The sequence below is a fragment of the Mangrovimonas xylaniphaga genome, assembly GCF_001280435.1.
Taxonomy (GTDB): domain Bacteria; phylum Bacteroidota; class Bacteroidia; order Flavobacteriales; family Flavobacteriaceae; genus Mangrovimonas_A; species Mangrovimonas_A xylaniphaga.
Genome location: NZ_LBIP01000021.1, coordinates 115343 through 173013, shown reverse-complemented (window position 1 = coordinate 173013; position 57671 = coordinate 115343). Strand labels below are relative to the sequence as shown.

At 38.1% G+C, this 57671-nt stretch carries 47 protein-coding genes and 3 tRNA genes (2 of these 50 running past the window's edge); 22 read left to right on the top strand and 28 right to left on the bottom strand.

Annotated features, from left to right (window positions below; translation table 11 throughout):
- Together ZA06_RS15450 and ZA06_RS15445 are read left to right on the top strand one after the other, a co-directional pair.
- A protein-coding gene (locus ZA06_RS15450) for an HYR domain-containing protein (protein WP_205625719.1) crosses the window boundary here: on the top strand, positions 1 to 664 show its end. It extends 5057 nt beyond the left edge of the window; 664 of the gene's 5721 nt are visible here — the last part of the coding sequence; its start codon lies beyond the left edge, outside the window; it ends in the stop codon at positions 662 to 664.
- 272 nt (positions 665 to 936) lie between these two features.
- Entirely contained in the window at positions 937 to 8418 is a 7482-nt protein-coding gene (locus ZA06_RS15445) for a LamG-like jellyroll fold domain-containing protein (RefSeq protein WP_053978390.1), read from the top strand.
- A gap of 476 nt (positions 8419 to 8894) precedes the next feature.
- Here the strand turns inward: ZA06_RS15445 and ZA06_RS15440 are convergent, their stop codons facing one another.
- Positions 8895 to 9827, bottom strand: coding sequence for an FKBP-type peptidyl-prolyl cis-trans isomerase (locus ZA06_RS15440; protein WP_053978389.1), 933 nt, complete (start codon positions 9825 to 9827; stop codon positions 8895 to 8897).
- A 198-nt stretch (positions 9828 to 10025) separates the two neighbouring features.
- Here ZA06_RS15440 and ZA06_RS15435 point away from each other — a divergent pair, with 198 nt between their 5' ends.
- Positions 10026 to 10400 (top strand): RNA-binding S4 domain-containing protein, encoded by a 375-nt coding sequence (locus tag ZA06_RS15435; RefSeq protein WP_053978388.1) that lies wholly within the window; start codon positions 10026 to 10028, stop codon positions 10398 to 10400.
- 51 nt (positions 10401 to 10451) lie between these two features.
- On the top strand, positions 10452 to 10955 hold the full coding sequence (locus tag ZA06_RS15430; protein ID WP_053978387.1) for a phosphoribosyltransferase domain-containing protein: 504 nt from the start codon (positions 10452 to 10454) through the stop codon (positions 10953 to 10955).
- 10 nt (positions 10956 to 10965) lie between these two features.
- On the opposite strand, the gene ZA06_RS15425 is transcribed toward ZA06_RS15430, so the two are convergent.
- On the bottom strand, positions 10966 to 11493 hold the full coding sequence (locus tag ZA06_RS15425; RefSeq protein WP_053978386.1) for a shikimate kinase: 528 nt from the start codon (positions 11491 to 11493) through the stop codon (positions 10966 to 10968).
- 117 nt (positions 11494 to 11610) lie between these two features.
- Between ZA06_RS15425 and ZA06_RS15420 the strand changes: the two genes are divergently transcribed.
- From ZA06_RS15420 to ZA06_RS15410, 3 genes are all read left to right on the top strand, one after another.
- Positions 11611 to 11683 (top strand) — tRNA-Lys (locus ZA06_RS15420).
- A 53-nt stretch (positions 11684 to 11736) separates the two neighbouring features.
- Positions 11737 to 11820, top strand: a tRNA-Leu gene (locus tag ZA06_RS15415).
- A 50-nt stretch (positions 11821 to 11870) separates the two neighbouring features.
- Positions 11871 to 11943, top strand: a tRNA-Lys gene (locus tag ZA06_RS15410).
- 65 nt (positions 11944 to 12008) lie between these two features.
- Here ZA06_RS15410 and ZA06_RS15405 read toward each other — a convergent pair.
- The 7 genes from ZA06_RS15405 to ZA06_RS15375 all read right to left on the bottom strand — a co-directional run bounded on the left by ZA06_RS15405 (position 12009) and on the right by ZA06_RS15375 (position 23363).
- A complete protein-coding gene (locus ZA06_RS15405; protein WP_053978385.1) occupies positions 12009 to 12575 on the bottom strand; it encodes a TlpA family protein disulfide reductase in 567 nt (188 codons plus the stop codon).
- A gap of 91 nt (positions 12576 to 12666) precedes the next feature.
- Positions 12667 to 14937: an aconitate hydratase gene (locus tag ZA06_RS15400; RefSeq protein WP_053978384.1), complete on the bottom strand. Its 2271-nt coding sequence runs from the start codon at positions 14935 to 14937 to the stop codon at positions 12667 to 12669.
- Between the two features lie 173 nt (positions 14938 to 15110).
- Complete coding sequence (locus ZA06_RS15395) at positions 15111 to 17888, bottom strand: bifunctional aconitate hydratase 2/2-methylisocitrate dehydratase (protein ID WP_053978383.1); 2778 nt, start codon at positions 17886 to 17888, stop codon at positions 15111 to 15113.
- 268 nt (positions 17889 to 18156) lie between these two features.
- Positions 18157 to 19110 (bottom strand): AAA family ATPase, encoded by a 954-nt coding sequence (locus ZA06_RS15390; RefSeq protein WP_053978382.1) that lies wholly within the window; start codon positions 19108 to 19110, stop codon positions 18157 to 18159.
- Between the two features lies 1 nt (position 19111).
- Positions 19112 to 20521 carry a peptidylprolyl isomerase gene (locus ZA06_RS15385; protein ID WP_240472315.1) on the bottom strand — a complete coding sequence of 470 codons (1410 nt, stop codon included), beginning with the start codon at positions 20519 to 20521 and terminating at the stop codon, positions 19112 to 19114.
- Position 20522: 1 nt separating this feature from the next.
- The gene (locus ZA06_RS15380; RefSeq protein ID WP_240472313.1) at positions 20523 to 21377 is read right to left on the bottom strand and encodes a peptidyl-prolyl cis-trans isomerase; all 855 of its coding nucleotides are present in this window, start codon (positions 21375 to 21377) and stop codon (positions 20523 to 20525) included.
- On the bottom strand, positions 21378 to 23363 hold the full coding sequence (locus ZA06_RS15375) for a peptidylprolyl isomerase (protein ID WP_053978379.1): 1986 nt from the start codon (positions 23361 to 23363) through the stop codon (positions 21378 to 21380).
- Positions 23364 to 23571: 208 nt separating this feature from the next.
- Between ZA06_RS15375 and ZA06_RS15370 the strand changes: the two genes are divergently transcribed.
- The 7 genes from ZA06_RS15370 (at position 23572) to ZA06_RS15340 (ending at position 29723) form a co-directional block, all read left to right on the top strand.
- Positions 23572 to 24027: an SRPBCC family protein gene (locus ZA06_RS15370; protein WP_053978378.1), complete on the top strand. Its 456-nt coding sequence runs from the start codon at positions 23572 to 23574 to the stop codon at positions 24025 to 24027.
- Positions 24020 to 24259 (top strand): hypothetical protein, encoded by a 240-nt coding sequence (locus ZA06_RS15365; RefSeq protein WP_053978377.1) that lies wholly within the window; start codon positions 24020 to 24022, stop codon positions 24257 to 24259. The genes ZA06_RS15370 and ZA06_RS15365 overlap by 8 nt, the downstream gene beginning before the upstream one ends.
- Before the next feature lie 10 nt (positions 24260 to 24269).
- Positions 24270 to 26147, top strand: coding sequence for a M1 family metallopeptidase (locus tag ZA06_RS15360; protein ID WP_053978403.1), 1878 nt, complete (start codon positions 24270 to 24272; stop codon positions 26145 to 26147).
- Between the two features lie 103 nt (positions 26148 to 26250).
- Positions 26251 to 26676 carry a hypothetical protein gene (locus tag ZA06_RS15355; protein WP_053978376.1) on the top strand — a complete coding sequence of 142 codons (426 nt, stop codon included), beginning with the start codon at positions 26251 to 26253 and terminating at the stop codon, positions 26674 to 26676.
- Between the two features lie 207 nt (positions 26677 to 26883).
- The gene (locus ZA06_RS15350) at positions 26884 to 27819 is read left to right on the top strand and encodes a hypothetical protein (protein ID WP_053978375.1); all 936 of its coding nucleotides are present in this window, start codon (positions 26884 to 26886) and stop codon (positions 27817 to 27819) included.
- Between the two features lie 141 nt (positions 27820 to 27960).
- On the top strand, positions 27961 to 28302 hold the full coding sequence (locus tag ZA06_RS15345) for a hypothetical protein (RefSeq protein WP_053978374.1): 342 nt from the start codon (positions 27961 to 27963) through the stop codon (positions 28300 to 28302).
- Positions 28303 to 28466: 164 nt separating this feature from the next.
- Positions 28467 to 29723, top strand: coding sequence for an NAD(P)/FAD-dependent oxidoreductase (locus ZA06_RS15340; RefSeq protein WP_053978373.1), 1257 nt, complete (start codon positions 28467 to 28469; stop codon positions 29721 to 29723).
- Between the two features lie 75 nt (positions 29724 to 29798).
- On the opposite strand, the gene guaB is transcribed toward ZA06_RS15340, so the two are convergent.
- From guaB to ZA06_RS15295, 9 genes are all read right to left on the bottom strand, one after another.
- Complete coding sequence (guaB, locus tag ZA06_RS15335) at positions 29799 to 31271, bottom strand: IMP dehydrogenase (RefSeq protein ID WP_053978372.1); 1473 nt, start codon at positions 31269 to 31271, stop codon at positions 29799 to 29801.
- A gap of 72 nt (positions 31272 to 31343) precedes the next feature.
- Positions 31344 to 32066, bottom strand: a complete 723-nt coding sequence (locus ZA06_RS15330; protein ID WP_240472311.1) for an Insecticidal toxin complex protein — start codon at positions 32064 to 32066, stop codon at positions 31344 to 31346.
- Between the two features lie 34 nt (positions 32067 to 32100).
- Positions 32101 to 33405: a DUF3570 domain-containing protein gene (locus ZA06_RS15325; RefSeq protein ID WP_053978371.1), complete on the bottom strand. Its 1305-nt coding sequence runs from the start codon at positions 33403 to 33405 to the stop codon at positions 32101 to 32103.
- A 2-nt stretch (positions 33406 to 33407) separates the two neighbouring features.
- On the bottom strand, positions 33408 to 33620 hold the full coding sequence (locus tag ZA06_RS15320) for a DUF4266 domain-containing protein (RefSeq protein ID WP_205625718.1): 213 nt from the start codon (positions 33618 to 33620) through the stop codon (positions 33408 to 33410).
- Positions 33617 to 34594 (bottom strand): FAD:protein FMN transferase, encoded by a 978-nt coding sequence (locus tag ZA06_RS15315; protein ID WP_053978370.1) that lies wholly within the window; start codon positions 34592 to 34594, stop codon positions 33617 to 33619. Before ZA06_RS15315 ends, ZA06_RS15320 begins: the two co-directional genes overlap by 4 nt.
- An 8-nt stretch (positions 34595 to 34602) precedes the next feature.
- On the bottom strand, positions 34603 to 35040 hold the full coding sequence (locus ZA06_RS15310; protein WP_053978369.1) for a thioredoxin family protein: 438 nt from the start codon (positions 35038 to 35040) through the stop codon (positions 34603 to 34605).
- A 162-nt stretch (positions 35041 to 35202) separates the two neighbouring features.
- Positions 35203 to 36066 (bottom strand): hydroxymethylglutaryl-CoA lyase, encoded by an 864-nt coding sequence (locus ZA06_RS15305; RefSeq protein WP_053978368.1) that lies wholly within the window; start codon positions 36064 to 36066, stop codon positions 35203 to 35205.
- 51 nt (positions 36067 to 36117) lie between these two features.
- The gene (locus tag ZA06_RS15300) at positions 36118 to 36735 is read right to left on the bottom strand and encodes a LysE family translocator (RefSeq protein WP_053978367.1); all 618 of its coding nucleotides are present in this window, start codon (positions 36733 to 36735) and stop codon (positions 36118 to 36120) included.
- Positions 36735 to 37754 (bottom strand): quinone-dependent dihydroorotate dehydrogenase, encoded by a 1020-nt coding sequence (locus ZA06_RS15295; RefSeq protein ID WP_053978366.1) that lies wholly within the window; start codon positions 37752 to 37754, stop codon positions 36735 to 36737. Before ZA06_RS15295 ends, ZA06_RS15300 begins: the two co-directional genes overlap by 1 nt.
- A gap of 121 nt (positions 37755 to 37875) precedes the next feature.
- Here ZA06_RS15295 and pepT point away from each other — a divergent pair, with 121 nt between their 5' ends.
- A complete protein-coding gene (gene pepT / locus ZA06_RS15290; RefSeq protein WP_053978365.1) occupies positions 37876 to 39114 on the top strand; it encodes a peptidase T in 1239 nt (412 codons plus the stop codon).
- Between the two features lie 77 nt (positions 39115 to 39191).
- Positions 39192 to 39785: a YdeI/OmpD-associated family protein gene (locus ZA06_RS15285; RefSeq protein ID WP_053978364.1), complete on the top strand. Its 594-nt coding sequence runs from the start codon at positions 39192 to 39194 to the stop codon at positions 39783 to 39785.
- Between the two features lie 75 nt (positions 39786 to 39860).
- Here ZA06_RS15285 and yajC read toward each other — a convergent pair whose 3' ends face one another.
- The 4 genes from yajC to ZA06_RS15265 form a co-directional block, all read right to left on the bottom strand.
- Complete coding sequence (gene yajC / locus ZA06_RS15280; RefSeq protein WP_053978363.1) at positions 39861 to 40142, bottom strand: preprotein translocase subunit YajC; 282 nt, start codon at positions 40140 to 40142, stop codon at positions 39861 to 39863.
- A 3-nt stretch (positions 40143 to 40145) separates the two neighbouring features.
- On the bottom strand, positions 40146 to 40628 hold the full coding sequence (locus ZA06_RS15275) for a DUF1573 domain-containing protein (RefSeq protein WP_053978362.1): 483 nt from the start codon (positions 40626 to 40628) through the stop codon (positions 40146 to 40148).
- A gap of 68 nt (positions 40629 to 40696) precedes the next feature.
- Positions 40697 to 41641 (bottom strand): transcription antitermination factor NusB, encoded by a 945-nt coding sequence (gene nusB, locus ZA06_RS15270; protein WP_240472309.1) that lies wholly within the window; start codon positions 41639 to 41641, stop codon positions 40697 to 40699.
- Positions 41642 to 41753: 112 nt separating this feature from the next.
- Positions 41754 to 42857, bottom strand: coding sequence for a Glu/Leu/Phe/Val family dehydrogenase (locus ZA06_RS15265; protein ID WP_053978361.1), 1104 nt, complete (start codon positions 42855 to 42857; stop codon positions 41754 to 41756).
- Positions 42858 to 42993: 136 nt separating this feature from the next.
- Here ZA06_RS15265 and ZA06_RS15260 point away from each other — a divergent pair, with 136 nt between their 5' ends.
- Together ZA06_RS15260 and ZA06_RS15255 are read left to right on the top strand one after the other, a co-directional pair.
- A complete protein-coding gene (locus ZA06_RS15260) occupies positions 42994 to 44751 on the top strand; it encodes an ABC transporter ATP-binding protein (RefSeq protein WP_053978360.1) in 1758 nt (585 codons plus the stop codon).
- A 76-nt stretch (positions 44752 to 44827) separates the two neighbouring features.
- Positions 44828 to 45229: a PUR family DNA/RNA-binding protein gene (locus ZA06_RS15255; protein ID WP_053978359.1), complete on the top strand. Its 402-nt coding sequence runs from the start codon at positions 44828 to 44830 to the stop codon at positions 45227 to 45229.
- Positions 45230 to 45326: 97 nt separating this feature from the next.
- Here the strand turns inward: ZA06_RS15255 and ZA06_RS15250 are convergent, their stop codons facing one another.
- Genes ZA06_RS15250 through ZA06_RS15240 form a run of 3 tightly spaced genes read right to left on the bottom strand, consistent with a single transcriptional unit; the run spans position 45327 to position 47606 of the window.
- On the bottom strand, positions 45327 to 46358 hold the full coding sequence (locus ZA06_RS15250) for a 1-acyl-sn-glycerol-3-phosphate acyltransferase (protein WP_240472307.1): 1032 nt from the start codon (positions 46356 to 46358) through the stop codon (positions 45327 to 45329).
- A complete protein-coding gene (locus ZA06_RS15245; protein ID WP_053978358.1) occupies positions 46355 to 47266 on the bottom strand; it encodes a bile acid:sodium symporter family protein in 912 nt (303 codons plus the stop codon). The genes ZA06_RS15250 and ZA06_RS15245 overlap by 4 nt, the downstream gene beginning before the upstream one ends.
- A 4-nt stretch (positions 47267 to 47270) precedes the next feature.
- Positions 47271 to 47606: a tRNA-binding protein gene (locus tag ZA06_RS15240; RefSeq protein ID WP_053978357.1), complete on the bottom strand. Its 336-nt coding sequence runs from the start codon at positions 47604 to 47606 to the stop codon at positions 47271 to 47273.
- Between the two features lie 127 nt (positions 47607 to 47733).
- On the opposite strand from ZA06_RS15240, the gene ZA06_RS15235 reads away from it, so the two are divergent.
- The 4 genes from ZA06_RS15235 (at position 47734) to ZA06_RS15220 (ending at position 52572) form a co-directional block, all read left to right on the top strand.
- Complete coding sequence (locus tag ZA06_RS15235) at positions 47734 to 48294, top strand: thioredoxin family protein (protein ID WP_053978356.1); 561 nt, start codon at positions 47734 to 47736, stop codon at positions 48292 to 48294.
- A gap of 62 nt (positions 48295 to 48356) precedes the next feature.
- Positions 48357 to 51146 (top strand): sugar-binding domain-containing protein, encoded by a 2790-nt coding sequence (locus tag ZA06_RS15230; protein ID WP_053978355.1) that lies wholly within the window; start codon positions 48357 to 48359, stop codon positions 51144 to 51146.
- A gap of 92 nt (positions 51147 to 51238) precedes the next feature.
- Positions 51239 to 51712: a hypothetical protein gene (locus ZA06_RS15225; RefSeq protein ID WP_053978398.1), complete on the top strand. Its 474-nt coding sequence runs from the start codon at positions 51239 to 51241 to the stop codon at positions 51710 to 51712.
- 101 nt (positions 51713 to 51813) lie between these two features.
- Positions 51814 to 52572: a hypothetical protein gene (locus ZA06_RS15220; RefSeq protein WP_053978354.1), complete on the top strand. Its 759-nt coding sequence runs from the start codon at positions 51814 to 51816 to the stop codon at positions 52570 to 52572.
- Positions 52573 to 52574: 2 nt separating this feature from the next.
- On the opposite strand, the gene ZA06_RS15215 is transcribed toward ZA06_RS15220, so the two are convergent.
- From ZA06_RS15215 to ZA06_RS15205, 3 genes are all read right to left on the bottom strand, one after another.
- Entirely contained in the window at positions 52575 to 55844 is a 3270-nt protein-coding gene (locus tag ZA06_RS15215; RefSeq protein ID WP_053978353.1) for an Ig-like domain-containing protein, read from the bottom strand.
- 122 nt (positions 55845 to 55966) lie between these two features.
- Positions 55967 to 57196: a glycosyltransferase gene (locus tag ZA06_RS15210; RefSeq protein WP_053978352.1), complete on the bottom strand. Its 1230-nt coding sequence runs from the start codon at positions 57194 to 57196 to the stop codon at positions 55967 to 55969.
- Positions 57196 to 57671 carry the 3' portion of a heme-binding domain-containing protein gene (locus ZA06_RS15205; protein ID WP_053978351.1) on the bottom strand. Its footprint extends 1 nt past the window's final position, so the window shows 476 of its 477 coding nt (coding positions 2–477); the start codon is cut by the window's right edge — 2 of its three bases fall inside, at positions 57670 to 57671; its stop codon occupies positions 57196 to 57198. Before ZA06_RS15205 ends, ZA06_RS15210 begins: the two co-directional genes overlap by 1 nt.

Below are 57671 nucleotides of genomic sequence, written 5' to 3'. Positions count from 1 at the left end.
AACACCTGAAGGAACTATTAGAACATTGTTACTAGGGTTTGTTTCCAATGCTATTGTTACTGACGGCTTCGATTATGGATACGATGCTAGAAATCTAGACTCATACCCATCTGACATTTCATGGTCAATCAATGAGCAACCTTTTATTATTCAAGGTGTTGGTGAATTTAATTTCACCAAACAATATCCATTAATTGTTGACATTGCTACTTCAGGGACTATCGAAATTTCACTTTTGGAATTGAAAAACTTCAATGAAGATATTAATGTATATATATATGACTCCCTTATGGGTACATTTTCACCAATCAATGATATTAGTTTTCAAACTGTCTTAAATAAAGGGGAATACACTAATAGATTTTTTATTGCTTTCCAAGACGAGAACGCTTTAGCCATTGAAGATTATAAACATCAAAGTGTTACAATGAACTATTTATATAATAGTAAAGAAATACACATTAAGACACCAGAAAACCTAAATGTCAAACAAGTTTACCTTACTAATATTATTGGACAAACAGTAAAATCATGGAACCCCACAAACATCTCCATTTCGAACGATTTTAAAATTCCCATCAAAAATATCTCGGATGGCAACTATATCATAAAAATAGTCACAGATCGAGGAGTCTTTAATAAGAAGGCCATCATTAAGCAATAACCAATATTTCACTATATACATTTATTTCACTATATACATTGAAAGCAACCATTTTATTTTGATTGCTTTTTTAATGTTACTTTTATTTCAAAAATTACTTACATATAAAGAAAAAAAATAGCAATTCATCGAATATTTTATATATTTGGTCTATATAAATGTATTTTTGAGCATACTCACACAATGAAAGATAATATAGGAATCCGCTCTAATTATCTACTCTCTTTTAAGAGAATACTTTGCTATCCCCTAATTTCAAACAAATTATTTATATGATAAAAAACTACCTCTGCCTTGTCCAGTTGGTCCTTTTTACATTAACAACCAACCTTTTAGAAGCCAAAACCAATCAACTTTTCAATTACATCAGCTTAGACAATGTTTCTATAGTTTTTGAAGAAACAGGTACCAATATAACTGTACCCACTAGTGGCAGTTCATTATTTTACGCACCCCTGGATACAATTTCCTGTATTACCGGATTTGTGCTTGAATTGGATGAAAATGGAGAAGCTACAATTAACCCAGAAGACATAGAGACTTCCGGTGTATACGACAATGATCCTGACAAAGAATTAATTATATCCCCAGCTCAAATAACTTGTGATCATATTGGTATTATAGACGTCACTTTATCACTTGTTTTAAGTACTGACACTTCAGTTATTTTAGAAGAATGTACTAGCTCCATAACTGTAGTTGACAATATCCCCCCGGTATTGGATTGTTCTTCTTTAGGAGGAAATTTTGATACAGATCCTGGGCTTTGTACTGCTTCCCTAAGCTTTGTGGCTTATGCAGAAGACAATTGTTCTCAAAACATTACCTATACCATATCTGACTCGGGAGAAATAATTACTGCGTTTCCTTATAATTTCCCTATAGGAACTACTACAGTAATAGTTGAAGCAGATAGTAATGGTCTTATAGATCTTTGTGAATTTGACGTTGTTGTTACGGATATTGAGTCCCCAACAATCTCAGGGATGGAAGATATAACTTGGGGATGTGATTACTCGGTTACAGCTCCTGTAGCAACAGATAACTGTGGAGGCGCGATTACGGGAACAACCTCATCACCTACAACCTATGATTCCAATGGCACCTATTCCATAGATTGGAATTTTGATTATGGAAGCGGAATTGTATATATAGCCAAACAAAAAATTACCATTCAAGAAATAAGCTGTAATGTAACGGTCACTCAACACGTAAGTTGCTCTGGAGATAATGATGGAATTGCTAATTTGAATATCTCTGGAGGAGTTGCTCCTATTACTGTAGATTGGAACGGAAAAAATCCTAATGCCCTTGCCGCAGGCACTTATACCGTTAATGTTACCGACGCTAATGGCTGTTCAACTTCTTGTTCTGTAACTATCGAAGAACCTGAAGAACTTTCAGCCACAGCAACTCAAACATCTCAAGTAAGTTGCAATGGTCAATCAGACGGTGTAGCTTCAGTATACGTATCTGGAGGTAATCCCCCTTATTCCTATACTTGGGACAATGGAGAAAACGGGGCAACTGCCAATAATTTGGAGGCAGGTATACATTCGGTGACTATTACTGACTCTAATGAATGTAGCATTTCTACAAACGTAGAAATTACCCAACCCCAATTACTTTCTGTTCGTATCGATGAACAAACTAATGTATCCTGTAAATTTGGATCAGATGGTAGTATAAGTGTCACGCCCATTGGAGGGACTCCTCCCTACACTTATCAGTGGTCACATCCTTCCGGATTTTCTAGCTCGGCTCAAGATATTGAGAATTTAGCCTATGGAAACTATTCTATTACAATAACCGATAGTAAAGGATGTCAAACGATTGAAAACATCCGTCTTACTCAACCAGCTCAAATAAACACACCTATTACTAAAACAGATGTATCTTGTTATGGTTTAAATGATGGAGCTATTACGGTTAATCCCTCAGGAGGCGTTCCCCCATATACTTGCACATGGAATACAACACCTACTCAAACTGGCCCCACAGCCTTTAACCTATCTGCGGGAACTTATGAAGTATTAGTTACCGACTCTAGCGGTTGTAGCAAAACAAGAACTGTTTTTATTTCTGAGTCGTCCCCTTTAGTTGGTTCAGGTTCCTACACCTCTCCTACCTGTAATGGGGAGTCGGATGGGGCTGCTAGTGTATCTGTATCCGGAGGAATGCCCCCATACTCCTATCAATGGAGTATTTCTGCAGGATCAGCAACAACAGATTCAGTATCTAATTTATCTGCGGGATATCATACAGTAACAATAACCGACAGCAATGGCTGTCAGGAATTAATAGAATTTAATGTAACTGACCCAGCACTCGTTAGAGTAAATGTAACAGGAACCGAAGGCTGCCTAATAAATGATTCAGGTACAGGAGGAAGTGCTACTGCAACACCCTCAGGAGGAACAGCTCCTTATTCCTATTTGTGGAATACAGGGGCAACTACACAGACCATTTCGGGTTTGCCTGCAGGGACCTATACAGTAACGGTTACAGATAGTAGCGGATGTACTTCTTCTCCAACTAGTATCACAAATGCAGCTCCAACAGAACTTACGGTATCAGCTTCTTGGACAAATACAACAGGCACAGGAAATTCAAACGGTACTGCTTCTGCAAAACCTTTTGGCGGGGATGCTCCTTACACCTATCTTTGGAGTAATGGCGAAACTACCTCATCTATTTCTGGCTTGTCCTCAGGAACTTATACAGTAACCATTACTGATGAAAGCGGATGTAATTCTTCCGCAACTGTATATATTGGTGATCCTTTAAGCGCATCTATGACAACCTCCTCTGAATGTGTGGATATCGATGATTTAGAAACCTTAACAATTGTTCCAAATATTTCAGGAGGTATTGCTCCTTTTATCCTTACATGGAATTTTGGAACGGATTCTCAAACATCTCCAGGAGTTTATAGTGGTGCACAAACTGTGAAATATGCTACTGCAGGTGACAAAGTAATAACCCTATCCGTAACAGATGCTTCTGGCCAACGCACAACCATAAAACAATCTCATAATTTGGGAATTTGTTATACCTACAATGTGGACTGTTCACAATGTAATTCAAATGATTTTGTTATTGGTGATTTTTATATTGGTGATGAAGATGGTAATCCAATTGAAGAATGTACTGGTGGAACAGCCATATCTGTCTACGTATGGTTTACTACGCCAAGTTCCGCCAAACCGAAATATAACTTATATGTAATTGTTGGATATGAGGTAAAAGATGCCCTAACAGGTCTAACTACTTCTCAGTATATTGAAGACTGCTTGTATCAAGGGCAACCTGTCCCCACAAGTAGCCAAGGACAACTTCTCTTGGATGATGACTATATCTGTGGAAATCAAATCACTTTAACAGGATTACTTTATTCTTGGAAACAGCACGAAGATTCAGACTGTTTGCCGTCAAAACCAAAATGTAATTGTGCAAGTGATGCAATCACTGTAATTGCTCCATTGGCTGCCGTAGCCCAAACTACTCCTGTAGATTGTAACGGCAATTCAACAGGTGCAGCTACCGTGAACGCCACTGGAGGTGAAGCTCCTTATACCTATTTATGGTCCAACGGTGTTACAAGTGATACTATTTCCAATGTTCCAGCTGGAACCTATTCCGTAACGGTAACTGATGCTGCAGCTACTATTACAACTGCCAATGCTGTTATTACAGAACCCACCCTATTAACCGCAACAGCCAATGTTTCCAGTAATTACAACGGAGAGGACATATCTTGTTTAAATGGCAATAATGGAACGGCCACAGCGACTCCATCCGGCGGAACAGCACCTTACTTCTATGTATGGTCCAATGGTCAAACAACCGCCACTGCAACCAGCTTACCTGAAGGAACTTACACGGTAAACATCACAGATAGTAATGGATGTACATTTGAAACAGATGTTACCTTAGAAGCCCCAGAAGAAATCCTAACGAATATTACCTCTACAAATCCAACTTGTTTTGGGTCCACAAATGGTTCTGCAACCGTTTCAATTACTAGTGGAGGTATAAGTCCTTTCACCTATCAATGGTCTAACGGACAAACATCACAAACTGCTAATGGACTAGCTGCAAACACAAATTATTCGGTCATTGTTACAGATGCTAATGGCTGTTCTGTTTCAAATTCAGTGACTCTCTCGCAACCAAACGCATTGCAAGTTAGTATGACCAAAACTCCTGCTCTTTGCTTTGGAAGTAACGGAGGTACTGCAACAGCAACTCCTTCAGGAGGAACTGCTCCTTATTCCTATGCATGGTCCAATGGTCAAACAACCCAAACTGCATCAAACTTAAGTGCAGGATCTTATACTCTAACGGTTACAGATAATAACGGTTGTCAAGAAATTAAATCGGTTACCATTACACAACCATCCCAATTAATGGCTACAGCAGAAGCTTTTGATGCATCCTGTTACAATGCCTCCAATGGTTATGTTACGGTAACGGTGGAAAATGGAACCCCAGGATACACCTATTCTTGGAATACTTCTCCTGTTCAAACAACAGCTACAGCATCTGGACTTTCAGCCGGAACCTATTCTGTAACGATTACTGATGCCAATGGTTGTACAACCACTGCTTCAGCTACCGTAAATGAACCAACTGAATTAACCTCCACCATTAGTGGGAATAATGTTTCTTGTTATGGATTTAATGATGGAACAGCATCTGTATCTGTATCGGGAGGTACTGCTCCTTATGAATATACATGGAACACTTCCCCAGTACAAAATTCTTCTGTGGCCAACAACTTAACAGCCGGAAACTATGAGGTAATTATTGAAGATGTTGAAGGATGTCAAATTACCGAAACAATTACTATCACACAACCTCAAAACTTGACCAATGCCAATGCTGGAGCTGATCAAACTTTGAATTGTGGTCTGGATACAACCATATTAAATGCTAATACTCCAACCGTAGGTAGTGGTTCTTGGTCATTGATTTCATCACCTATTGGAGCATCAACAACATTTACAGATGTCAATCAGCCAAACACATCCTTTTCTGGTGATATGATTGGTACTTATGTTTTAAGATGGACCATTAGCAGCGGAAGTTGCCCTGCTAAAATGGATGATGTTCAAATTACCCTATCCGAATGTAGCACCTTGGATTTTGATGGAGTAAATGATAACATCACTTTTAATAATCATTATGACCTAACTGGCCCATTCAGTTTAAGTGTTTGGGTGAAACCTGGTAGTGTTTCCAGTAACACTCAAACAATTCTCTCAAAAAGGGATGCAGGCAACCTTTCTACGGGTTACGACCTTAGATTGGTTAACAACACTATATCATTTAGATGGAATGGCAACAGCTTGATTTCTCCTTACCAAATAAGTACACAACGCTGGTACCACATTGCGGTAACCTATAGTGGCTCAACCTACAAACTATACATAGATGGTATTGAAGTAAACAGCTCCAATGGTACTGCTCCTATATCCAACTCAAGAGAGTTCATCGTGGGCGCCATGGATCAAACTACTACTCCTCCATTTAAACCTGTCAACTATTTTAAAGGATGGATGGATGAGCTACGTATTTGGGATGTAGCCCTTACTCAAGACCAACTTAAATTAATGATGAATCAGGAAATCGAGAATAATGCAGGAGCTGTAAGAGGCTTAATTGTACCTCAAGAAATTCCTGGCCTAGCTTGGAGTGACTTAACAGCTTACTACCATATGGACCAAGCTACAGATGTCACCAATGGATTCTTAACCGGAAATACATCAACATCTTTCAATGGAAAACTTAGAAATATTACCACATGGCAAGAAGAATCTGCTCCTATTCCTTATAAATCAAAGTCAGATGGAATGTGGACAGATACATCCAGTACCACCCCATGGTTATATGGAGACAGTGTTTGGGATTATCCTAATGGGAACGGTGTAAATGGTTCTTCCATTGATTGGAACATTGTAGTAACCGACCACAATATTTCTTCAGGCAATAAAGACATTACCCTATTAGGTTTATTGAACAACTCAGGAGAACTCACTATAGCCGATCCTAGTACTCCCCAAGACGAGACTAATGATGGACAAGGTTTGAGAATTACCCATTATTTAAAATTAAACGGGAGCATAGACCTTGTAGGTGAATCTCAATTAGTACAAGATGAAGGCAGTGTTCTGGAGGTAGCCAGTTTTGGATTTATTGAAAGAGACCAGCAGGGAACTACAAATCTATACAATTACAACTATTGGGGATCACCAGTAAGCCCTATAAACACAGTTTCTAATTCAGTTTATTCAGTAGGCTCAGTACTCATGGACGGAACCGATTCGGCAAATCCTAAAGCTATTGTTTGGACGACTGGGAAAAATGCTTCCCCAACATCTCCAATAACGATGAGTAGTTACTGGATCAATAAATTCAATGGAACAGCCAATACATATTCTGTTTGGTCTCGGGTAGGGAATACTGGCAATATCGAAACAGGAATAGGCTACACTATGAAGGGAAGCGGAGCAAATGGAGGCTACCAAAACTATGTTTTTAAGGGAATTCCACATAACGGCCTTATTGAAAATGCTTTGACTGCCGGCGATGAAATATTCTTAAGCAACCCGTACCCTTCTGCAATAGATGCTTTGGAATTTATAAAAGACAATATCCCTGGCCCAAATGCCAATCCTAATAGTTCAAATGCTATAGATGGTACGTTACAATTCTGGATTCACTATAACTCAAACTCTTCTCATAAACTCAAGCAATATGAAGGAGGATTCGCCTTGTATAATTTATTGGATGAAGGAGTACCTCCTGTTTCATCTAAATCATTCACTACAGATGGCTTTTGGATTAGTGGTTTGGGTAGCTCCGACCTAAAACCAGGACAATTCATTCCCGTTGCGCAAGGGTTTGTAACAACTTCAGTTGAAAACGGTACGGGTGGTTATGTTAAATTTGAAAATGATCAAAGATCTTTCAAAAGAGAATCAAACCCTAACCAATCAATTTTCTTAAGAAATTCGAATGTGCAGGAGAAAAAAAGTCTTAATTCATCTTCACCTATCAAAAAGATATTTATCAGTGCAAAAACCCCTGAAAACACTTTCAGAACTTTATTGCTTGGATTTGTTTCAGATACTGAAGTTACTGACAGTTTTGATTATGGATACGATGCTAGAAATTTAGACTCCTATCCCTCGGATATTTCATGGTCAATTAATGAGCAGCCTTTTGTCATTCAAGGTGTAGGAGAGTTTGAGTCATCTAAACAATACCCTTTAATTATTGAAACCGTTACTGAAGGAAATATCGAGATCTCACTTATAAAATTAAAAAACTTTAAAGAAGACATAGGCGTATATATTTATGACTCAGAATTGGATTCTTATACTCAAATAAATGAAGTCAACTATTCTATTAAATTAAATGCAGGAACCTATAAAAATAGATTCTACCTTACATTTGAAGAAGATAATTCTCTATCTATAATTGACAAGAATCTACAAAATATCATTGTAAACTATCTTAACAACAGTGAAGAGATTTATATCCACACTCCAAATCATATTAAGGTAAAACAAGTTTATCTTACAAACATTATTGGACAAACTGTTAAATCTTGGAATGCTACTAATACTACTAATATGGCAAGTGATTTTAAACTTCCAATCAAAAAGTTATCAGATGGCAACTACATCGTTAAAGTAGTAACTGACAAAGGTACTTTCAATAAAAAAGTAGTTATAAAATTAGATTAAAAACACCATAACTTAAAAAAAGCAGCCCAACAAAAGGCTGCTTTTTCTTTATAATTAAATGATGCGCATTAAAAGATTTGAAAATCAAATTAAACTTTTACACTAGGAATTATCCACCAATTAGCCCTAAATATCGAAAACAATCAAATAGATCTAGCTAAAATTACTTACTCTAAGTTCTCTAAAGAATTAAAAGTAAAAGCATCCCAAGGAACCAACTTAAAGAATGTTTCTGTTTACAATGTATTGGGACAAAGAATTCTTAATAAAACAAGATTAAACAGCAACGAAACCAGCCTTATTTTTTCTGGAGTAGAAAATCAATCTTATGTTGTAATGATTGAAAGCTCCGAAGGGGTATTCAGTAAAATAATTGCTCTAAATAATCTTTAATTAACAAAAAGCAAAACAGTATAGAAAATAAAAAGAGCCGCTAACTAGCGGCTCTTTTTTATAATCGTTGTATCCAATCAAACTTAATCTTGATTAGATTCTGTGGAGTTCTCATCCAAATACAATGGCACGCCATCTGCGTTTAAGTCGTTAGTTGGATCTCCATCGTTATCCAAATCTTCATGCTTTGTCAAGACATCGTCGCCATCATCATCTACATCTAAAAAGTTAGGTACCTCATCTTCATCGGTGTCATCATTGTATAGATCCTTATCTCCATCCAAATCTTCCAAATAAGAAGGTACGCCATCGCTATCGTGATCATTTACTTCGGTTTGATACAATTCAAACTTAAAAATCAAATTGGAATAAGAAGGAATGTCTGTTTGTGCCGAAGAAAAATACCCCAATCCAGAAGGTAAAAACATTGCCCCAAAACCGTAGTTTTCGTAAGTAACCGTTCCATCTCCATTTTCAACAAATGACGTAGAGGCATTGAATTGTGGCAACACTTCTCTCCATCCCGGAATTACACCAAGCAAGTCAAAATCAGTATCGGCATTTATGGTACTATCAAACACTTCCTCATCCATTGTATTTCCAGAATAGTTTACCAAAACACTGTCCGAAAAATGAGGCATATCCCCTCCTCCTTGGTTCAACCTCAAAATGTAGTATTCATATTCCGTTTCCTGATAGGTAGTTGTATGAGTTTCCACAGCGTCAATCAACAAGGTATTGTTTTCAGGGTCTGGCAATTCCAAATAGTTCCCATCATCATCTGTTGGCAATTCAGAAATCACCAAATCAGACAACGTATAATTTCCAGGAGAGGTAAATGTAGAAGCATTGTAATAGTGCGTTTCAAAATACCCCATTAGAGAATCTCGATCTGTCACCTGCTGCTCTACTCTGTCTCTTTCAGCAACGGTAGTACTTCCGTCATCATCCTTATTACAGGACACAAAGCCCAAAATCAATCCAAGTAACAATACGTGGTAATTCTTTAATTTCATATGCCTTATTTTTTAACCTTAAGCCGTCGCCACCTTATAAGTTGGTTTTGAAGACCTATCGCGTAGTTAAGTTATTTTCTTTTTCTATGTGCATTCTGTAAGCCAGAACACAACAATATTGCGTAATTTTAAGTGCGCAAGATACAATATTATAATACTTTTGTACAAAAAGATTAACGTAGTTTTTATTATTTTAATATGCGGATTGACAAATATCTTTGGTGTGTGAGATACTATAAAACAAGAAGTATTGCAACGGAAGCCTGCAAAAAGGGACACATAAAAATCAATGAGCAAGTAGCCAAACCGAGCAGGGAAGTTTTTATATCGGATACTATAGATTTACGAAAGGACCAGATCAACTATAAATTAAGAGTGAACGATATACCTCCCAACCGTGTTGGAGCAAAACTGGTAGACATTTATAGAACCGATTTAACTCCTAAGGAAGAATTTGAAGCCAAGGAACTTTTGAAGTACTCTCAGGATTACTATAGAAAAAAAGGCACTGGACGTCCAACCAAAAAAGACCGTCGGGATTTGGAAGACTACCACGATGAAAATGATGATTGATTTTCCCTTTTTTGAATTTTCTCCTTTATCTTTGACAAAACAACAGAAACCATGACTGCCACGAAAAACACCATATTAACCCATCAAGAAATCCAACATAAAATCCGTCGTATTGCCTATCAAATTTATGAAAGCAATGTTTCGGAAAAAGAGGTCATTTTAGCAGGAATTGATAGCAATGGTTACCTCTTAGCTCAAAAACTTAAGGCCACCTTGGATGAAATTTCAGATATTACAACGGTATTGTGCAAAGTGATTATTGACAAAAAACATCCTTTGGAAGCGGTTAAAACTTCTTTAAAAGAAGAAGAATACACCAACAAATCCATTGTATTGGTGGATGACGTCTTGAATTCAGGTAGCACTCTTATCTATGGTGTAAAACACTTTTTGAATGTTCCGTTAAAGCAGTTCAAAACTGTGGTGTTAGTAAACAGAAACCATAAAAAATATCCTGTAAAAGCCGATTTCAAAGGCATTTCCCTATCCACTTCTATTAAAGAGCATGTAGAAGTGATTTTGGAGGGAAATACTTATGAAGCATTCTTGCAATAAGCAAGATGCTTCAATCTTCTGCCTTCAAAACTTCTTCAACAATTTCATCTATCGACTTTCCATCGGTAAGTATCGTTACCTCACTTTGACTATAAAATGGGGAACGCTCAAAAAGATGTTTCCCTATAAACTCAATAAGAAGTTCCTTAGAATTCAAATGAGCAATCAATGGGCGCTGTTCCTTTTCTGTAAACAATCGTTCTGCTAAAGTAGGAATGGTTGCCTTTAAATACACGCTCTTTATATCAGTAGCCGATAATACCCTTTCCATATTATTGCCGTAACAAGGCGTTCCCCCTCCCAAGGAAACTATGATCGGTTCATTTTGATCGATAATTTCTTGAAGATACTTGGTTTCGGCCTTTCTAAAATATATTTCCCCTTTCAATTTGAACAACATTTTTACAGACATTTCCTCCCTTTCTTCAATAAATGCATCCAAATCCAAGAATTTGCAGTTTAAAATTTCGGCCAATTTAGCACCAATCGAGGTTTTACCTGAGCCCATGTATCCTATTAAGAATATTTTTTTTATCATGTTATATATTGATTTCTAAAACCATATGTCTATACAGGGCAAAAAAACGAAAAATTATTTTGAAAACGGTTTGGAAAACCAATAAATCATCATATATTTGCACCCGCATTACAAAACGACTAGGTAGCTCAGCTGGTAGAGCATAACACTTTTAATGTTAGGGTCCTGGGTTCGAACCCCAGCCTGGTCACAAAGTAAAAGTTAAGTCAAAACGCTTAACTTTTTTTATTAAGTTGACCGTATGCGCACGTGGCGGAACCGGTAGACGCGCTAGCTTGAGGGGCTAGTATCCATTAGGATGTGGAAGTTCGAATCTTCTCGTGCGCACAGAATGTAACGGCTCACGAAAGAGACGTTAAAAACCTCAAAAATATTAAGACTAGGTAGCTCAGCTGGTAGAGCATAACACTTTTAATGTTAGGGTCCTGGGTTCGAACCCCAGCCTGGTCACAACAAAAAAGTTAAGCAGAAATGCTTAACTTTTTTGTTTCTATTGGTCAGAAAGACAAAACTACCTATTCATTTCCTAACAAACTTTCTATCTGCTCTTTAACGGTATCGCTATTCCAATTGGCAGCACCTGTTTTATCAATCACGATAGCGCCATTCTTATCAATTAAAAATGTTCTTGGTATAGTAGATACTTCAAAATTATTTGGAGGCGCCTGAAGCGGTTTATACGCTTTAAAACTATAGTCTTTCTTCTTTAAAAACTCAGTAACCACAGCATCGTCCTCGGTACTTACAAATATAAATACAACTTCATCTTTGTAGGTTTCATAAAGCGCTTCCAAACTATCCATTTCTGCAATACAGGGAGGACACCAAGTGGCCCAAAAATTTACCAAAACAACTTTGCCTTTACAGGTTTCAAAATTTAATATTTCACCGGTATTATCCTCTAACTTCCAATTATAAGTGCTCAACACCTCCCTATCTTCAACGTCCTGTACCGAAGGTCCAAACAAGGCCAAACCTTTGTTCAACAGCAATTGAATGGGAAATCTAGTTTGTGGCACAAGCAACAATACCAACAGTATTAAAAAAACAATATTTTGCTTTTGAGATTTGTTTAATTTCATAATGTAAATATGAGATATTTTGTATTACACAACAATCAAAAAAGCTCCCAAATGAATTAGGAGCTTTTTGATATTTATACATCAATACTAATTAAGCCGCATTTTGTTTTTTAATGAGATTAAGTGCCGAACCTTCCTTGTACCAAGTAATTTGCGCTTCATTATAACTATGGTTGGCAATAATGACATCCTTTGAGCCATCGGCATGTACCAATTCTATGCTCAACGGCTTATTTGGAGCAAATTCATTTAAATCCAAAAAGTTGAACGTATCATCTTCCTGCACCAAATCATAATCGTTTTCATTTGCAAATGTTAGGGCCAACATCCCCTGTTTTTTAAGGTTTGTTTCATGGATACGGGCGAAAGACTTCACTAATACAGCTGCCACTCCTAAATGCCTAGGCTCCATAGCGGCATGCTCACGAGAAGAGCCTTCTCCATAGTTATGGTCGCCGACAACTATTGTTTTGATTCCGGCAGCTTTGTATTGGCGCTGTACATCTGGTACGCCTCCATATTCTCCTGTCAATTGATTTTTCACAAAGTTGGTTTGTTGATTATAGGCGTTTACCGCACCTATTAAACAGTTATTGGAAATATTATCTAGGTGCCCTCTAAAACGCAACCAAGGACCAGCCATAGAAATATGATCTGTAGTACATTTACCAAAGGCCTTGATCAACAATTTAGCACCTGTGATTGTGTCTCCTATAGGTGTGAACGGCTCCAATAATTGTAAACGCTCCGAAGTTGGACTTACTGTAACCTCTACGCCGCTACCATCTGCAACCGGCTCTACATAACCATTCTCTTTTACCTCAAAACCTTTTGGAGGCAATTCCCATCCTGCTGGCTCATCAAACATCACCTCTTCTCCATTTTCGTTAATCAACTTATCCGTCATGGGATTGAAGTCCAAACGGCCCGCAATGGCAATCGCAGCCACCATTTCTGGAGATGCTACAAATGCATGTGTATTTGGATTCCCATCCGCACGCTTTGCAAAGTTTCTGTTGAACGAGTGAATGATACTATTTTTCGGGGCATTTTTAGGATCGCTATATCTCGCCCATTGCCCAATACATGGTCCACAAGCATTTGTAAATATTTTAGCGTCCAATTTTTCAAAAATGGAAAGGATGCCATCCCTTTCGGCTGTATAACGCACCTGCTCAGACCCAGGGTTGATTCCAAATTCTGCTTTTGTTACCAGACCTTTATCCAAAGCTTGTTGAGCAATAGAAGATGCTCTAGACAAATCCTCATAGGAAGAATTGGTACAAGACCCTATCAATCCCCATTCTACAGCCAATGGCCACTCGTTAGCTTTTGCCTTTTCGGTCATTTCCTTACCCGCAGTAGTAGACAAGTCCGGCGTAAACGGTCCATTTAAAAGTGGTGATAATTCTGAAAGATTGATTTCAATTACTTGATCAAAGTACTGTTCTGGGTTTGCATAAACTTCAGCATCAGCCGTCAAGTATCCTTTGATTTCATTGGCGGCATCAGCAACATCAGCTCTTTCTGTAGCACGCAAATATCGTTCCATAGATTCATCATACCCAAATGTAGAAGTGGTTGCTCCAATTTCGGCACCCATATTACAAATGGTCCCCTTTCCTGTACATGACATAGCGGTTGCTCCAGGACCAAAATATTCCACAATGGCTCCGGTACCACCTTTTACCGTTAAGATTTCAGCAACTTTAAGAATCACATCCTTTGGCGCCGTCCAGCCCGATAATTTCCCTGTTAACTTAACTCCGATCAATTTTGGAAATTTAAGCTCCCAAGCCATCCCTGCCATCACGTCTACTGCATCGGCTCCTCCTACTCCAATGGCGACCATTCCCAAGCCTCCTGCGTTAACGGTATGTGAATCGGTACCAATCATCATTCCTCCGGGAAAGGCGTAATTTTCCAATACCACCTGATGAATAATCCCAGCTCCCGGTTCCCAAAACCCGATACCATATTTATTGGATACAGAAGCCAAAAAGTCAAATACTTCCTTGCTGGTTTCATTGGCTTGCTTTAAATCTTGCTTGGCTCCCTGCTTTGCTTGAATCAAGTGGTCGCAGTGTACGGTTGTAGGCACGGCAACTTTTGGTTTTCCTGCTTGCATAAACTGCAATAAGGCCATTTGAGCGGTTGCATCCTGACAGGCGATTCTATCTGGTGCAAAATCCACATAATCCTTTCCTCTAACAAAAGCTTTTTCTGGAGTTCCATCCCATAAATGGGAGTATAAAATCTTTTCGGAAAGCGTCAATGGTTTACCCACAACTTTGCGTGCCTTATCAACGCGCTCAGCCATTTTCGAGTAAACATCCTTTATCATTTCTATATCAAATGCCATAAAATTTCTTGTTGTTTATTGAATACATTTTTAGTGTCTACAATATACAAAATAAGTCTCCGAATGAAAAACCTAAACTTCAGTGGTTTGCGAAACAAAATGCTAAAAATGAAGGCATAAAAAAAGTCCGAGTTTTAAGCTCGGACTTTTCATATATCTAAAATCTGCGGTGATTATAATACCAATTGCTTTTGAGATGGTGCAAATCTAGTCAACACAATTCCTTCAACAGCCGCTTCGTACTCTTCCATAGTAGGAGTTCTACCTAAAATAGTCGACAAAACAACCACTGGAGTAGAAGACAATAAAGATTCTCCCTTTTTCTCTCCAGAATCCTTTACAACTCTTCCTTGGAATAGACGTGTAGAAGTTGCCATTACCGTATCACCTGGCTCTGCCTTTTCTTGGTTCCCCATACATAGGTTACAACCTGGGCGCTCTAAGTACAGCATGTTTTCATACTTGGTACGTGCCAATCCTTTAGGCGCATTGTCATCAAACTCAAAGCCAGAATACTTTTGTAATACTTCCCAATCTCCTTCAGCTTTCAACTCATCAACAATATTGTAAGTTGGAGGCGCCACTACTAACGGAGCTTTAAACTCTACTTTACCTTGTTGTGCTTCAATGTTCTTCAACATTTGAGCTAAAATCTTCATATCTCCTTTGTGAACCATACAAGATCCAACAAATCCTAAATCAACTTTCTTAGTTCCTCCATAGAAAGATAACGGTCTGATGGTATCGTGTGTATAACGCTTAGAAACATCTTCATTGTTTACATCTGGATCGGCAATCATTGGCTCTGCAATTTCATCTAAGTCAATCTCTACCTCTGCATAGTACTTCGCGTTGGCATCTGGTCTAAGAGCTGGCTTAATTCCAGTTTTAACTTCTACAATTCTTGCATTTGCTTTGTCAACCAAACCTTGAAGTACCTGCGGCTCGTTATCCATACCTTTATCGATCATGATTTGGATACGGTCTCTAGCAATTTCTAAAGATTCGATCAAGGTTTCATCTTCTGAAATACAGATTGACGCCTTAGCTTTCATCTCTGCAGTCCAATCGGTAAATGTAAAGGCCTGATCAGAAGTCAATGTTCCAATGTGAACTTCAATTACACGTCCTTGGAATACGTTTTCACCACCAAACTGCTTCAACATTTGTTGTTGTGTAGCGTGTACCACATCACGGAAATCCATGAAACTTCTCATGTTTCCTTTGAAGGTTACTTTTACAGATTGTGGAATTGGCATAGTCGCCTCACCTGTTGCCAAAGCCAATGCTACAGTACCAGAATCAGCACCAAAAGCAACTCCTTTAGACATACGTGTGTGTGAATCTCCTCCAATAATAATGTCCCAATCACTTACTGTAATATCGTTTAATACCTTGTGAATTACATCGGTCATTGCATGGTATTCACCTTTAGGATCACGCCCTGTAATTAATCCGAAGTCATTCATAAACTTCATCAACTTAGGAATATTCGCTTTAGACTTATCATCCCATACAGAAGCTGTGTGACATCCAGATTGGTAAGCTCCATCAACAATTGGAGAAATGGTCGTTGCCGCCATAGCTTCCAATTCCTGAGACGTCATTAATCCAGTAGTATCCTGAGACCCTACAATGTTTACTTCAACACGAACATCAGAACCAGCGTGTAATGTTTTGCCTGGTGTAGTTCCAACGGCATTTTTATTGAAAATTTTCTCAACTGCCGTTAATCCTTGTCCTTCAACAGAAATTTCTTTGGAAGTGGCATATACTTGAGGAATCTCAATTCCTAAAACTTTAGCAGCAAATGTTTGTAATTTTTTACCAAAAACCACAGCATAGGATCCACCAGCTTTGATAAACTCCACTTTTTGTGGCGTTAGAGACGCAGAAATATCAATTAATTCCTGATCTCCATTGTATAATTTTTTCTCTTTAGTGTTGATGGTAAGCACTGTTCCTGTTTCAACAGAATAGGCTTGCTCTAAAACCGGATCTCCGTTTGCGTCTACAACCGTATTTCCTTCAGCATCCTTTTGCTTTACCCAGTTTTTAAGGTCGATTCCAATCCCTCCTGTTACTCCAACAGTAGTTAAGAAAATAGGAGAAATTCCGTTGGTTCCTGCAATTACCGGTGCAATATTGATAAATGGTACATATGGGCTAGATTCGATACCGGTCCATAAGGCCACGTTATTAACACCTGACATTCTTGACGATCCAACTCCCATTGTTCCTTTTTCAGCAATCAACATGACGCGCTTATCTGGGTGCTGTGCTTTTAATTCAGTCAATGACTTTTGCATGTCTTTGTTGTGCTCAAAGATAGACTGTCCATGCAACTCACGGTCTGAACGTGAATGTGCATCGGCACCTGGAGACAATAAATCTGTAGAAATATCTCCAACACCTGCAATAAAGGTTACCACTTTAATCTCTTCATCCACCTCAGGAAGTTGTGTAAAAAATTCAGCTTTAGCATAGCTTTCAATCAATTCTTTAGCTATGACGTTTCCAGCTTTAAAAGCCGCTTCCAAACGAGCTGTATCAGCATCGTATAAAAACACCTGAGTTTTTAGCACTTTGGCAGCTTCTGCAGCAATAGCGGCATCCTCTCCTAAAGCCAAATCCAAAAGCACTTCAATGGAAGGGCCTCCTTTCATGTGAGACAATTGCTCAAACGCAAACGCTGGTGAAATTTCTTCAACAACAGACTCACCAAGAATAATTTCTTTTAAAAACTTAGCTTTTACCCCTGCAGCACTTGTAGTTCCAGGAAGCGTATTGTAAATAAAGAAATTCAGAGAATCTTCGCGATTTTCGTTATTCAAATCCTTAATTTGTTCAATAATCTCGCTTAACAAATCAGCTCCATCAATAGGCTTTGGATGAAGCCCCTGAGCTTTTCGTTGTTCGATCTCCTTGATGTAATCGTTGTATATATTCATATTATTAGTATTATGATTTAATTGGCCTTTTTTGCGATTTAAATTTCATCTGCCGAAAGTAGATTTTCTTGTTAAATCAAAGCCGTTTATAACATATTTTTTTCTTTAGCCTCGCAAAAGTAAAGAATTAATACAAAGTTTTAAAAATAAAATATTGAATACAATATCCAACCATACGAAATCGATATAATACGATAATTAATTCGTATGATTTTTGATTTTTAAACTTGTAAAAAAGACATAATAGATTAAACCATCAGGTTCATTTCTAAAACAAACTCTCAATAATTCGTTCGTCTGTGATCCCTTCGGCTTCCGCTTTGTAGTTTTTGATGATACGGTGTCTTAGTATCCCATTTGCAACGGCTTGTACATTTTCAATATCTGGAGAGAATTTTCCTTGGATGGCAGCATGTGTCTTGGCCGCCAAAATAAGATTTTGGGACGCTCTTGGACCTGCTCCCCAATCTACAAACTCTTTTACCAATTCTGAAGCAGTTGATTCGTTTGGTCTAGTTTTTGCCACCATTCCCACGGCATATTCAATCACATTGTCCGCTACAGGAATTCGACGAATAACACTTTGGAATTTGATGATTTCCTCGGCCGTAAACAAGGCATTTACTTGAGGTTTATTGTCTGAGGTGGTTGCTTTTACAACCTCCACTTCTTCATTAAAAGAAGGATACTTTAAGTTAATGGCAAACATAAAACGGTCCAATTGGGCTTCTGGCAAAGGATAAGTTCCTTCCTGTTCAATTGGGTTTTGTGTTGCCAATACAAAATAAGGCAGGCTCAATTTGTAGTGGTGTCCAGCAACCGTCACCGCACGCTCTTGCATCGCCTCTAAAAGGGCTGCTTGGGTTTTAGGTGGTGTTCTGTTGATTTCGTCTGCCAAGATAATATTGGCAAAAATTGGCCCCTTGATAAATTTGAAATGGCGATTTTCATCCAAAATCTCACTTCCTAAAATATCACTAGGCATTAAATCTGGTGTAAACTGTATACGTTTGAAATCTAAACCTAAGGCTTGAGCAATAGTATTTACCATCAAGGTTTTTGCCAATCCAGGCACTCCCACCAACAGGGAATGACCTCCAGAGAAAATGGAAATTAAAATTTGATTTACCACTTCATCTTGACCAACAATTACTTTTGCAACTTCACTCTTTAAGGCTTTGTATTTTTTTACAAACTGTTCTACAGCTGCTACGTCAGACATATTATTTTTCTTTTTTTAACCAATTACTGTTAAACTCACAATCTCTATATTCACCATTAATTTTGATATAAGTTTCCTGAATTTTCTCTTCAGTCCATTTATCTATGGCTTCATATTGCTTTTGTTGTTCTGCTAGGTTTTTAATTTTCAAATAATCTCTGGCAAAATCTGCTTCATGTTCATCTATTCTATCTGTTACCGTCAAGATTTTAAATTTAATACGGTTTACGCGATCTTCATCCTGAAGAACCAAACTGACTTCTCCATCTTTCAAATTTTGAATTTGAGAATATAGTTCTGGGTCCATTTTTGTCAACTCAAAATTATGATCCTGTGTTCTTGGGTTGATCAATTGTCCTCCGTCTTGTTTGGTTTCCTTCTCATCACTGAATTCTCTTGCGGCATCTGCAAAGGACACTTCACCATCTACAATGCGTTTTCTTACAAGCTCTATTTCATCCTTAGCTTTCTTAATCGATTCTTCAGTTATCTCTGGACGCAGTAAAATATGTCTTACCTCATAAATCTGTCCTCTAATTTTTTCAAGATAGATGATATGATAACCAAATTCAGTTTCGAAAGGTTCTGAAATTTCACCTTCTTGTAATGAAAAGGCAACTTCTCTAAACTCCTTTACCATTTGCGGGTGCTTTTTATTCAATTCGTATTTCCCTCCATTTTTTCTAGAGGCAACATCGTCTGAATAAAACACAGCTTTGGTTGTAAAACTCGCACCGTTTTCAATAACGTCGGCTTTAAATTCCTTAAGCCTGTTAATTACCTTTTGCTTTTCTTCTTCAGAAACTTCTGGAATCACTACAATCTGAGCTACCTTTAGCTCCGTACCAAATATTGGTCGTTCATCTTTAGGAATACCGTTAAAGTACTCTCGAACTTCTTCTGGAGTTACCTCAATATCAGCAACAATCTTGTTTTGCATCTCAAATGCCAACTTTCCATTTTTGTTGATGATGAACATTTCTTCCCTTAAACTCTGCTCGCTGTCCTTATTGTAGAATTTTAACAGTTCATCCATTGACCCGTTGGTCTGCTCCAAAAACGCACTAATCTGTTGCTCGATGTTGGAACGAATTTCCAATTCATTCACGGTGATACTATCCTGAATAGCGTGATGTGTGTACAGCTTATCCTCCAACAATTTCCCAAACAACTGGCATCTGGTAATGTCTGCCGTGGATACTCCTCTAGCCTGCAACTGAACAAACTCCTTATCGATATCTGAATCTAAAACTACGAAATCTCCAACTACAGCAACCACACCATCCACTTTTTTCCGTGCGCTAGGGTCTATGGTTTGCTCCTTTTTTTCTACTTCAGGTTCTTCTATGATTTCCTGTGCATTGCCCGCCCCGTATGACATAAGCACCAAAGTGGCAAGCATAAATTTCATATTAATTGAAGATTTCAAATTGTTTGTTTTTAATAGCATCTTTGGTAATATCTTTTTCCAGCTGTTTAATGAGTTCCAATTTCCTTTTGTTCATTACAATTTGATTAATGGTTGGCTTGACGTATTCCAAGGGTGCATAATCATTTTGCAAAAGGACATCATTTATTTGCATCAAATATAGGTCTAATGAATCTTTGAGCTGTAAAAAATTAGATTTTTTTAACAGTTCTTTTTTATTCTCAGCGGATAACACCGGAACCTTGTTGATGACTTGGGAAACTTTCACCCAAACTGAATCGTTTAGCGTGTAGGACTTAAATTGAATAGAAATAGAGTCCAAATAACGCTTATCTTCATCGGTGTAACGTTTAAAGCGTTTCTCAATATCGTCCTTATTGATAGCGTTTTGCGCAATTTTAATGTAACGCAACTTCAACAACTCTTCATTAAGCTTAAAGGTTTCCTTGTTGAGATCGTAAACGTTTTGTGCCTCTTCTGCAGTTACTGTAGTGTCAATATTTCTTTTCACCAAGGCATCCAAATAGGCTTTGGTAAAAAGATCTTTTTTGTACTGAGATACCAACTTGTTAAAATCCTGTTGCATTTTCTCAGGAAGGTTGGTTTGTGCCCCATCTACCAACAGCAACTGCGTTGCCCATCGGTTGATAAACCCATTTACCAAAAGCGTACTGTCCTCGGGAGGTGTGCCTTCTGCCACCAAGCCTTCTAAATCCTCTTTGTAAAGGTAAGATTCATTGACCCGGGCAATAGGAATCCTGTCGTCTGCCTTTTTAAACATATCGCAAGAGAAGACTGCAAGCAGCAACAGCAGTATGATGATACTGTATTTATTCAATTAATTCAGAATTTGAGATTTCACTTTAGCCAATACTTCTTGATCTATTTCAACATTGTAACGCTCATGCAAAGTGTTCAACCAGTTTTCTTCAATGTAATTCTGATAATCACTCACCACACTTCCTCTTGCCTCTTCAAAAGTTTTAGGACCTTTGGGATACACTTCCTCTACAAGAGCGACATGATAGGAATCGTTGAATTTATAAATCGAAGACACGCCTTTTTTGAATTCAAAATCCTCCGGAAGTGCTTGATGGGTAGTATCCATGATTCCTTTTGTAAAAATAACCTTTTGCTCGCTCTCAGTATTCAATTTAGCACTGATTTCTTCAACCGACTTATGCTCTTCCAATAAATCCTCTACTTTGGAAATGTCTCTTTTCTTAGCCGCCGAAGCAACCACCGCATCTGCCCTAACCGCCCAAACGTAATCTGCTTTATGCGATTCGTAATAGTTTTTCAACCCAACGGTATCTTTAGAAGCTGTATTCCAAACTTCCTTTTCCATAAGGTCAAACAACAGCAAACCATCTCTATATTCTCCTAAAATAAAGGCAAACTCTTCATCCTCAAACTCCAAGTTACGCTCACGGAAGTCAATAAGTTTGGCTTCCAAAAAGGCCGCGTACTCAGCTGCAACAACTTCGCCATGGGTCAATTGCTTTCCAAAGTATTTTCTTTGAGAAGATACTAAATAATCCCCAAACTCTCCAAAAGTGTAGTCTTGTTTCCCAATGGTGATAAAGGTTTTATCCTTAGTGAAATCTGCCGGCAAAGCCCAATTGTTTTGGAAATAATCAGGGTTGATCAATCCTTCAAAATATGCCAAAGCCTCTTGGTTGTCCTTAACATTATAGCGTTGCTTTAAATTATTGGTGAGCGCCGTATTGATTATAGCCGAACGTGAATCACGCTTCACGCGCTGCTCCAATTCCAACTTAATGGTATCAAATTCTGGATTTCCTTTTTTGTCGATCAGTTTCACAATATGCCATCCAAACTCGGTTTTGAAAGGCTCTGAAATCTGTCCGTTTTCAGTCAATCCAAATGCCACTTCTTCAAATTCTGAAGAGCTTAATTGTCCTCCTTTAAACGACGGCAGCAACCCTCCTTTAGCGGCTGAACTTTTATCGTCGGAAAACTGTTTTGCCACAGCCTCAAAAGACTCACCTTGCATGATTTTTTTGTAAAGCTCATTGATACGTACTTCCGGATCTAATGAATCATCCTTTTGAACTTTAGACACCATAATGTGCTCTACAGTTACCTCTCCACGTGAAGGACGCTTGTCCTCAACCATCACAATGTGGTAACCAAAACGCGTTCTGAACGGCATAGAAATATCGCCAACTTTGGTATTGTAAACAACCGTTTCAAAATTATAAACCATTTTGAAAGCCGAAAAATACCCCAACTCTTCAGCGTAGGTTTCATGTCCCTTATAATTGATTTCCCTTGAACCAGGCGCCTTATATTTTGTGTTCAATTCGTTAAAAACAGTTCCAAAACCTTCTTTCAAGGCTCTTTCACGCAATGCCAACAAATCGTTGTAAACCTTCAAAGTATCACGCTCGGCTTCCTCTACACGAAATAAAATATGCGAAGCCTTAATGTCGTAAGACATACGCTCATATGCCTCCTTTACCAAAGCATCGGTTACCTTATTATCCGTAAGGAAATTTTTGGTCAACTGTTTTTTGTAATTACCAAATTCCCTTTTATACTGAGCATTGTCATCAAGCCCCAAACGCTTGGCTTCCTTGATTTTCAATTGATAGTTTACAAAAAGTTTTAAATATTCATCTACGTCCTTTTGCGATTCGTCCTTTACCAAATCAAGATTTTTGTTGTACACCCTAATGAATTCCGAAGCCTTTACAGGATCTCCATCAACAGTAAACAATACATCATCACTTGTGGTTTGTGCACTCACAAACCCCGATACAAATAAAGAAAGGACTAAAAACTTTAGTTTTAATTTCATAGTTAAAATCAATTGGTCAATTGCAGCAAAAATAACATATTTAGCATATTTAGCAAGCTGCTTTTATGAAACGACCATATTCTGCTATTCGTATAAAAATGCATTCCCTACCCTTGTTAAAATTTCTCCATTTTCAAGTGAAAACCAGAAAAACAAATCGATTTTCAAAATATCATAGTATATTTAATTCTTAAATAAATTGCTAACAATGAAGTACTCCACAAAAATTACCGTGGCCTTACCGTTGAATGAATTTCTGCATAAATTCAACAACACCGAGAATATGAAGCATTGGCAAAAAGGCCTTATTGCTGCCGAACATATTTCGGGCACCCCAGGAGAACTTGGTTCCAAAATGAAGTTGATTTACAAATTGGGCAATCGGGTGATGGAACTTATTGAAACCATTACGCATGCCAATTTACCTTACGAATTGCATGCTACCTACACCACCCACGGCTTGCACAACATACAGGAAAACTATTTTAATCAAACCGAAGAAGGCCATACCATTTGGACCTCAGATAACGAATTTGTGCCCTTAAGTTTTACCATGAAATTAATGACCAAATTTATGCCCAGTGCTTTTAAGAAACAATCGTTGCAATACATGGTAGATTTTAAGAACTTTGCAGAAAAAGGAACTTCTGTTGCCAATGCGTAAATTAAAATTAATCTGGGACTTCCGTGGGCCAGCCGCCCTAAAGACTGCCCAACACCATGAAATCCATTTAAAAGAGTATATTCGCATGCAAAATCTGAATATCGAGATTACGGGTGTTGAAACCTTATCTGATATGCATTCCATCGCTTTTTTGGTGGTAGACGAGTCCCAGATGAAACCTATACGAGATGCACTTAAACCCCACCGAGGCCAAGTGTACCAAAATCAATAATTACCAAAACATGAAATATCCCCTTATTCTTCTATTTGCCATAGCTTTGTCATGCTTTAACTGTGCTAGCGAAAAAGAACCTGTCGAAATTAAAACTTTTGTAGAAGAGCCACATTCCTTTGCCATCCCCAACAAGGCTTACATCAACCATTTAGATTTAGACATTGAAGTTGATTTTGATTCTCAAACTATAAAAGGATCAGCTACATATGACATTACCAATAACAATGCGTCTGAAATTGTTTTGGACAGTAAGTTTTTGGATATTAAAAGTGTGAAAGCTGATGGTAAAGAAACTTCATTCCGTTTGGGCGATTTTGATGAATTTCTGGGGCAAGCTCTTTATATCGATATTAAGAACGATACGAAAACTATCAAAGTGTTCTATGAAACCACAGAACAGACCGAAGCACTGCAATGGTTGGATCCACAACAGACAGCCGACAAAACCCACCCGTTCCTGTTCACACAAGGTCAGGCTATTTTAACCCGTACTTGGATTCCAATTCAAGATAGTCCGCAAATACGCATCACTTACAACGCTACGGTAAAAGTTCCTACTGAGCTCATGGCGGTGATGAGTGCCGAAAATCCTAAAGAAAAAAATCCAGTGGGATTCTATCATTTTCAAATGAAACAACCAATCTCTCCTTACTTGATAGCACTTTCCGTTGGAAATTTAGAATACAGAGCCATTAGCAACCGTACAGGTGTATATGCCGAAACCTCCATGATTGACAAGGTTCAAAATGAATTTTCCGAAATGGACAACATGCTCAAAGCTGCCGAAGCTCTTTATGGTACTTATGCCTGGGAACAATTCGACGTCATTGTATTACCGCCTAGTTTCCCTTTTGGAGGTATGGAAAACCCACGCCTTACCTTTGCTACGCCTACCCTAATTGCAGGTGACAAAAGTTTAACTTCTGTAATCGCCCATGAATTGGCGCATTCTTGGTCTGGGAATTTGGTAACCAACTCCACTTGGAATGACTTCTGGCTGAATGAAGGCTTTACAGTATATTTTGAAATCAGGATTATGGAAGCCCTTTATGGAAAGGAACGAGCTGATATGTTAGCTTTGATTGGACGTCAGGATTTAGAGGATGAAATTGAAGATTTAAAAGACACTCCAGAAAGCACACAATTAAAATTGAACTTAAAAAACGAGAATCCAGACGATGGCATGAACAGTATTGCCTACGATAAAGGCTACCTATTTTTAAGAACTTTGGAAGAAACTGCTGGGCGCGATAAGTTTGATGTGTTTTTAAAGAGTTATTTTACAACCAATGCCTTTACAACCCTTACAACAGAAGATTTTGTAAACTACCTTAACACACAGCTCCTAGAACCAAACAACATCAAGTTTAATACCGAAGAATGGATTTATAAGCCTGGAATTCCTTCAAATGCCGTTGTAATTACTTCAGATAAATTTGATATTGCAGAACGCTTCTTGGAACAATTTCTAAAATTGAATGAAGTAGATACTGCCTTGACCAACCATTGGACCACGCAGGAATGGGTACATTTTATTCGCAATTTCCCAGAAACCATCACGCCAGAACAAATGGCACTTTTAGACAACGCCTTTGACTTTACCAATTCTGGCAACTCCCATATTGCCATGGTTTGGTTTGAACAGTCCATCATTCACGATTACATAGGTAATGATGTCGATAAAAATATTGCCTCCTTTTTAACCCAGGTAGGTCGTAGATGGTATGTAGAAACCTTGTTTAAAGCCTATAAAAAAGCTGACAAAGTTGAGGAAGCTTTATCCATCTACAAGGAGACACGTGGCAATTACCACTCAGTTACGGCTGGTACTATAGACTTGTTGTTGAATTATACATCAGAAGACTCAACATCAAAGGTTGAATAGGTATGAGGAATTTCATTTTAAAGCAAAACTTTACATTCTCTTAACATTGAATTTGAAAGCTTCCTAGCTTTTAGTAGTAAATTTACAGTTCAAGTTAACCAACATGAGGCTGTTAGCCATTCTAGCAGCCAAATACCGATTAACGACAAACTATATGAAACTGCAACATACCGAGGATTTCTTAAGGAAATTCGACTACGATTACCTCCGTCAGGATAATCAATTGATTGTAAAAATGGAACCTTCCCAACAAGTCTCCATAGATTTTTCCAATCCACAACAACCGGTTATTACCAATGAACTTACAAGATGGAATTTTTTGACCGGTATTTTCAACATGCGTATTAAAAATGCGGTGCTCCTCAATTTTGGTCTGGGATTAATTTTAAGTTTACTATTAGCCACCCAAAATTTAGAGACTGGAATTTCCGTGTTTTTGATTTATACCATTTGGATTTCATTTTGGGCAGCTCATTACCTTTCCAAATCAAACACCTTAAAAGAAAACCTAAATCATTGGAATAACTAACTGGTTTATTCCATAAACCAGTATTTTACTTTTTTCCTACTATTGTAAGAAATGCATTTCGTCGATGATTTTTGAGTCAACTTGTTATTCCTCTACTTTTTCAGTATTTCACCAAATTTAAATCTTCAGAATTTCAAAATTCAATTCATTTGTCTGTAAAATCCTAGCAAACAATAGTGTTTACTAGTAACCTTAACTAAATAAATCATGAAAAACATGCCCAAAATCAACCAGTTCTTAGGGTACTGTATGTTGGTTTCTATCCTAATGTTTTCCTGCCAATCTGAAGAATTACAGGACAACCAAATCCCTGAAAACACACAATCCTTAAGCCTAGAAAAGCTAAGTCCTGTTAAGAACACCACCATGAGCACTTCTGCCATGCGTGAAGCCTACGTAGACTGCGAAACTACTTGTATTGTTGCCGGTAGCGGCAATTACTTTGTAATGGCAGATTCTGATTCCGATGCCTCCGGAAATAGTCAAAATTCACAAATAATTAGCTATGAAGCCTATAATACAGAAACACAGTTTATAGTAAATGTATTATATGAGACCACTGGTAATAATAATTCCAAAGCAAAAATAGCTATTACAGATAGTGAAGATTTGGTTTTAGTTGAAGACAATAATGTATCTAGTGGTGAAATGGTTACTTGGATCTACGATTTGCCTTTGGAATGGGAAGCTTGTGATGTAATATCATTTAAAATCCACCAGAATGTTTTAGAAAATGATACAGCACTTAATAACCCAATAACTTATTCTTTAATAGGCATCTGTCCTTGCGAGGAAAGTTTTAGCTATGAAGCTACAAACGAGAACAGTTACATATTTACCTATTCCAACGTTGAGGCTATGGAAAATGCAGTTGTTCAATTTACTTGTCCTCACATTACAAGTTTTGAACCAATGGATGGCAAAGAATATTCGGTTAATCCTGGAAATGGCCAAGGATCCCCAACGGTTCTAACGTGGGTGGGCGATTTAGAGGCCTGTTCAGAAACTACATTCGCCATTAAATTCTATGCCGATTGCGAGCAGAACAATGCTAATTTTGCCAATATTTTCACCGACTTTAAAGTGAATGGAGATTCCAAAAAAGGTGATGTTTCCAACATAAAATTTGATTGTGCCGAATAAACATTAGCACAAACTAAACCTTTAAAAGCCCTATGCATTAAGTATGGGGCTTTTTTAATTCCCAAAATTCATTTATACAATTTAATTCCGTAATTTTAAAAGACATACGTATTCACTCCCGAACCACAAAATTGAAACTTCATGAATGATTTTGTTACCAATTGGACCAAAGACGAATTAAAGGCATACATCATGATTTTTTGTTCCCATGCCGATTTCAACGAATCCAAAGCTGAAAAAGCATACATAAAATCAAAAATAAAGGATTTAGACCTTCAGCAGATCCATCGTGAATTTGACAAGGACAACGACTATCAAAGTATTCAGAAAATTAGATCCTCACTTTCTTCCCTTAATTACAATCCAGAAGAGCTGGAAACCTTAATAACAGAAATCAAAGAACTTTTCATGGTCGATGGCCATATTGACACCTTGGAACACAATTTGCTATTAGGATTGAAACACATTCTAAAGGATCCATAAATCGCAACTTTTTCAGCAAAACAGCTTACTATACGCACCTTAAACCATAAAATATTTGCATTTTGAAAAAAGAGCTTTTCAATGTTATTTTTATGTTATCAAATCTTCTGTAGTTTGGCCGTAGCCAATATCTTTGTAGGTACATTCAGATCATCCATTACATCATGTCCAATAAAAAAACCGTCATCATTGTTGGAGGTGGCTTTGCTGGTTTAGAACTTATCAACCAACTTGGCAACTCCAACTATAATGTAATTTTGGTAGACACCAACAATTACAATTTCTTTCCACCGTTACTCTATCAAGTTGCTGCTGGGTTTATGGAACCTTCAGCTATTAGTTATCCTTTCAGGAAAATATTGCGCTCAAAACCAAACGTTAAGTTTAGATTGGGTTCCTTGGAAAAAGTTGTCCCGCAGGAAAACAAAATAATTGTTAGCAACGGTGAGCTTTACTACGATATTTTAGTGATGGCCACTGGAGCCGAAACCAATTTCTTTGGCAATAAAAACATTGAAGAATACAGTTTGCCAATGAAAACCATTAGCGACGCCTTAGCCTTGCGAAATGTGATCTTCACCCGATTGGAACGCGCCACACGTCTTGAAAAAAGAGAAGACCGAAAAAAATTGCTATCCTTTGTCATCGCAGGTGCAGGCCCTACTGGAGTGGAACTTTCCGGAATTTTTGCTGAAATGCGCGCACACATCCTTACAAAGGATTATCCAGAATTGAGTATGGACGATTTAGGTGAAATTTATCTAATTGACGGACAAGATGCCGTATTGGCCGTGATGTCTGAAAAGACCCAAAAATACACCTATAAAAAGCTAGAAGAACTTGGCGTAACTATCAAACTGAATACTTTAGTAAAGGACTTTAAGGATGACATCGTTTCCTTATCGGACGGCACTGAAATACATAGTCGAAACCTAATATGGGCCGCAGGGATTTCAGCTAAAACCTTTGAAGGATTTACCTCAGAAAATTATGGTTCTGGAAGACGTTTAAAAACCAATGCTTTTAATTTGGTGGATGGTTATGACAATATCTATGCGATCGGCGATTCTGCTTTGGTTTTAGGAGATCCCAACTATCCAAAAGGACATCCGCAATTGGCCCAAACAGCCATTCAACAAGCAAAAAACCTAGGCAAAAATTTATGTTCAACTAGCGAATGGAAACCTTTCACTTATAAAGATCTGGGCTCAATGGCCATTATTGGACGCAACAAAGCCGTTACCGATGGCCCTGACCAAAAGTTTTTCTTTAAAGGATTTTTGGCTTGGTGTATATGGATTTTCGTGCACATCATGTCTTTGGTAAACTTTAGAAACAGAATGCGTGCCCTTTACGATTGGATTGGATATTACATCAACAAAGACCAATCCTTCCGAATGATTATCAAACCAAAAAAATAGTTCTGTGAACTATGCAATATAAAACAAAAAGCGCGATGGAATCCATCGCGCTTTTTGTTTATTGGGTTGCTCTTACTATCTAGAATAGTTTGGAGCTTCTTTTGTAATTGTTACATCATGAGGGTGGCTCTCATTGATTCCTGAAGCTGTGATTTTCACGAACTGTCCTTTTTCCTTTAAGGTCTCAATGTCCTTAGCTCCACAGTACCCCATTCCTGCGCGTAAACCTCCAATAAACTGGTGGATGCTCTCTACCAATTCACCTTTGTAAGGTACACGTCCTACGATACCTTCTGGCACCAATTTTTTGATATCATCTTCCACATCTTGGAAATAGCGATCTTTACTACCTTCTTTCATAGCTTCAACAGATCCCATTCCTCTGTAAGACTTGAACTTTCTTCCTTCGTAAATAATGGTTTCACCTGGAGATTCTTTAGTTCCTGCCAATAAAGATCCTAGCATTACACTATCTGCACCTGCAGCAATCGCCTTAGGAATATCTCCTGTATAACGGATACCTCCATCAGCAATTACAGGAACTCCCGAACCTTTAATGGCTGCAGCAACTTCCAAAACAGCCGAAAACTGAGGGAAACCAACTCCTGCAACTACACGTGTAGTACAGATAGAACCTGGTCCAATTCCTACCTTCACGGCATCTGCACCTGCTTCTACCAAATATTTCGCAGCTTCTCCAGTTGCAATATTTCCAACAACTACTTCCAACTGAGGGAACTTTTTCTTTACTTCTTTCAATACCGCTACCACACCTTTGGTATGACCATGGGCAGTATCAATAATTACCGCATCAACACCGGCATTTACCAAAGCTTCTGCTCTTTCAACTGCATCGCCAGTTACACCAATAGCAGCTGCCACACGCAAACGACCGTATTCGTCTTTGTTGGCATTTGGTTTTTGGGTTAGCTTGGTGATGTCTCTAAAGGTAATCAACCCAGCCAATTTATAATTGTCATCTACAATAAGTAGCTTTTCAATTTTATGTTGTTGTAAAATGATTTCAGCATCTTTCAAAGAGGTTCCCACTCCTGCAGTCACCAAGTTTTCACTGGTCATTACCTCAGAAATAGGACGGCTGTTTTTGTGTTCAAAACGCAAGTCTCTATTGGTCACAATCCCCTTTAAGGTACCGCTTTCATCCACGATTGGAATTCCTCCAATGCTGTGTTCCTTCATATATTGCTTTGCATCTGCAACTTTAGCCGTCAACGGAAGCGTTACAGGATCGATAATCATCCCGTTTTCTGCACGCTTTACACGTTTTACTTTAGCAGCTTGTTGCGCGATAGTCATGTTTTTGTGCAAAACACCAATACCCCCTTCGCGTGCCATGGCAATAGCCATTTTACTTTCGGTTACCGTATCCATAGCAGCGGATACAATAGGTACATTAAGAGTAATGTTTTTGGTAAATTTTGTTTGAATGCTAACTTCTCTAGGTAAGACTTCAGAAAAGGCTGGGACTAGAAGAACGTCGTCGTAAGTTAATCCTTCTCCCACAATTTTATTTTGATGTGCTATCATGATGCAATTACGGTTATAATTGCGTGCAAATATACGATTTTTAATGACATTAAACTTTTAAATGAAGTTAAATTATGGATAATACACTTTGCAATATTCTCTTAGTGTATGTAAGGCATATTCGTAGCGTTTTTCTTCCAACAAAATATCTCCTTTAAATCGGATTTGCCTAGGTACAACCATAGCATAAAACCCCTTTCCTTTGGCCATATTCTCTATGGTTTTTAAAGTAGACGAATCTACATTTTCATAGATTTCCACCAACCACACATATTGTTCTTGATATAGAATTTGTTCATCCCAAACAAGTGCCTCCTTTCCTTTACATATATCTTCTGAAAAATAGAGTTTCCCTAAAGTTTCAAATGCACCGTCAAAGGCAGCTTCGCTACCCAAGTAGGCATATTTCTTGATATTCTTTTTCATGAATATTTTATAAGGAAACGCCCTAGTCAATCGTAATTTATTAGAAATAAAATGTGCCATTTTCGGCCAGACCACTTCATGTCCCTTTGCATCTAAAGCCTCATATAACCATTTATAAAAGTCTGTCCGTTCACGAATGGTTTTATACTCTTTTGATAGATTATGTTTCAAGTTGAATGCATTCGCTCGTTGCCAAGTTATGGTGTTGTGGCGCCTATCGGCTGTCAACCAATCGGAAGGAGCTAAAGAATCTGTTCCCATTGACTTTTCATAATCTTTAATACAAGACCATTCCTTGGCCAGAACAGTATTTCCTAATACCAAAAACAGGGCAATAAGGCTATTGTTAAAAGTCTTTTGTAGTATCAATTTGAGCTTTGATAAAACCTAAAGATACTTATTTCTAATCAATCAAAAACTTAAATCCAGTAGAGAAAATATTGGCCGAAAGTCCATCACTTCGCTTGTAGTATCCATACCTAAAATCGATACTTTTTAGTCCTGCTTTCCAAATGTGGAAAGAGGTGAAAATATCGGTATAGTTGAACCCAACGCCAAACTGGTTACTGTTGAATTTTGAAAGGTCATAGTCTGAAGTATAAAACTCTTCGGTTGACAAATGTTCTTCATAAGGCGCGAAATAATCTGCCGCGGTTTGGGTATAATACCTGTAAATTGGATACAACGTGAATTTATCGCCAATCTTGTAAGGTAGTTCAACACTGGCTGTATGTGAAGTAATTCCCCAATCATCCGAATAAAAACGGTAATAGGTTCTCAAGGTCAATTTCTCATTAAAGAAATAATTCAATCTTCCGCCAATAGGAATTTTGAATCTACTATCAGGCAAGCGTTCAACATCATCGGCCAACTGAAAATCATCAATGAAGAAATCAGGCTGATCTGCAAAATAAACACGTTGGTGCGGTGTAGAAAGCAGTCCCTGTTGCAGCACAATATCCATAAAAACGGAAGCTTGCAGATTTTTAGTGAGGATTTGCGAAAAACTTAAAGACAAACTATAAGAATTCCTACCAAGGTCATTGAACTTTTCATATTTAATAGGATCATACGTTCCTGGCCCAACAATACCAGGATGAGAAAACCCTCCTCGCAATTCAATAGGATATTGAGGATTCCAAGTATCCAAAAACACATTGGCCTTCACGCCTACTTCGGTGTTTTTTTCATTGAACAAACGCGTATAATTTCCTCCAAAACCAATAGAGAAATAGTCGAACTCCGAAGCCACACTTAAATTAGCGCCTACTATTTTATTTCTATCGTCGGAAGAATGTGCATAACTAAAATTTCCGTTCACCCATGTATCAGATCTTGAAGCTCCTGAAGAATCCGAAAACGGACTGGCAGGTTTATTAGAATCGAACGGATTGATGTTACTAGAAGATGCCGAAGTGTACGCAGAAATTCCGGCGTCCACGGTCAATACATCGTCACTGTTCAACGGAATGGCCACCACAAACGTTGGTGTAATATCCGTTAATTTTTCATCCCCAATTCCTCCGGAAACAGCCGCATGTTTCCCATCCTGAGCATAATAACTCATCAAAAAATCAACTTCGGTGGTTTCCAACACCCTTTTCTTATAAGCTGATGAGGGTTCAGTTTGCAATGTATCTGCTGACTGAGTTTGAGAATATCCAACAGCCACAAAAAGGAGCAAGAGTATGAGACTTATTTTTTTCATATCTAATTACATCCACAGCCTCCACCTGTTTTCCCTCCGTTAGCACCGGAAGAACCTTCTCTGTACAACTGAAAATTGGTTTCAAAACGTTCTGCTTTTCTTGCCGACAAAGCCATTTCAGGGTCATTGATATTGACCTTTTCATATTCCTTTACCGCCGTGCAAGAGCTTAATGAGAGCATCAAAAACCCCATTAAAAACATGTACTTTATCATTGTTTTGGTTTTATTAAATTGGAGTAAAATATATTTCCTTGTTCATCTATAATGATGCATTCCACACCGTTCAACTGGTTGATAAAATCCAAACCGACTTCCTTCCCCATCACAAATACGGAAGTTGCTAAGGCATCGGCCAATTCTGCTTTGGGAGCCATCACACTCACACTAATAATTCCCGTGCTGGGATAGCCGGTTCTAGGGTCGATAATGTGAGCATAGCGTACCCCATTGAATTTTACAAACTTTTCATAATTCCCAGAAGTAACAATAGCCTGATTGTCCATTGGCAACATGGCAAACACCTTATCCTTGTTCAACGGGTTTGTAATGGCAATATTCCAAAGTTCGCCGTTGGGTTGCCTTCCCCATGTATTCATATCTCCCGATGCATTAATAATCCCAGCTTCCACCCCAAGATCCCTCAAGAGTTGTTTCGCCTTGTCGGCAGCATATCCTTTTCCTATCGCGCCAAAGCCAATTTTCATTCCTTTGGTATCAAGAAAAATGGAGTTATTGCTTTCATTCAATTTGATATGCTGATAACCAACTTTTGATACAGATTGGGTAATTTCCTCCTCACTTGGCATGGTTTTCATACTGCCATCAAACTTCCAAATATTGTCCATCGAGGCATAGGAAATGTCAAAAGCACCTTGTGTGAGTTTTGATATTTCAATAGCGCGTTTAATTAAATCGAACAATTCCCTATCAACTTCTACTGGCTGTATACCCGCATTGGCATTGATTTTTGAGGTTTGGGAATTGGAATCCCAAGAGGATATCAACTTTTCAATTCTAGAGATTTCTTCAACCGCCGCATCAATATAGCCATCTGCCTGTTCTTGGGTTTTGGCTACCACAGAAATGTCAAAGCGACTTCCCATTAACTTCAAAGTACGTTTAAAGGTAGATTGTGCCGAAGAAAAGACAAAGGTGAAGAAAAAGCCGATGATGAAAAGTCGTTTCATTGGAAAACCTATTTTATAAAGCCTTTCAGTTTTTCAACATAGGCTTCTGGAGTCGTCTTTTCGTAGCCTGTTTCTCCCAGTACTTTCCCGTCTGGAGACATGACCACTACAAAAGGGAAAAAACCTTTTTTATTGTAAGTTTCAGCCAATCGTTTATTCTGTTCCTGAAGGACTTCGTTCAATTGGTTCTGTTTCTTTCTAGGGAAATCGGCCCTTACAAGAATCGCCTTTTCCGAAGCAAAGGATTTGAACTGCTCCGTTTCCAAAATTTGTTTTTCCAACTTGATACAAGGAGCGCACCAATCGGAACCGGAGAAAATCAAAACAATGGATTTGTGTTCTTTTGCTGCTTGGGATTTGGCAGCCTCAAAGTTGGTCTGCCATTCTTGCGAAAACATGCTATTTACTCCCAAAATAAATAACACTAGCAATGTTAACTTACGCATAGTAACTTAATTGTGTCTGTTAAACAGGATTAACAACGTAAAGTAATGCGCTTTATTTCAATTTGGAGGTAACAATGGTTACAATTTTAAGCAATTAAAATTGAGTTTAAATAAGAATTATAACTGCATAAGAAAATGACGGGCAGGTATTTAATGAAAAACCTAGTGATAGTATTTGAAAATTTTCGTGGCCTCGTTATGGGCACTTTCAAAACTCATGGCATTGAGGTTGGATTGCTTTTTAGCCGTAAAATAAGACAATAATTTTTCCGTAGGCATATTTCCTGTAAGCTCGTCTTTTGCCATTGGGCAGCCACCAAAGCCTTGAATGGCCCCATCAAAACGTCTGCACCCCGATTTAAAAGCTGCATCAACCTTTTCGAACCAAGTGGTAGGCGTGGTATGTAAATGGGCCCCGAATTCTATGTTGGGATATTGTGGAATTAAATGGGAAAACAGATACTCAATACTTTCTGGATTGGAGCTTCCAACAGTGTCACTCAACGATAAAATATTTACTCCCATTTGCGATAAACGATCCGTCCATTCGCCTACAATATCCACATTCCAAGGATCTCCATAAGGATTTCCAAAGCCCATACTAATATAAACCACAACCTCCTTACCTGCTTTATTGGCAATTTCCAGAATTTCCTGTAGTGTCACTACAGACTCCGCAATGGTTTTATGCGTATTACGCATTTGGAAATTTTCTGAAATGGAAAACGGATAGCCCAAATATTGGATTTCCGGATGTTGGCAAGCATCCATTGCACCGCGAGTATTGGCAATAATGGCCAATAGTTTACTGTTGGTATTGCTTAAATCTAAACGCGATAACACTTCGGCGGTATCTGCCATTTGTGGAATGGCTTTGGGGGAGACAAAACTTCCAAAATCGATAGTATCAAAGCCTACTCTAAGCAACGACTGGATATATTGAACTTTCTTTTCAGTGGGAATAAAATCCTTAATGCCCTGCATGGCATCTCTAGGGCATTCTATAATTTTAACGTAGTCGCTCATAAAAGTCAAAGATAGAAAAGATAATGGTCTACTAAAACGTTTTCTTTAAAACTAGATTAAAATGAAAATGGCGATTCCCACAAAGACAAAAATCTGAAGCCATTTCAACACCAAACCTGTATTTTTATGATGAATAAGATAATTTGAAATAGCTCCTGAAAGAATGGCTATACCGGCAAAAATCACCAAGGAAACGCCCATAAAAATAAATCCCAACACATAAAATTGCCAAACGGTTGACAAACTATCACTAAATAAAAATCCAGGAAAAAGGGCTAAAAAAAACAAAGACACTTTAGGGTTGAGAACATTCATAATCACCCCTTGTTTATACAATTGTGACACACTCTTTTTAGGAATGCCACGGGAGTTCAATTCCAATGCAGAACTACTTTTATACACCTTATAGGCCAAATACAATAAATACGCCGCTCCAAACAATTTGATGGCTAAATAGATATAGTCGTTTTCCTTAATCAAGGTAGACACTCCAAAAGCCACCAAAGTAGTATGTACTATACATCCCGAAATCAATCCAGCTACAGTAGCCAAACCATATTTTTTGCCATGGGCAATGCTTTGCAGCAGCACATAAATATTATCCGGTCCTGGCGAAATTGCCAAGGCAGAGGTTGCCACTACAAACGATATCAGGATATCAACATTCATTAAGCGCGATTTAAAATCGCCTTGTTGATTTTGGAAATCAGTTTTGGACCTTCATAAATGAAGCCTGTATACAACTGTACCAAACTAGCACCTGCATCCAGTTTTTCAAGAGCATCCTCTGCAGAATGAATACCTCCAACACCAATGATCGGGAATGCCTTATTGCTTTTTTCAGAAAGAAAACGAATCACTTCTGTAGATCTTTTGGTCAATGGTTTTCCACTTAAGCCTCCAGTTTCTTCTTTGCTTTCAGATTTTAACCCTTCTCGTGAAATGGTCGTATTTGTGGCAATCACACCTTCAATTTTGGTGTCCTTCACAATATCGATAATGTCTAGTAATTGCTCATCGGTTAAATCTGGAGCAATTTTAAGTAGAATTGGTTTTGGACTCGACTTTTCAGCATTGAGGTCTTTCAAGGTTTTTAAAAGATGCGTCAAAGGCTCCTTATCCTGTAACGCTCTTAAGTTTGGTGTGTTTGGAGAACTTACATTTACCACAAAGTAATCCACATAATCAAACAGCGCATTGAAACAGATTTTATAATCCTCCACCGCAGTTTCATTAGGAGTCACCTTATTCTTTCCAATGTTCCCTCCTATCAAAACTCCTTTATTCTTTTTCAAGCGTTCTACAGCTTCCTCAACACCTCCATTGTTAAAGCCCATTCTATTGATGATGGCAGAATCTGCTTTCAAACGGAACAAACGTTTCTTAGGGTTTCCAGGTTGCGCTTTTGGCGTTAAGGTGCCTATTTCAATAAATCCAAATCCAAGGTCTCCCAACTCCTTGTATAATTTAGCATCCTTATCAAAACCGGCCGCCAAACCAACAGGATTTTTAAATTTCAAACCAAAGAGTTCTCGTTCCAATCGTTTATCTTCAACAAGATACAAGCCTCTAAATATGCTTGGTACCAAAGGAACTTTATGAAGAATTCGAATTAAGGAAAATGTGAAATGGTGAATTTTTTCCGGGTCAAAAAGAAAAAATAACGGTCTAACGATAAGTTTATACATAATTACAAGCTTGGACTGCAAAAATACTACGCAAATGACAAATAACCTTACTATTCATTTTAGAAATTAGTAGTATTTTTGAAGACTTTATTAACATTGATTTTCATTAAAATACCCTCTCATGATAAACAAACAACACCTTATAGACAGATTTATAAGTTATGTAACGGTTGACACAGAATCGGATCCCGCTTCCGAAACCACTCCAAGTACCGAAAAACAATGGGATTTGGCCAATGCGCTAGCCCAAGAACTTAAGGATATTGGGATGACCGATGTGACTATTGATGAGAACGCATACATTATGGCAACCTTGCCAAGCAACGTAGACCATGAAGTGCCTACCATTGGATTTGTATCGCATTTTGATACGTCTCCTGACTTTACTGGTGCCAATGTAAAACCACAAATTATAGAAAACTACGACGGCAAGGACATTGTTTTAAATGCTGAAAAGGACATTATCCTGTCTCCTTCCTATTTTGAAGACCTATTGCAATACAAAGGTCAAACCTTGATTACTACGGATGGAAACACCCTTTTGGGCGCTGATGACAAGGCGGGTATTACCGAAATTGTTTCGGCTATGGAATACCTTATCCAACATCCAGAAATAAAACACGGTCCTATACGTGTGGGCTTTACGCCAGATGAAGAAATTGGTAGAGGCGCTCATAAATTTGACGTTGAAAAATTTGGAGCTGAATGGGCTTACACCATGGACGGGAGCCAAATTGGTGAGTTGGAATACGAAAACTTCAACGCCGCAGGAGCCACTGTGAAGGTAAAAGGAAAGATTGTGCACCCGGGTTACGCAAAGGGTAAATTGGTTAACTCCATGTATATTGCTACCGACTTCATCAATTCCCTACCGAGACTTGAAACCCCAGAACATACGGAAGGTTACCAAGGTTTTTTCCACTTGCATGGCATGGAAGGGAAAGTTGAGGAAACCGTTTTGAAATACATCATTCGTGACCACGACAAAGGGCATTTTGAAGCTCGTAAAGAAGTGATGCAAAAATTGGCCAACGAAATCAATTCTGAATACGGAAGAGAAGTCATTGAAATTGAAATCAAAGATCAATACTTCAACATGAAGGAGAAAGTAGAGCCGGTTATGCACATTGTTGACATAGCCGAGGAAGCCATGAAGCAATTGAACATAAAACCTCTTATCAAACCTATCCGAGGTGGTACAGACGGGTCGCAATTAAGCTATATGGGCTTACCTTGTCCAAACATCTTTGCCGGAGGACATAACTTCCATGGACGTTACGAATATGTCCCTGTAGAAAGTATGATCAAAGCTACAGAAGTGATTTGCAAAATTGCAGAACTTACTGCATTGAAAAAATAAGATTGAATAAAATTGCCTAATTTAGTAAACGGGAACCCAAAAAGTTCCCGTTTTTATTTTCTCAATTCTTATGTATTATGGCAAAAGCTACTTCTGTTGAAGCTTATATTGAAAACTCCAATTTCCCCGAAGCTTTGGGCCTTTTAAGGGAGATCATCACTTCCACTGAAGTGGAAGAATCCCTAAAATGGAATGCCCCTGTGTATTCCATCGGCGGTAAAAATGTTATTGGATTGGGGGCTTTTAAAAACCATTTCGGCATATGGTTTTTCAACGGTGTATTTTTAAAAGACGAGAAACGATTGTTGGTCAATGCCCAAGAAACAACCAAAGCGCTTAGGCAAATGCGTTTTGAAAGCATTAATGACATTGATAAAAATGCAGTGCTTTCTTATGTAAAAGAAGCCATAGAAAACCAAAAATTGGGAAAAGAACTCAAACCGGAGAGAAAGGGAAAAACGGTTGAAATCCCTGAGGAACTTAAAAGCCTTCTTGACAATAGTTCGGAACTAGATCAACACTTCAATGCGTTAACGCCTGGCAAACAACGGGAGTATTGCGAGTATATAGCAAGTGCCAAAAGAGAAGCCACCAAACAAACCCGATTGGATAAAATTACCCCAATGATTCTACAAGGTATTGGACTGAACGACAAATACAAAAATTGCTGATTTCCATATAAGGTTATAAAAAAAGAGCCACTTCAATGAAGTGGCTCTTTTTCTTACGTTTTAAGACTTTTTTAATTACGCCTTTTCTTGAACTTTTTTACTCATTTCCATGGAAATGGCAGAACGTTCAAATTTTATTTTACCAGCTAGAGTTTCGATAACGCAACTATTGTCTTTATCATTCAGTTCAACAATCTTACCGTGCAAACCGCTTTTGGTAATTACCTTGTCTCCCCTTTTTAGTTCGTTAGCAAACTTCTTTTCTTGTTTAGCTCTTTTCATTTGCGGCGCAATCATAAAGAAATACACCACCGCAAACATGGCTATAAAAGGTAAAAAATTCTGTAAACCTTCCATATATTAGTGTGCTGCTGCTGGCTTAGCTGCTTCGGCAGCTGGGTCAGCTTCGATAAACGCTTTAATTTTAACCATTTCCTTACCTTTTTCTGTGTTGGTAGTTAAGGTAATAGTCTTAGAAATTTGGTTTTTCCCTTTACCGTTGAACTTCACTGTAAACTCAGCAGATTCTCCTGGTGCTAAAGGCTCTTTACTCCAGTCTTGAGGTACTGTACATCCACAAGTACTTTTGATGTTACTTACAACCAATGGAGCTTTACCAGTATTAGTATATTTGAATTTAGTTTCAACAGGAGTTCCATTTTTAATGGTACCAAAATCGTGCTCTGCTTCCTCGAAAGAAATTACAGGTAGGTCTCCAGCTACAGCATCTCTTTCTGCAGCAGCTGCTACATTTTCACTATTTACTTTACTTGCTGCATCTTCTTTACATGAAGTAAAAGCTACTAAACAAAGAGCGCTTAAACTTAATATCACTTTTTTCATTGGGATAAAATTTAATTATTAGTATTAATTGTTCCTTTTTGAGCGGTAAATGTAGTAATTATTTCTAATTACATCAATCCTCTCCCAATTTTATTTAATTTGTCCTCAGCCGTGTACTCCTTGACAATCTTATCTAAAATACCATTGATGAAGATACTACTTTTAGGTGTAGAATATTCTTTGGCAATTTCCAAATACTCATTGATGGTCACCTTTACAGGAATGGATGGGAACTTTTGAAACTCGCAAATGGCCATTTGCAACAAGACGGCATCCAAACTAGCAATACGCTCTGTATCCCAGTTTTTGGTTTTCTTGGCAATGTCCTTATTGTATTTGGACACATTAAGCAGAGTTTTCTTCAATAAGTCTACTGCAAAATCCCTATCGTCCAAATCTTTGTATAAATCTGGAGTGAAATAGGTATCAGGACTATCTTTTTTCACTTTTCTAAGCAACTTAAGGATGCTGGTATTTACAATTGGTAAATCGTCTACCCACGTAAGCTTCTTGTCCTCAAAATAGTCGTATAACTTTTCGTTAGGGGCAATAATATCTGAAAAGATGTTCACCACCAACTCTTTATCCTCCTTAAAGCTATCAACTGGAGAAGCCATGTATTCCTTATAAAGGTCACTTTCCAAAATGGCCTTGAAGATGATTTCTACATATTCAAAATCCAAATACCAATAGTTCAACTTTCTGGCCTCGATTTCGTCGGACAATTCTTGATTGTCTCTTAACGCATGCAATAGGCGGTTATTGACAAATTTGGAATTTGGGTTCCTTTCTTCGTCGGTTGCAAGAAGTTTCTTTTGGGTTTTGTTAAGATGGTCTTCGGCTCTTTTGTGAGTTTCTATCAGCAGTGCTAGGATTACCAAGTACAAGTCGTACATACTATCCAAGCTTTGAAGCAAAAATCGTTCATCCTTCTTTATGTCATCACTTTCGGTACCATTAAAAGCATAAATGGTTTGCATCACCTTGATACGGATATGTCTTCTGTTAAGCATATATAAGAACCTTTTATAAAAAATTAAAAGAGGCGAAAGTGTTGATTCTTTCGCCTCGCAAAAATACTATTATTTATTCATTGCTGAAACTAAAAAAGGAATTGGCTCGCAATTATTTTGCGTTTTCCTTTTTACGCGTTTCAATACGTTCTTGTGCAATTTTTAAAGCTGCCTCATGAGTTGTGATTTGGGCAGCTTTTGCTTTTTCAAGAATCTCCAATGTTGTATTGTAAATGTTTTCTGTTTTACGGATGATTTCTGGTCTTCCGTAGTTTTCCAATTCAGCATATACATTGATAATTCCACCAGCATTGATCAAGAAATCCGGAGCATATACAATGCCACGCTCTTGTAACAACTTACCGTGAACACGCTCTTCTGCCAATTGGTTGTTAGCCGCACCTGCAATAATTTTTGCTTGAATACGGTTGATGGTGTCATCATTAATTGTTGCTCCTAAGGCACAAGGTGCATAAATATCCATGGCTTCGCTGTAGATATCTTCTCCTGTGTAAATGGTTGCTCCATATTTTGAACTCACCATTTCCAAACGCTCAGGACTAATGTCTGTAATGGTTACTTTAGCGCCTTCATTCACCAAATGCTCAACCAAAGCTTCCCCTACATTTCCAATTCCCTGTACAAACACGGTTTTGTCTTCCAATACATCCGAACCAAATTTAAATTTGGCCGCAGCCTTCATCCCCATAAACACACCGTAAGCAGTAATTGGCGAAGGGTTTCCTGCACCACCTTTGTCTTCTGAAATACCAGTTACATAAGGCGTTACTTCTCTTACAAGGTCCATGTCTGAAGTTGCCATACCAACATCCTCTGCAGTGATGTACTTACCGCTTAAGGAATGTACAAACTCACCAAACTTTTTCATAAGCTCAGGAGTTTTTTGGGTCTTGGCATCACCAATGATTACTGCTTTACCTCCACCAAGGTTCAACCCAGTGATTGCAGATTTATAGGTCATCCCTCTAGACAAACGCAATACATCGTTTAAGGCTTCCCATTCGTTGCTGTAATTCCACATTCTAGTCCCTCCCAAAGCAGGTCCTAAAACTGTGTTGTGAATACCAATTATTGCTTTTAAACCAGTATCTTTGTCGTTGCAAAATACCACTTGCTCATGGTTGTCAAAAGATAATTGACCAAAAACCGGATCGACTTTCGAAAGTTCATCAGAACTTATAACGTCTGAAATCATGTAAATTGAATTAATTAAAATACGTTCTTAGCACCTCTAAAAACGCGTGCAAAATTAATCCATTATTGAATTATTAGCAAAAAATAATCGTAAAATAAAACTATCTTAAAAAAAGCTTAACAGTTCTGTTTTTTCAATGAAAGAATTACAACATCTCAATAAATACTTTTACAAATACCGCTATAAACTACTCGCTGGAATTGTTATCACCATCATCGCCCGTATTTTCTTATTGTTCACCCCTGAATTGGTGGGCTCTTCTGTAGATATCATCGATGAATATAGAAAGGGACTTGTTTCAGATATGTCCGTGGTAAAAAAAGAACTTTTAATCAACATTATTTACATTGTTGGAGCGGCCATTGTTGGAGGTGTTTTCACCTTTTTAATGAGACAAACCATCATCAATGTGTCGAGATATATTGAATATGATTTAAAAAATGAGGTGTACCGCCAATACCAACGCCTCTCTTTAGACTTTTATAAAAGCAACCGTACGGGAGATTTAATGAACCGTATAAGTGAAGATGTTGGAAAGGTACGTGAATATGCAGGACCAGCAATCATGTACAGTATCAACACCATTACTCTGTTTATAATAGCTCTCTTTTTGATGTTTAAGTCGGCACCAATGTTGACTTTATATACCATCATTCCTCTTCCTGTGCTTTCCTATTTCATTTATATTCTTAGCAAAGCCATCCACAAACGCAGCACCATTGTGCAAGTTTGGTTATCTAAACTGAATACCTATGCTCAGGAATCCTTCAGTGGGGTTAGTGTTATCAAGTCGTATGGAATTGAGGAGCAGATTTATGAAGGCTTCGATAAACTTTCAGCAGAAAACAGGCAAAAAAATATCGATTTAACTAAAGTCCAGGCCTTATTTTTCCCTTTGATGATTTTGCTTATCGGCCTTAGTAACATCATCGTTATCTATATAGGTGGAAAACAATATATCAACGGAGAGATTGAAAGTTTGGGAGTTATTGCCAAGTTCATCATTTATGTGAACTTGCTTACTTGGCCTGTAGCCACCGTAGGTTGGGTAACTTCTGTAGTACAAAGGGCCGAAGCTTCACAAAAGCGCATCAATGAGTTTTTAAAGCTAGAGCCTACCATTAAGAACAATACCGACAAACATGCCGATATTCAAGGTAATATTGAATTCCAGGAAGTTTCCTTTACTTATCCAGACACCAACATTCAAGCTTTAAAGAATGTTAGTTTTACTTTGAAAAAAGGGGAATCCCTTGCCATTCTTGGGAAAACTGGTTCTGGTAAATCCACCATTTTGGACCTTATCGGAAGACTTTATGATATTGATTCAGGTACGATTCTTATTGATAAAACGCCTATCGACCTCGTCAACCTTACCGATTTGCGTGATAGTATTGGTTATGTTCCTCAAGATGCTTTTTTGTTTTCGGACACAATCCAGAACAATATCAAGTTCGGAAAAGAAGACGCCACGGACGAAGAAGTTATTGCGGCGGCTAAAAATTCTGACGTACACAAAAACATTGTTGGCTTCTCTAAAGGCTATGATACCATTTTGGGAGAACGAGGCATCACTTTATCAGGAGGGCAAAAACAACGTATTTCCATTGCAAGGGCAATCATAAAATCGCCAGAAATTTTGTTGTTTGACGACTGTCTTTCAGCTGTTGACACCGAAACTGAAGAGAAAATCCTCAAAAATCTTAAGCGTGTTTCCAAGGACAAAACTACCATTATTGTAAGTCATAGAATATCCTCTGCAAAGAACGCCGATCACATTATAGTTTTGGACAACGGCGAGATCATTCAAAGGGGCAACCATGAAACTCTCTTAAATTCAGAAGGTTACTATAAAGACCTTTATTTAAAGCAGCTCACGGAAAAAGAAATATGACAAATTGTTGGTTTCTTAGCATTTTTTTTAGATTTTTGAGACATTAATAGGAACTAATTTTTTAATATAAAATCTTATGAGTGACCAAGGAATGATGGAAAAAGAGGAAATTTTTTCGAAAGTATTACGAGCAGGAAGACGGACATATTTTTTTGATGTAAGAGCAACCAAAGCGGGAGATTACTACCTAACGATTACAGAGAGTAAAAAATTCACCAATGAGGATGGATCTTTTCACTACAAAAAACATAAAATTTACTTATACAAAGAAGATTTTGCTGAGTTCAACGAAATCTTAGGAGAAATGATTGATTTTGTTATTGATGAAAAAGGAGATGAAGTAATTAGCGAGCGTCACCAAAAAAACTTTAAAAAAGACGATTACTATTCTAACGATGATGTAGAAGAAGGAGGAACAAGCTACGAAACATCGGCTTCTACAGGAAGTTTCACCGACGTTAACTTTGAAGATATATAATCACTCGATTTTTATAAAACTCTTAAAAAGCGCTACCGAAACGTAGCGTTTTTTTTGTGCCAAAGTCAAATCATCTGATTTAGTTCCGAAAAAACTCCTATAACTTGACTGCTAGAAGGGCAATAAGCAATATGCCCGTGAAGTATACACCTGCGATTGGTGCTCCCCAAAGTCCTCCAACCAACAATGTGGTCAAAATCAAATACAATGGAATTAAGGTAATGGCCACTGCAAAACGAAAAGTGGCTACAAATTCCCGTTCCTTGATTTTAGGAAGCAACGCATGTTTCCAAACCAAATATGTTGGTAACAGGACACATTTTAAAAGGCCCATAAAAAAGCCCTTCGGCAATCCATCTTGTCTTCCCGTTTGCAAGTTCTTGGCATCAAAATTACTTGAGATGTATTGATTAGCAGCTATAGGATTAAGAAAATCAACCTTGTCTTCTTCCAACCGTTGCAAGGTATTTTCATAATGTTCTGAATCGATATGCGTGGTCAGCGCACACAATTCTTCATGAACCCTTGTTTTAATTTGCTGCGCCATATTAGGGCTTTTCATGGTGTCTTTGGAAGTCACTTCGATAGTTTTCCCAAAATTTAAAAAAACCCCATTGGCATAGCCTTCTGCATTTTCGTAATTGATACCAACAGGAATCAAAGACAATTTTGTGTCTGGATAGCGTTCCAAAGTCTCAAAAACAATTCTCGTAAACCCTTTGCTCAATGGACGAACCATTCGTTTTAAATTGTGGTTACCTTCAGGAAAAATGGTCACCGCATTATCAGAATGCAGTAATTTGGAACAGGTTTTAAATATTTCGTCATTTTTTGAAATGGTATTCCATCCATCTCGAACCCTATAAACGGGCAACATCCACAGGCTTCTTAAAATTTTTGCCACCAAAGGATTGCTGAAAACGCTGGCCCGGGTTAAAAAATACACAAAGCGTCCATTTTTAACCGCAATAATTAAGGCATCCATTAAAGCATTTTGATGGTTCCCCAAAAAGATGACGGCTTCATCCTTGGGAATGGATTCCTGCATTGCAACAGAGATCCTTCTATAGTAAAAAAAGAGCCCCAGTTTTATATAGCTTCTTACTAAAAACAGCCAAATCTTGTTCAAACCACGCTAATTTTAGAAGACACTTTAGACCAGTATAACGACAAGGCTAAACCTGAAATGATGTGCCAAATACCCCAAAAAGCCGCCATGATGGCCATACCCCCAAGCCCATTGAAGAATGTAAATATCAAGAGTAGCCCCAATCCAGAATTTTGGATACCAGTTTCAATAGCAATGGTTTTCTGATCTTTTGTAGACAACCCAAAGAATTTTGCAATAACAAATCCCGTAAAGATAGCCAACAAGTTATGCCCAGAACCAATATAAACCACATGCGAAATGTAATTATTGAAAACGTCCAAGTTGTTTGAAAAGGCAATTACCACAATTGCTATGAACACAATGATGGAAAGTGGCTTTAAGAATTTCGAAAGTTTTTCAGCCAATTTTACGTTTTTATAGCGTACTGCCATCCCCAATATCAACGGAATTCCCAAGAGTAGCACTACCAATTTCAACAATTCAAAAGGTGCTACTTCAACCGTCTTTAAAATTTCCGCTGTGGGTGGATATAAATTCCCATACAACTGAAAATTTAATGGGGTCATGATGATGGCCATTAAAGTTCCTAAAGCTGTTAAACTTACTGACAGTGCAGAGTTCCCGTTAGACAAATGAGTCATAAAATTTGAAATATTTCCCCCTGGACAAGCCGCCACCATCATCATTCCCAAAGCAATACTTGGTTGTGGGTTCAATATTAAAATTACCAAAAAAGTTAAGAAGGGTAAAATGATAAATTGAGAAAGCAACCCTACAAAAATAGACTTAGGTTGCTTTATGACATTTTTAAAATCGTCTATGGAAATTCCCAAAGCCACACCAAACATGACTACGGCCAAAGCTATATTGAGCACCCATAAATCATCATTATTAAACTGGATTTGGACAGTATCTAATTCTTGCATATGCTTAAGCTACAGAGGAACCATTTGTCACACGGTCTTCGGGATTCAACAATACTACATCCTTCCCGTTCACTGCTCCCAATAACAAACATTCGCTCATAAAATTGGCTATTTGCTTTTTAGGGAAATTAACAACGGCAACAATCTGTCTGTTCAATAATTCTGATTTTGTATATAAGGAGGTGATTTGGGCCGAAGATTTCTTGATTCCCAAGGCTCCAAAATCGATAGTAAGTTGATATGCCGGACGATGTGCTTTTGGGAAATCATTCACTTCAATTATGGTCCCAACACGAAGGTCCACTCTTGCAAAATCCTCAAAAGTTATGGCTTTGTTCATCCGGCAAAAATACAAACATATTTTAAATATCCTGTCGTATTGTTTATGAACATGTTATACAAATGCAAGCCCGCTATCCTTTCAGTTTGGCTAATTTTTGAGTAATTTTGAGTTTAATTCAATTGTTATGGCCAGAACACCTTCAAACATGCTCCCTTTGGGCACCACAGCTCCTCAGTTTACACTTTATGATACTATAAGTGACACCAATCTTTCACTCGATGACATAAAAGGCGTCAAGGGTACCGTCATTATGTTTATCTGCAACCACTGCCCTTTTGTAAAGCACGTCAATGCTGAATTGTCTAAAATTGCCAAGGACTTTACCCCTAAAGGAATTAATTGGGCTGCGATTTCGAGCAATGATGTTGACAATTATCCAGAGGACCACCCCGACCTAATGAAAGAAACTGCCATTAATGAAGGGTATATTTTTCCTTATCTATATGATCAAACACAAAAAGTAGCCAAGGATTATGATGCCGCCTGTACCCCAGACTTTTATTTGTTTGATGATAATTTAAAGCTTGTGTACCGAGGCCAATTGGACGATTCAAGACCTGAAAACGGTATTCCTGTAACAGGAAAAGACCTTAGGGAAGCCATAAATGCATTGTTGAGCAATTCTCCTATTTCAGACAAGCAAAAACCAAGTATTGGCTGTAACATTAAATGGAAAAAAGCTTAATAAAATCACTTAACCTACATTCAATTAACCACAACCACCAGCCATTTTAGGCTTCATATCTTATGAAATACACATATCTTATCCTACTCTGTGTGATTTGCTTTAACTGCCAAAACACATCCACTCCAACACAATACAGACATACATTAAATCTAGAAGGTTCATGGCAATTTGCCTTGGACACGGCCAATGTTGGTATTTCCGAAAAGTGGTTCTCAACAGATTTAAAAGACAAGGTTACCTTACCAGGAACTACAGATTCCAATAAAAAAGGCTTTGTTAAGACAGATACCACCACAATGCACCTCAACCGTCCTTTTACTTATGAAGGTGCGGCTTGGTATAGAAAAAAGGTGATCATTCCTGAAAATTTCAAGGAGCAACATATCGCTTTGTTTTTGGAACGCACAAAGCCTTCAAATGTTTGGATTGACAATAAGCATGTTGGGTCTTCACAATTATTGCAAGCCCCTCAACAGTTTGATGTGTCTTCCTATTTAAGTCCCGGGGAGCATTATATCACGCTTCAAATCAATAACGATTTAAAATTAACACCCTACGGCAACGTACACATCTATACAGACGACACCCAAACCAATTGGAATGGAGTTATTGGAAAAATGTACTTGGAAGCCTCTGCCCAAACCTATATTTCCACCTTACAGGTATTTCCAAATATTGAAAAGAAAGCAATTGATGTCGCCATTGAAGTAGAAAATGGCTCAGATCAAGTTTCCCTAGAACTTTTAGTGGAGAGCAGCATCAATGGAGTAACTACACAATTACAACCTCAGCAATTCATTCTTGCCAACAAGTCCAAAAATACTGTGAGCTATGCCTTTGAAAACGACATTGCTTTATGGGATGAATATGAGCAATCACTTTACAAAGTAACAGCCATTATTTCCAACGAAAATACCAAAGATGCCCAATCTGTAACTTTTGGTATGCGCGATTTTAAAGTTGACGGAAGACATTTTGCCATCAATGGACGCCCAACCTTTTTAAGAGGAAAGCACGATGCTGCCGTATTTCCAATTACAGGACACACACCCATGGATGTGGAATCTTGGCGAAAAATCTATAAGATTGCTAAATCTTACGGCATCAACCATTACCGTTTCCACACCTACTGTCCACCAGAAGCAGCCTTTACTGCGGCAGACCTAGAAGGTATATATCTTCAGGCCGAACTTCCATTTTGGGGAGGTTTGGAGTCTGATACTATTGCTGCCCAATTGAAAGCCGAAGGAGAAGCGATGTTGAAATCCTATGCCAATCACCCATCCTTCGTCATGTTTTCCCCCGGAAATGAAATTTGGAGCGGGCATGACAATATTGAAAAACTAATGATGTCTTTAAAAGATTACGACGGTCGCCCACTGTACACCATGGGTTCTAACAATAATATAGGCTATGTCCCTCCTCGTGACTATGCCGAGTTTTTTGTAGGGGCTAGAACTCCTTTTGATGGCGATGCCAACAAAGCTCACACAAGATTAACACACGCCTTTGCCGATGCAAAGGATGGCGGGATTTTGAACACACAAACACCATCAACAAATTTCAATTTTGATTATTCGGTATCTCGTTTGGAGCTTCCAATTATCAGTCATGAAATTGGACAATACCAAATCTATCCGGATTATCAAGAAATTGAAAAATACACGGGTGTTTTAAAGGCTTGGAACCTTATCGAGTTTAAAAACAGACTTGAAAAAGCTGGTATGCTAGATTTGGATAGTGCCTTTCAAAAGGCTTCAGGTGCTTGGTCGGCTATTTGCTACAAGGCAGAAATGGAAGCTGCACTTCGCACAAAAGATATGGCAGGCTTTCAACTTTTAGACCTTCAGGATTTCCCTGGTCAAGGAACAGCTTTGGTTGGTATTTTGGATGCTTTTATGGACAGTAAAAATGTAGTGACTCCTGAAACGTGGAAACAGTCCTGCAACGATGTGGTTTTACTACTGGAATTCCCTAAATACACATGGAGGAACAGTGAACATTTCACGGCTCAATTAGATGTTGTTAACTATTCCAACAAGGCGATTACTGAAGGCGTGCAATGGAAAGTTGAAAAAGAAAATGGCTTTGTCATGAACCAAGGCAATGTTAGTGCAACATCCATTTCCAATGACGGGTTATCCAAGTTAGGAAAATTAAGTTTTGACTTGTCAAACATTGAAAAACCTGAAAGATTGAACGTTTTGGTGTCCATTCCCAATACGGAATACAGCAACTCCTATCCTATTTGGGTGTATCCTTCCAAAGAGGATATTGAAATTCCAACTTATAATTCCATTGTTGAAGACTTGAATACATCTGCTTTAAACAACCTAAAAAACGGCGGTAAGGTTTTATATTTCCCAAAAACATCATCTGTTGAAAAGAACAGTTTCCCGGGACACTTTCCTCCCGAATTTTGGAACTATGGCATGTTCAAGAGCATTAGCGAATCCAACAATAAACCCGTTTCTCCTGGAACACTAGGATTACTTATGGATCCAAAACATCCAATATTTAATGCTTTCCCTACCGATTTTCATACTAATTGGCAATGGTTTTCAATTATCAAAAACAGTAATTCTCTGATATTAGATAATACATCCTATGATTATCGTCCGATTGTTCAAGTAATTGACAATTTGGAACGCAATCACAAATTAGGCCTCATTTTCGAATTTAAGGTTGGTAAAGGAAAGTTATTGGTTTGCATGTCCCAATTGAACAAAATTGCAGACAAACCAGAAGCACGTCAATTATACCAATCCGTTCTTAACTATATGGAGTCTGAAGATTTCCATCCGTCCTATGAAATATCTGCAGAAGAATTGACTTCTCTATTTTATTAAAAAATAAGTAAAGGTTACCTTCAATTTTGTATTTTTAAATGTCCTGTTTTTTCGAATTAGACTTAAAAACCCTGATGGTAACCTTTACTTTTATGGAACGCTCAAAACAAATTGCCAATCGGTTTAGGGAGGTGATCCTTTCTGGGGATTGGATTGCGAACACCAATTTAAAATCACTGCTCTCCGATGTCAATTGGCAAATGGCCATCACACCTGTTGGGCAACTCAATACTATAGGTGCACTTTCCCAACACATCCACTACTACATTGCTGGCACTCTAAATGTTTTACAAGGAGGAGACCTTTTGATAAAGGACAAATTCAGTTTTGATTTCCCTCCTATAACTTCTCAAAAAGATTGGGAACAACGACTGAAAATAATCATTGAAGATGCAGCAACCTTTGCTCTTGAGGTTGAAAAACTCTCCTCTAAGGATCTAGATAAAGTTTTTGTAAAAGAGGCCTACGGAACCTGGGAACGCAACATTGAAGCCATCATAGAACACAGCTATTATCATCTTGGGCAAATTTCATTGTTAAAAAAATTACTTTCTGACCATATTTAGCTTTCCCTTTGTTTTTTCCAACTAAGAGAACAAGCCATTTAAACGCTTTATTCAATTTTGATTAAATTAGTTGCTAATGTCTATCATTTCATTAACCAACTATGCTGAAATTCTTTAAAAACATCAGAAGAACGCTTCTGGATAAAAATAAATTGGGACAGTATTTAAAATATGCCTTGGGAGAAATTCTTCTTGTCGTTTTAGGGATTCTTATTGCGCTCCAAGTAAACAATTGGAATCAAGACCGAATTGAAAAACAACATACCTTGGATTACCTAAACGACTTGACAGTTGACATTGCATTGGATTTGGAAAACCTAGAGGACCACATCCAATTTCTGGATGATATGAGCAATAGAAAAAGAACACTTTTAAAGCAGATTTCGCATGAACATCTAGAAATGGATACCATTATCAAATTAGTGATGCCTATTTACCTCACCAAGCCTATTATAGACAGAACCTACCAAAAATACAACTCCACAAACATTTCCAAACTTATTGACAATAAAGAGCTTTACAACAATATTAACACCTATTACACCACGGTTAAAACCAGATATCTCACCCATGTTGTTTGGGATGAAAAATATACTTTGGAAGAAGCTGAATTTTGGTATTACAATGATGAATTTGAAAGCCGATACCTAGATGAAGACTTGCCATTTCTCCACAATGACTCCATTCAAAAAGCAGTTTTGGAGGCTCAATTAAAATCTGTAAAGGGGAGAAATTTACTCCGCACTAGTCTTTTCAGAAAAAAACGCATCAAGACCTATGTGGTGGAAGTGCAAAATCGGGCATTGGAACTATCCAACGATATCAAGGATTATCTCAAAGCATCCGGCTATTACAACTAGACCTATCTTAAGAGACTAAAATGCCCTCTTAAGGTTCTAGTTTGCCCATTTAAACGTATCAATTGAGCTTCAAACCAATAATCGGTAGCAGGTAAAGCCACACCGTTAAAGGTGCCGTCCCATCCTGAACCTGAAGGCTTGATTACGGCCATAAGCTTTCCGTATCGGTCAAAAATGTTCACGGTGGATTTTTCAGAATAGGCTTCATTAAATCCTTTGATATTCCAGACGTCGTTATAAGTATCTCCATTCGGACTGAAAAACTTCACATAACCTACTACAAAAATCTCTAATTGGGCGATGCCACAACCATTCTTATCACGAACATACAAGATATGTTCTCCTGCAGCAATCTCATCAAAATAAGGGTCGTCCTGGAAACTTGAAAACTCATCATCCAAGGCGTATTCATAATCTCCTATACCCAAACCGTTGGGATTTATAGAAACGGTATTATTATTTGAAAAATCCTGAATCGTTATATCTTCCTCATCCAATTCTGCAACCGAAGATTCTATGACTGTTACCACACTCGGTTCCGATTGACAACCATATTCCGAAGTCGCAACTACCGAGTACAATCCTCCCGAAGCAACAGGAACTGAAGGTGTATTAGAAATAACTGTACCACTGCTATCTGTCCATTCATAGGTGTAACTACCGTTAGGGTTTGTCACCATCAAGGTAACAGGATCTCCTTCCAAACAATATATGACTTCATCGTCGGTATCAAATTGAGGCAAAGTATAGACTTCCAACATCAAGTGAGGTCCAATCCCAAAACAATCACCATTGTCATCGCTTTCAACCCTAACATACAATAATTGCGCATCAGGAGTTTCGTTGGTATAAGGTACAGAGGCATCAATTTCATTTTGCTCGAGTTGGGCATCTGCTAGATTTTGATAGTAATGAACACTTAAATTTTGCCCTGTTGGAAATTGGTCCAAAAACACCTGTGACATCTGGCTTAAATCGAATTCATAAAAACCATCACCATCGTCATCACAATACTCTAAAGTTTCCATATAACCGTCCTGAAACGAAGTTGTGGACACCTCTAATGTAATGGTTGAAACCCGAAAACACCCATTTACGGAAACAACCCTCGCAAACACTTCTTCCGAAACAGAATTATTGAATGGCACGGGATCTACTGCCTCAATGCCATCATTGGCATCGTCTAAAGTCAGGTGATAGGAAATCTCAAACGCTTCTGAACTTCCGTCAACCAAAACTTCATTAATTTCATTCAAATTGAAATTAGTATATCCATCCACCAACCCATCTTCATCGCAATTTTTAAAAACCAAACTTGAAACAACATCTGGCAAAGCATTTACTTGAATGTCAAAACTCCCTTCCGAATAACACCCATCCTCCTGAAAATTGGTAATTCGAACATAAATAGATTGAGTATTAGCAACTGTATTTTCAAAATTGTCAGGAGTTAAGATTTCCTGAGAAAATGCCACATCCAAAAAATATGAGAAACTATACTCTGAAGCTGGGGCTCCATCCAAAATAACAGATTCATTTTGGGTTAAATCGAAACTTGAAATACCATTGGTATCATCGCCATCCAAATTGGAATCACAAACTTCCAAAACCGCTATATCATTTGGTACCTGAGGCGTTTCAAATAGGACCACCGTTACCATGGTACGAATAGAACTTTCGCAACCATCAATAGTTTGGGAAGCATAATAGCTAGTGCCATTCTCTAAGTTTTGTGAAGTAGCTAAAGGCGTCCCACCTGTTTCAGTGCCATACCAAACAACGGCAGTTCCTTCAACTTGTAAATCTGCAATAGTAGTATTCTCTAAAGTACAGAAAACTTGTTCCGCATCTGCTATAGGTGATGGTGTATCTTGAACCGTCAAGGTCACGGGAACTCTATTTTCACTTATACAATCGTTATATTGAGCTTCGGCATAAAACGTCGCGGTATCACTAAGTTCTGGTGTTGTAAAATAATTTCCTGTCCCCACTACATTACCACCAACCATGGCATCATACCAAAAAACAGTTCCTTGAGAAGGGGTTGCGCTAAGTACGCCACTGCCCGATCCACCACAAATAATAGCTTCACTATAATCTGTTATGGTAGGAATTTCAACTACCGTAGCAACAACAGGCTCTTTAATTCCATTAGGACATCCATTAATGGAAGCCAATACATAATAAGTGGTTGTTACTGAAATTTCTGGCGTGGTAAATGTCAATCCAGAAGCAATAGAAGTCCCATTTGGATCATCAAACCATAATACTGTCCCTCCCGAAGAAACGGCTTCCAATTCCACGGAACCCGAACCACAAACCGTAGCACCAACAACATTTACAATTTCGGGAATGGTAATTTTGGTGCTCGCTGAAATATCCACTTCCGGATCGCCCGGCATGCCTCCATATTCAATTATATAACCCTTTGGCTGATAATCTCCCGAAGTATCCCCTGCATTTGGCAAATCGTTCCAAGATCCTGGAACACCAACTCCCGGAGCCGTGACATGGGCATAGTCTTCATTGTTTAAATTATTGGGCTCTCCTGTGTTCCAAAAAGCATAATTGGGTGTAGATCCGTTCACGCCGCCATTCCAAAATACCATGCCTTCTTCTGGTCCTGTCATCCATTTCCAAGTCCCTTCAGACTCTACGTCACTTCCACCTATCCAACCTGCCCCTGCAGCTTGCTCTCCTGATAATTGCGCTTCTTCGGCAGACGTTATAGTGGCCAAATACCCTTGAAGACCGTAATATGTACTACTTTCCGCAGCAGCTTTTGCCGCTATCCACGTGATTCCCAAATTTGGAACATACTCATAATAATGCCCGGTAGAGGGTAAAAAGTTGGCATCTCCAACCGTAAATGAAAAATACTTTTCCCCAGAAACATTGTCCGTGTTGCTTTGGTACATCACATCATTAACAGCCGCAATCAAATCGGTATAAGTTGGCTCTGTAGTGCCCACTCCTGTCAAAGTCAGCTTTCCTTGATTGGCATCCCAACTTGTAGAAATGTTAGGGTGGCTTCCTGTTAAGACCAAATTATCAACACCCTGCTGATAGCCCGTAGATATTTGAATGTAGAGTGCCTCTACACTAGTATCGTCGGGATCGACAATATCAAAACTGGTGACAATGCTAATTTGCGACAAGGGGCAGTAATCCTGATCTCCCTCAGCTTCAATGGAAGGAGGTACATTACCTTGGGCAGCACAAAAAATAGGTAGAAAAACTAGGAATAGGAATATATGTATTTTTGGGATCACAAATGCTTTGTAAAAATTTACTGTAAATTTACATTAAAAATTCAGCAATTATCCCCTCCCTAAAATAAGATTTAAGCAAAAACCATTAAAAAATATGGAAAAGTCTCAATGTTGTAAAAAATCTATGCATTTTTAGCCTCTATCCATTTGCTCATAAACTTGGTACTTTGCATACTGTGGTGTAATAACATGGAGCCAATAAAATTTTGTTGTCTGTGAAGAGGTAAAGTTTTTAATAGTTCCTCTACCCGATTCATAAAAGGCATTTCAAATTGGGATTGCATAAATCGCTTTTCCAGACATTGAAAACCTTGTTCTTGGCTCTGCTCCCAGGACACCTTATCCTTGTACAAACACACTGCTTGGTCTGCAAATTCTTGAGGTGTTCCTGTAATAAAACCATTGGGAGGCAATTGGGCAAACATGCCCTCGGCTGCAATTGGACTCATCATACAAGGTGTACCGTTCAACATAGCATCTATTAATTTCCCCTTAAGTCCCGCGCCAAATTGTAGAGGTACCAAACACACTTTAGCACTTTGCATAACCTCATCGACTTCGGGAGCTACACCTTTTATCAAAAAGCCTTCTTTTTCATTATGTAACTGAAACACTTTTTGGGAGGGATAGGCGCCATAGACATGTAATTCTGCTTTAGGTAATTGCTTTCTTATCAATGGCCAAATAGCAGTTTTTAAATGCAACACCATATTGTAATTAGGCTCATGTAAAAAATTACCAATACTCACAAAATGTTGTCGTTCCCGAAACGTAGGTAAACTTCTTAAGGTACCTTCTTGGATTTCATCGAGAAGAAACGGTAAATAATACAATAGTGAAGGGACTATTTTGAAGGTATTGGTAAGCAAGTTCATTTCCGCTTCAGAAATGATCAAACTAATATCACAGCGATAGATACTGGCTATTTCCCTTTTGGCTGTATCATTGTACAGATAACTATTATCAAATTCCTTTCCTTCTTTTAAAGCTTGATGCCTTCCGCGGCGTAGACAATGCAAATCTTCAGTATCCAAAATACGTAGAGCGTTTGGGCAGTGCTCTGCTACCCGCCAACCGAATTGCTCTTCAGCCAAAAACCGATCGAACAAAACAATATCAGGATGCAATTCCTTGACAAAAGTGTCAAAACTTGAGCTGTTCAGCTCTATGGCTTTTACTGTAACATCAACGCTTTCTAAATCAAAAGCATTATCGGTTTTAGCCGTTGCCGTGGCAAAGGTGATTTGGTAATTCTGATGTAGAAAACTAAAAATTAATTGCATCATTCGGCTTCCCGCTGCCGAACTTTTAGGTTCAGGCCACACGAAGCCGATAATAAGCAGTTGTTTCATTAATCGTTGCTGGTAATTTGAGCTTGGTATTGGGTGCGCAATTGCTTGGCCCAATTATTAAGAGCTATTATTTGGGCCTCGGTAAGGTTGGCTTCACCATGAGTCCATGTATATGATGGCAAAGGCATTTTGCCTTCTTCAACTTCTTCTATCAATTCATCCAATTTATGGTCCTTTTTCTTCACAGAATAGTCATTCCAAGCAGAGAAATTCAAATGTTTCTTACCGTCTTCTACATGCTCTCCCATCCAAAAGTTCACTGGTGTAATATTGTTATACCAAGGATACCTAGTTACATCGCTATGACAGTCATAACAACTTTCCTTTAAAATGACTTTTACATCTTCAGGAGGATTGGTTTCAGTTAAAAAAGGCTCCAAAGAAGCAAGGTCTCCCTGATTCTTTTCAGGACCAAAAAACTGAGCCACAACAACAAGGACTAAAAGTACCAACAAGATTTTCTTGAATATTTTCA

Excerpts from the sequence above, each read along its gene's own strand:
- ZA06_RS15320 (WP_205625718.1), bottom strand. The coding sequence starts at position 33,620 with ATGATAAAGTACATGTTTTTAATGGGGTTTTTGATGCTCTCATTAAGC.
- ZA06_RS15325 (WP_053978371.1), bottom strand. The coding sequence starts at position 33,405 with ATGAAAAAAATAAGTCTCATACTCTTGCTCCTTTTTGTGGCTGTTGGA.
- ZA06_RS15230 (WP_053978355.1), top strand. The coding sequence starts at position 48,357 with ATGAAATACACATATCTTATCCTACTCTGTGTGATTTGCTTTAACTGC.
- ZA06_RS15445 (WP_053978390.1), top strand. The coding sequence starts at position 937 with ATGATAAAAAACTACCTCTGCCTTGTCCAGTTGGTCCTTTTTACATTA.
- ZA06_RS15305 (WP_053978368.1), bottom strand. The coding sequence starts at position 36,066 with ATGAGCGACTACGTTAAAATTATAGAATGCCCTAGAGATGCCATGCAG.
- ZA06_RS15425 (WP_053978386.1), bottom strand. The coding sequence starts at position 11,493 with ATGATAAAAAAAATATTCTTAATAGGATACATGGGCTCAGGTAAAACC.
- ZA06_RS15240 (WP_053978357.1), bottom strand. The coding sequence starts at position 47,606 with ATGAACAAAGCCATAACTTTTGAGGATTTTGCAAGAGTGGACCTTCGT.
- ZA06_RS15220 (WP_053978354.1), top strand. The coding sequence starts at position 51,814 with ATGCTGAAATTCTTTAAAAACATCAGAAGAACGCTTCTGGATAAAAAT.
- ZA06_RS15265 (WP_053978361.1), bottom strand. The coding sequence starts at position 42,857 with ATGATTTCAGACGTTATAAGTTCTGATGAACTTTCGAAAGTCGATCCG.
- ZA06_RS15390 (WP_053978382.1), bottom strand. The coding sequence starts at position 19,110 with ATGTCTGACGTAGCAGCTGTAGAACAGTTTGTAAAAAAATACAAAGCC.
- pepT (WP_053978365.1), top strand. The coding sequence starts at position 37,876 with ATGATAAACAAACAACACCTTATAGACAGATTTATAAGTTATGTAACG.
- ZA06_RS15355 (WP_053978376.1), top strand. The coding sequence starts at position 26,251 with ATGAGGCTGTTAGCCATTCTAGCAGCCAAATACCGATTAACGACAAAC.
- ZA06_RS15255 (WP_053978359.1), top strand. The coding sequence starts at position 44,828 with ATGAGTGACCAAGGAATGATGGAAAAAGAGGAAATTTTTTCGAAAGTA.
- ZA06_RS15235 (WP_053978356.1), top strand. The coding sequence starts at position 47,734 with ATGGCCAGAACACCTTCAAACATGCTCCCTTTGGGCACCACAGCTCCT.
- ZA06_RS15315 (WP_053978370.1), bottom strand. The coding sequence starts at position 34,594 with ATGAAACGACTTTTCATCATCGGCTTTTTCTTCACCTTTGTCTTTTCT.
- ZA06_RS15365 (WP_053978377.1), top strand. The coding sequence starts at position 24,020 with ATGCGTAAATTAAAATTAATCTGGGACTTCCGTGGGCCAGCCGCCCTA.
- ZA06_RS15385 (WP_240472315.1), bottom strand. The coding sequence starts at position 20,521 with ATGAAATTTATGCTTGCCACTTTGGTGCTTATGTCATACGGGGCGGGC.
- ZA06_RS15395 (WP_053978383.1), bottom strand. The coding sequence starts at position 17,888 with ATGAATATATACAACGATTACATCAAGGAGATCGAACAACGAAAAGCT.
- ZA06_RS15370 (WP_053978378.1), top strand. The coding sequence starts at position 23,572 with ATGAAGTACTCCACAAAAATTACCGTGGCCTTACCGTTGAATGAATTT.
- ZA06_RS15360 (WP_053978403.1), top strand. The coding sequence starts at position 24,270 with ATGAAATATCCCCTTATTCTTCTATTTGCCATAGCTTTGTCATGCTTT.
- ZA06_RS15210 (WP_053978352.1), bottom strand. The coding sequence starts at position 57,196 with ATGAAACAACTGCTTATTATCGGCTTCGTGTGGCCTGAACCTAAAAGT.
- ZA06_RS15275 (WP_053978362.1), bottom strand. The coding sequence starts at position 40,628 with ATGAAAAAAGTGATATTAAGTTTAAGCGCTCTTTGTTTAGTAGCTTTT.
- ZA06_RS15260 (WP_053978360.1), top strand. The coding sequence starts at position 42,994 with ATGAAAGAATTACAACATCTCAATAAATACTTTTACAAATACCGCTAT.
- ZA06_RS15310 (WP_053978369.1), bottom strand. The coding sequence starts at position 35,040 with ATGCGTAAGTTAACATTGCTAGTGTTATTTATTTTGGGAGTAAATAGC.
- ZA06_RS15285 (WP_053978364.1), top strand. The coding sequence starts at position 39,192 with ATGGCAAAAGCTACTTCTGTTGAAGCTTATATTGAAAACTCCAATTTC.
- yajC (WP_053978363.1), bottom strand. The coding sequence starts at position 40,142 with ATGGAAGGTTTACAGAATTTTTTACCTTTTATAGCCATGTTTGCGGTG.
- ZA06_RS15435 (WP_053978388.1), top strand. The coding sequence starts at position 10,026 with ATGCGGATTGACAAATATCTTTGGTGTGTGAGATACTATAAAACAAGA.
- nusB (WP_240472309.1), bottom strand. The coding sequence starts at position 41,641 with ATGCTTAACAGAAGACATATCCGTATCAAGGTGATGCAAACCATTTAT.
- ZA06_RS15440 (WP_053978389.1), bottom strand. The coding sequence starts at position 9,827 with ATGAAATTAAAGAATTACCACGTATTGTTACTTGGATTGATTTTGGGC.
- guaB (WP_053978372.1), bottom strand. The coding sequence starts at position 31,271 with ATGATAGCACATCAAAATAAAATTGTGGGAGAAGGATTAACTTACGAC.
- ZA06_RS15375 (WP_053978379.1), bottom strand. The coding sequence starts at position 23,363 with ATGAAATTAAAACTAAAGTTTTTAGTCCTTTCTTTATTTGTATCGGGG.
- ZA06_RS15245 (WP_053978358.1), bottom strand. The coding sequence starts at position 47,266 with ATGCAAGAATTAGATACTGTCCAAATCCAGTTTAATAATGATGATTTA.
- ZA06_RS15350 (WP_053978375.1), top strand. The coding sequence starts at position 26,884 with ATGAAAAACATGCCCAAAATCAACCAGTTCTTAGGGTACTGTATGTTG.
- ZA06_RS15345 (WP_053978374.1), top strand. The coding sequence starts at position 27,961 with ATGAATGATTTTGTTACCAATTGGACCAAAGACGAATTAAAGGCATAC.
- ZA06_RS15400 (WP_053978384.1), bottom strand. The coding sequence starts at position 14,937 with ATGGCATTTGATATAGAAATGATAAAGGATGTTTACTCGAAAATGGCT.
- ZA06_RS15430 (WP_053978387.1), top strand. The coding sequence starts at position 10,452 with ATGACTGCCACGAAAAACACCATATTAACCCATCAAGAAATCCAACAT.
- ZA06_RS15405 (WP_053978385.1), bottom strand. The coding sequence starts at position 12,575 with ATGAAATTAAACAAATCTCAAAAGCAAAATATTGTTTTTTTAATACTG.
- ZA06_RS15225 (WP_053978398.1), top strand. The coding sequence starts at position 51,239 with ATGGAACGCTCAAAACAAATTGCCAATCGGTTTAGGGAGGTGATCCTT.
- ZA06_RS15340 (WP_053978373.1), top strand. The coding sequence starts at position 28,467 with ATGTCCAATAAAAAAACCGTCATCATTGTTGGAGGTGGCTTTGCTGGT.
- ZA06_RS15300 (WP_053978367.1), bottom strand. The coding sequence starts at position 36,735 with ATGAATGTTGATATCCTGATATCGTTTGTAGTGGCAACCTCTGCCTTG.
- ZA06_RS15295 (WP_053978366.1), bottom strand. The coding sequence starts at position 37,754 with ATGTATAAACTTATCGTTAGACCGTTATTTTTTCTTTTTGACCCGGAA.